Genomic DNA, 57671 nt, shown 5'->3' with positions numbered 1-57671 from the left:
CCGCGCCGCCCTCCGGCATGCTGCCGATCAGCCCGGTCGCCGCCGCCTGGGCGGCACCGATGGCGGGGTTGGCGGTGCCGATCAGGCCGAGGCCGGCGTACTGTTCCAGCTTGGCGCGCGAGTCGGCGATGTCGAGGTTGCGCATGGTGAGCTGGCCGATCCGGTCCACCGGGCCGAACGCCGAGTCCTCGGTGCGCTCCATGGACAGCTTGTCCGGGTGGTAGCTGAACGCCGGGCCCGTGGTGTCGAGGATCGAGTAGTCCTCACCGCGCCGCAGCCGCAGCGTCACCTCGCCGGTGACGGCCGCGCCGACCCAGCGCTGCAAGGACTCGCGCACCATCAGCGCCTGCGGATCCAGCCAGCGGCCCTCGTACATCAGCCGGCCGAGGCGCCGTCCCTCGTTGTGGTACTGGGCGAGGGTGTCCTCGTTGTGGATCGCGTTGACCAGGCGCTCGTACGCCGCGTGCAGCAGGGCCATGCCGGGCGCCTCGTAGATGCCGCGGCTCTTGGCCTCGATGATCCGGTTCTCGATCTGGTCCGACATGCCCATGCCGTGCCGACCGCCGATGGCGTTCGCCTCCATGACCAGGTCCACGGGGGAGACGAACTCCTTGCCGTTGACCTTCACCGGGCGGCCCTGGTCGAAGGCGATCGTCACGTCCTCGGTGAGGATCTCGACCTCGGGGTCCCAGAACCGCACGCCCATGATCGGCTCCACGGTCTCCACACCGGTGTCCAGGTGCTCCAGGGTCTTGGCCTCGTGGGTGGCACCCCAGATGTTGGCGTCGGTGGAGTACGCCTTTTCGGTGCTGTCGCGGTAGGGCAGGTCGTGGGCGAGAAGCCACTCCGACATTTCCTTGCGGCCACCGAGCTCGGCCACGAAGTCCGCGTCCAGCCAAGGCTTGTAGATCCGCAGCTGCGGGTTGGCGAGCAGGCCGTACCGGTAGAACCGCTCGATGTCGTTGCCCTTGAAGGTCGAGCCGTCACCCCAGATCTGCACGTCGTCCTCAAGCATCGCCCGGACCAGGAGGGTGCCCGTGACGGCGCGGCCGAGCGGCGTGGTGTTGAAGTAGGCACGCCCGCCCGAGCGGATGTGGAACGCCCCGCAGGTGAGCGCGGCCAGTCCCTCCTCGACCAGCGCCGCGCGGCAGTCGACCAGGCGCGCGATCTCGGCACCGTAGGTCTTCGCGCGGCCGGGCACCGAGGCGATGTCGGGCTCGTCGTACTGGCCGATGTCGGCGGTGTAGGTGCACGGGATGGCGCCCTTGTCGCGCATCCACGCGACCGCGACGGAGGTGTCGAGGCCGCCGGAGAAGGCGATACCGACGCGCTCGCCGGCGGGAAGGGAGGTGAGGACCTTAGACATAGGAAGAGTATGCACCCTTGCGCATGATCATGCAAAGGGTCTCGTATCACACAGTCCGCGCTCGCCGAAGAAGATCTCCTCGACCTCGCGACCGGTACGAGAAGGCCGAAGGAACGGGGCCGATGGTGAGATGCCCGGCGCGGTCAGCTGCCGGTGAGGCGATCGACATCGCGGAGGACGGGGGCGGTTTTCGATGGGCTCGATGGGCAAGGTGGGCAGGGTGGGCATGCTCAGAGCACTCAGGGCGCTCAGGGTGCTCAGGGCGCTCGTCAAGGTAGCGGTCGAGGTCGGCCGCGTCGCGGGAGAGGCCGTTGACTACGAAGCCGGCGGGGCCGTTCGTGGCTGCGCCCGGTGTTGGTGACCGGCCCGGCCATCGACATCCGCCCGTCGGCGGCGAGTTCGGTCAGCAGGGCGTTGTCGATGGCGTCCAGGGCCAGCGGCTCGGGCCCGGTCGGCACGCGGGGCTCGGCGGCCGGCTTATCCCGAACTCGCGAAACCCGTGTTTGGCGATCTGCGCCGATCGGGCGGTCAGTGCTGCGGGCGAAGGTGTACGTGGAACAGGGACCGACGATGCTTGGTGGTCGGCGGAGCGCCCGGAGTGAGGCGGCCTGCCTCAACACGCAGCTGGATGGCGTGGAACACCTCCACCGCGCCCAGAACGATGGCCATGATGCCCGTTACGAGGGCGAGCACGGCGATCGAACCGAACGGCGCGACGATCATCACGATGCCTGCAAGAACCGTGATGATTCCCAGGAACATCTGCCAACCACGAGCGGGCGCGCCGGGCGACGCACCTGCGGCCGACGTCATCATGATGCCGCGCAACAGCCAGCCGAAGCCGATCCAGAGGGCGAGCAGCAGGATCGATTGCAGGGTGCCCCGGAAACTGATGAGCCCGAGCAGCACGCAGAGCCCGCCCGTGATGAAGTGCAGTGCCCGCAGATGCCCAGGAACGTGAGCGCCGAACGCCGCGGCCAGCTGGAAGACGCCGCTGACCAACAGGTAGACGCCGAAGGCCACGCCGACGACGCGCAGCGTTTCCTTCGGCCACGAAAGGACGACCACGCCCAGAGCGATCGATGCCAGACCGATGGTGATCAGGGCCTGCCAGCCGAAGTTCGCCATGGCGCCCATGGCTTCGCTCGCCGGGGATGCGCCCTGGGCCTGGGTCTCACGTGGCGGGCCGTTGCCCGAGGATTCGGAGGGGAATGTCATGCCGCCCACCTCTTTCATGGCACAGCACGGTCAGATCAGGACATCTCCATCGTCACCCATTCGGCCGTGTCCTGCTCGGGAAGAGCGACGCCTGTGCCGTGCGGCGCCCTCCCCCTTTCCGACCGGTCGCATCCGACCTCTCCTTCAATACGTTTCGCTACCGCGTGAACACGATCAGCGACCGGCGGGGGCGGGTTCCGGTACCGAACGGCCCGACAGCGCCATGTGCGGTAGGCGGAAACGAGGTCACCCGCCGCCCGGTCACCGGTATCGGCCAGAGGGCGGGTCCGATCGGTCGGGCATAAGGCTCCCTCTCCAGCCGGGCGTCAAACTCCGTGCGCGGGGTACGGACCTGGCGGCCATCACGGCCTCCCCACGACGGTCCTGACAGGTGTCGGCCGTCCGCCGCGCACGTGCCGGATCCGTCGCCGGGACCACCCCGGTCGCTGTGTCGTCGGCGTCCACTACCGCCGCTGGAGACGCCGATGCCCAGGCGGGAGAGCCCGTCGAGGAGCGCGACACCGACGCCCCCGGACTGCACGGCGACACCGGCGGTGCCGGGCAGCGGCCGGCCGACGGCGAAGGTCGCATCGAGTCGGACATCCGGTTCCGTGTCGGCGATGCCCAGGCAGTTCGGTCCGGCCATCCGCATGCCCCATCGGCGGCAGACCGCCGTCAACTCCGCGGTCAGGTCTGCGTCGAGGCCGGCGGCCACCACCACCAGCGCCTTCACGCCGGCCCGGCCGCACTCTTCCGCGACGCCGGGGACGTCCGCTGCCGGTACGGCGATGACGGCGAGGTCCGGAGGGGCGGGCAGGTCGCTGACGGACGCGAAGGCGGGGACGTGCAGGATGGCACGGTCGTGCGGATCGACCGCGTGGAGGAGCCCCCGGAAGTGGCCGCCGCGCAGGTTGTGCAGGATGGCCCGCCCCACCAACCCGGGTCTGGTCCCGGCTCCGATGACCGCGACGGAACGGGGCCGCAGCAGCGGGCCCAGACTCGCGGTACCGGCGGTGCGCCCCCGGAGGTCCATGGCGGCGAGGTAGTTCTCATCCGGTTCGAGGGAGATGACGCCGTGGACCGTGGTGCCGTCGTACCGGCGGGTGATGTGCAGCCCGAGATCGGCCAGGACGCGGTGGATGAGGTGGTTGTCCGCGAGCGCATCGGCGGTGAAGGCGACGACGCCGTTCTCGCGGGCGGTGTGCACGAGGTGTTCCAGCAGCAGGGTGCCCACGCCGCGGTGGTGGAAGTCGTCGGCGACCGCCAGGGCGATCTCCGCGGTGGCCGGGTCGTCACCGGTCTCGTACTCGGCGACACCGACCAGCCGGTCGCCCTGGAAGGCGGCCAAGGTGCGGTGCCCGGGAGCACCGGGCGCGCAGAGCCGGTCGGCGGCCCGTTCTCCGGAGCGGCGGCTCACCATGAAGAACCGGTTGCGCAGGCTGTCCGCCGACATCTCGTCGTAGAACCGCAGCGCCTGCGCGCGGTCCTCCGGGCACGCCGGGCGCAGCCGGACGGTGGTTCCGTCGGCGAGCAGTGCGCACACCGCATTGCGGACGGACGTCGTTTCTGTCATCGCACCATGTCCTCTGGCATCGTCCTGCCTCTGCGACGGACGGGCGCCGCACGTTCCGCCGTGGTTTCGACGATCTCCTCGAAGCGGCCTCCTGACCGACGGCGACGACCGTCTTGCCCATCCCGTCGCTCACGGTGTGCGGGCCGTGCACCACGGCGCCTCCTCCCTGCGACAGCGCTCGCTCGGAGCTGCTGCGGCACCCTCAGGGTGCTGTTGTCCGCCCGCACCTGGCAGGGGCCGTCCGGCCCCACCTCCCGCCGCCCGGCCACGGGCCGGGGCATGCCATCGCCGACGCTGTGCGGCGTGTCCGGCATGGTGGCGCCTCCTCGGAGGCGGCCACGCACCGCGCGGTCGTGGTGTCGCCCTTCAACGAGCACGGTCCGGCAGCACTCCCGGCCTGCGACGACGCATCACACCGACCCGAAAGGGCCGTCCGGCCCCTGCCCGGTCCGAGGGGACCTCAACGCTCCGGCATCCCCCCATTCGGCCCCCGCATCCGCCCGCACCGCCGCGAACCTTCGTACCGTCGTCGCATGGCGGACGAGCGGGAGAGCAGGAGCCGGGCACCCGGCAAGCTGCCGAAGGCACGGTACGAACGGGAGCTCTACCGGCTCCAGACGGAACTGGTGAAACTCCAGGAATGGGTGCGCACGGAGGGGACGCGGCTCGTTGTGGTCTTCGAGGGACGCGACGCGGCCGGCAAGGGCAGCACCATCAAGCGCGTCACCGCCTACCTCAACCCCCGCGTGGCCCGCATCGTCGCACTGCCCCGGCCCACCGAGCGCGAACGCACCCAGTGGTACTTCCAGCGCTACACCGAGCACCTTCCCGCGGCCGGCGAGATCGTCCTGTTCGACCGCAGCTGGTACAACCGGGCCGGCGTCGAGCGGGTCATGGGCTTCTGCACACCCACCGAGTACCAGCGCTTCCTCCACCAGTGCCCGGTATTCGAGCGCATGCTGGTCGAGGACGGAATCCTCCTGCGCAAATACTGGTTCTCGGTCAGCGACGAGGCGCAGGAACAGCGCTTCCGACAGCGCCTGGACGATCCGACGCGGCGCTGGAAACTCTCCCGGATCGACCTTGAATCACTGACCCGCTGGGAGGAGTACTCACGAGCCAAGGACGACATGTTCGTCCACACCGACATCCCGGAGGCACCGTGGTACGTCGTCGAGAGCGACGACAAGCGCCGCGCCCGACTGAACATGATCGCCCACCTGCTGTCGACGGTGCCGTACCACGAAGTCCCGCCGCCGGTACTGGAAGTGCCGCCCCGACCACCGGGCACGGGCTACCGGCGACCCCCACGCGATCTACAGACCTACGTTCCCGATCACTCAGCCGATCTGGAGAAGTGACACCGGACCTGGAGGATCGACCGCCTGAGGGCCACTCACCTCTCTGCGACGGCAGCGCACGGGCGGCTACCCGGCAACGGCGCGGCGTGGCCGGGGTGTTGGGGAGAGGAGTGAGCGGCGGCGAAAAGATGGCGCAAGCCGCCCATGTGGTCTGCGCGGTGTTGTGACCGACGGGTTCGGTGCGGCTGCGGCAGCCGCGCTGCTGGGTGCCGTCCACCACACGTACGAACAGTGGCGGGCTGCGCCGACGGAGCACAACTCCCGGCCGGCTGACAGGAACAGAGACGACCTCCGGGGTTCGGCCAGGGCGCTCGCGAGGCGCTCGCGGAGGCTCCGCAGCTCACCGGCCGCCGCGTTCGGCCAGGTCGTCCTCCACGGCATCCAGCCGGTCGATCACCTCGACCACACCGTCGACGCTTTCGCACAGGCGCACAGCGACGGGCACGAGGCTCCTGCGTTCCAAGGTGCCGCTGAGCGTCACCGTGCCGTCGGCGACGTCCACCGTGACGGCGGAGGGCGCGACGCCCAAGGTGCGGGTCAGTACGTCCTCCAGGATCTCTTCCTGGATCGCGCGGTCCCGCCGCAGGAACAGCTGCACGAGGTCGCGGCGGCTGATCACTCCGATGAGCCGGCCGGAGTCGTCGACCACCGGTAGCCGCTTGACCCGCTTCTCCTCCATCGTTCTGGCCGCGCGCACGGCGCTCCACTCGGGCCGCGCCACCACGGCAGGGCTCGTCATGATCGCACCGGCCGTGGTGCGGCCCCGCTCGTCGGACGGCCGGCGCAGCAGATCGGCCTCGGAGACGACTCCCACGGGCCGCTCGTCCTCATCGATGACCGGAACCGCGCTGATGTCGTACTCGTGGAGGAGATGCGCGATCTCCCGGAACGGGGTGCCCCGCTGGGCGACGACGGCGTTGGGGGTCATCAGATCGGCGACGCTGCGATGCCGCATGCGGTCCAGTCCCTTCTCGAGTTCCGTGCGTACGAGCCTGTCGCGTCCGGATGCCCACAGGCAGAGCCCGGTGGCCCGCTGCGGAGCCACTGGTGGTCCGGCGGGCGGTCAGTCGTGCTCGGCCGTCGGTCCGGGCCGGGCCGACGGCTCCTCGGTCGTGGGAAGGACGCACATCCGCACTTCGTTCGCACCGTCATGATATGTGCCGTATTGGCCTCAATGGCGGCGGGGCCCAGGGGAAGGGAGTCAGCGGCCCTCGGATCCGATCGGCGCCCGGGGGAAGGTCACGGTGAATTCGGTGTGCCCGGGGCGGCTGTGCATCACGACCCGTCCACCGTGCGCGGTGACCACGGCGTCGACGATGGCCAGCCCCAGTCCGGTGCCACCCGCCGACCGTGAGCGGCTGTGGTCGACCCGCACGAAGCGGCCGAAGATCTCGTGCCGGACCTCCTCGGGTACACCGGGGCCGTCGTCGACCACCGTCAGCCGGGTTCCCTGGGTGCCGGTGGCCAGCCGCACCGTCACGGCGGTCCCCGGAGGGGTGTGCATACGGGCGTTGGCGAGGAGATTGCCGACGACCTGGTACAGGCGGTGGTCGTCCCCCGCCAGAGTCACCGCCGTCTCGGGGAGGTCGAGCAGCCACCGGTGGCCTGGACCGGCCGCCCGCGCATCGTCGGCCGCATCGAGCACGAGACGCGTCAGATCCACCGGCTCGCGCTCCAGGGCGCGGCCGGCGTCGAGGCGGGCGAGCAGCAGCAGATCGTCCACGAGGCGGCTCATCCGCTCCGACTCCGCCTGGATCCGCTCCAGGGAGCGCCGGACCTCGCCGGGGACCGGCCCGTTGTGCCGGAGGGCGAGTTCCGCATGGCCGCGGACGTTGGCCACCGGGGTCCGCAGCTCGTGGCTGGCGTCGGCGGCGAAGTGCCGCAGCCGTTCCTCGCTCGCCTGCCGACGCTCCAGGGCGTTGCCGACGTGACCGAGCATCCGGTTGAGGGAGGTGCCGACCTGCCCGACCTCGGTGTGCGGGTCGGCCACCGGCACGGGATCCGGCATCGCCACCTCGCCGCTGGCCAGCGGCAGTTCGGCCACGCTCGCGGCAGTGGTCGTGACACGGCGCAGCGGACGCAGCGACAGCCGCACCCACAGGGCGCCCAGGACTCCGGTCACCACGAGGGCCCCGCCGAAGACCGCCGCCTCGACCGCCTCCAGCTGGTGCACCGTCTCCTCGACCGGGCGGAGCGGCAGACCCGTGATCAGCACGTCGCCGTCGTCCCCCTCGACCGCGTTGACGCGGTAACGCCCCAATGTGGACAGCCGGATGCTGCGTCCGGAGCCGTCGGCCGGGAGGGCGGTCAGGGCCCGGCGGTCGTCGGCGGAGAGCGGCACCGCGGCATCCGTGCGGTCCCGTACGACGGCCGCCTGGGTCGGTGTGTCACGCAGCAGCCGAGCGCCGAAGGTGCCCTCGGCCTGGCCGCGGGTGTCCGGCTGGTTGTCGGCGTCCGGCCGGGCCTCGTGTTCCAGGCTGGCCGCGAACCGGCCTGCGGAGGCGGAGAGCTGCTGGTCCAGGCGGCTTACCAGGAACCCTTCGAGCGCGACGACCGTGGTGACACCGACCGCCAGGCAGGCCAGCGCCAGGAGCGCGACCAGTCCGGCGGTGAGCTGGCTGCGCAGGGTGCGGGGGACGAGCCGGATCACGCGGGCTCCGGCTTGAGGACATATCCGACGCCGCGGACCGTGTGGATCATCGGGGTCCGGCCGGCGTCGATCTTCTTGCGCAGATAGCTGATGTAGAGCTCGACGACGTGTGCCCGGCCGCCGAAGTCGTAGGACCAGACCCGGTCGAGGATCTGCGCCTTGGACAGCACCCGCCGGGGATTGCGCATCAGGAACCGCAGCAGCTCGAACTCGGTGCGGGACAGCTCGATCAGTTCGCCGCCGCGGACGACCTCCCTGGCCTCCTCGTCCATGACGAGGTCCCCGGCGACCAGCTGGTCGCCGTCCGGCTCGTGTGCCATACCGGCCCGGCGCAGCAGACCGCGCAGCCGTGCCAGCACCTCTTCCAGGCTGAACGGTTTGGTCACATAGTCGTCGCCGCCCGCGGTGATCCCGGCGATCCGGTCCTCCACCGCGTCACGTGCGGTGAGGAAGAGAACACAGACCGTCTTCAGTTCCTTGCGCAGGAGGTGGAGTACCTGGAGACCGTCGATGTCGGGCAGCATCCAGTCCAGGACGACGGCGTGCGGGCGGAAGGTGCCGGCCGCCGCGAGCGCGGAGGCGCCGTCGGCCGCGCTGCGGACCTCCCAGCCCTCGCCCCCCAGGGCGCCGGAGAGCACCTCGGTGACGTCCGGTTCGTCGTCGATCACGAGAACGCGCAGGGGCGAGCCGTCGGCGCTGTGCAGCGGGGAAGGGGTGCGGTGCGTGTGCATGGTGCCTCCAGCATCCCTCCCCCGGGGGCGTGCGCGGCTATGAGCCGGCTCTCAGTTTCCTGTGAATCGCACGGCGGGGCCGCCGCTCAGAGGATCTTCAGAGGTTGCGCTGCGACGCTGACGCGGACCACGGAAGGGAGGTCCCATGAGCACCGTCTCGCACACCCGCCGCGACGCCCCCGGCAGCGCCCCGCCGCGCCGGCTGCCGTCCCCGGCCCCGCTGCTGGCCCAGGGCGTCATCTGGGCGGGGGCCGTCGGCGTCCTGGCCCTGTGGTGGACCGGCACGGCGTCCGTGGTGGGTCCGGCGGGCTGGTTCACCGGCGCCGGCCGGATCACCGGACTGCTGGCCGGCTACGCCTGCGCGGTGCTCGTCGCGCTGATGGCCCGCGTGCCGCTGCTCGACCACACCCTGGGCACCGACCGCCTCGCGCGCTGGCACGCCATGGGCGGGCGCTACACCGTTTCGCTGGTGCTGGCGCACACCCTGCTGATCATCTGGGGCTACACCCTCACCGCGCGGGGTGGTGTCCTGCACGAGGCGACCACGCTCGTGCTCGACTACCCGGACATGCTCAAGGCCACCGCGGGCTTCCTGCTGCTGGTCGGCACCGGCGCCATATCGGCGCGGGCCGCCCGCCGCCGGATGAGCTACGAATCCTGGCACTACCTCCACTTCGCCACCTACGTGGCCGTCTTCCTCGCCTTCGGCCACCAACTCTCCAACGGCGCCGACTTCGTGGGCCGGCGGCCCGCCCAACTCGGCTGGTACGCCCTGTACGCAGCGGTGGCGGCGCTGATCGTCTGGTACCGCTTCGCGGTTCCGGTACGGCGGGCCCTGCGCCACCGGCTCCGGGTCGCGGAGGTCCGCCCGGAGGCCCCGGGCGTGGTGTCGGTGCTCCTTACCGGGGATCGGCTGGCCGAACTCGGCGCCCGGCCGGGCCAGTTCTTCCGCTGGCGCTTCCTGGCGCCCGGCCTGTGGTGGACCGCCAACCCCTACTCCCTCTCCGCACCGCCGCTCCCCCACCAGCTGCGCATCACGGTGAAGGAGGCCGGCGGGCACAGCGCGGCCCTGGCGCGGCTGCGGCCCGGCACCCGGGTGTGGGCCGAAGGCCCCTACGGTGCCTTCACCGAGGCGCGTCGCCGGTCGTCGAAGGTGCTGCTGCTCGCGGGCGGCGTGGGCATCACGCCGCTGCGTACGCTCTTCGAAACCCTCCCCGGTGAGGTCACGCTCGTCTACCGGGCACGGCGACCGGAGGACCTGGCCCTGCGTGCCGAGCTCGATGCGATCGCAGCCGCTCGCGGCGCGGCCGTCCACTACTTCGTCGACGAACCGGCCGTGCACTCGGCGCCGTTGACCGCCCGGGCACTCAAGAGCCTGATCCCGGACCTGGCCGCCCATGAGGTGTACCTGTGCGGTCCGCCCGGCATGACCGGCGCCGCCCGACGTGCCCTGCGCGGTGCCGGTGTGCCCCGGCACCGCATCCACCACGAGTCGTTCGAGTTCTGAGGAGCCACCGTGCGCCGAGCCGTTCTGACCGCAGCGTCGACCAGCGCACTGGTCGTCCTGCTGCTCTCCCTCAAGCCGCACCAGCCCGCCGGGCTGACCGGCGACCTGGCCCAGGGGGGCAGCGCACCCTCCCCGTCGCCCACCAGCCGTCCGCCGCACGGCACACACCCGGCCAACGGCACCTACACCGGTGCCCCGGTCGACACCCAGTACGGCACCGTGCAGGTCGCCGCCACCGTCCACGCGGGCCGGCTGACGGCCGTCAAGGTACTGCACGCCCCGTCCGACAACGGCCGTGACCAGGAGATCGCCGCCTACGCCCTGCCGCGCCTGACACAGGAGGCGCTGAGTGCGCACAGCGCCGCCATCGACGCGGTGTCCGGCGCCAGTTACACCAGCGCCGGCTACATCCGTTCGCTCCAGAGCGCCCTGGACCGGGCCGGTGTCTGAGTCCCGACGCGGGCTGCGCCACGTCGAGCGGGCGATGGGCACGGTGTTCTCCTTCGACATCCGCGACGCCCGCACCCCCGCCGTCGAGTCCGCCCTGGGCGACGCCGTCGCCTGGCTGCACCACGTCGACGCGGTCTTCTCGACCTACCGCGCCGACAGCCCCGTCAGCCGACTCGCGCGGGGGGAGATCGGACTCGGCGAGTGCCCCGCGTTGGTACGCGAGGTCCTCGACCTGTGCGAGCGGGTGGGGCACGCCACCGACGGCTGGTTCAGCATCACCGCGAACGGCGGCCTCGACCCGACCGGACTGGTCAAAGGGTGGGCGGTCGAACGTGCCGCGCAGATCCTCCGGGCCGCCGGCGCCCACCACACCTGTGTGAACGGCGGCGGCGACCTCCAGCTCAGCGGAGAGGCGGCGCCCGGCATGCCCTGGCGCATCGGGATCGCCCACCCGCACCGTCCGGGCGACCTGTGCACCGTCGTCACCGGACGTGACCTGGCCGTCGCCACCTCGGGCACCGCCGAACGCGGGGCCCACATCCTCGATCCGCACACCGGCACCCCCGTGACCGGCCTTGCCTCGGTCACCGTCGTCGGCCGCAGCCTCACCACGACCGACGCCTACGCCACGGCGGCCTTCGCCATGGGCGCGGGCGCCCGGGACTGGTTGGCGGGGCTCGACGGTCACGAGGGTTTCGCGGTCGCGCGGGACGGCGGGACCTGGCACACCCGGGGGTTCCCGGGAACGCCGGGCGGGCCCCGGTAGCCGCCACCGTCACATGGCCGCCACCGCATCCGCCGCACCGCGCCCCAGAAGGCCGTGCAGGAGTTGGGTTGCGGGCAGCGCGGGGTGCACGTAGAGCTGCTCACCGCGTTGCTCGACGGCCGCGAGCAGGGTGCGGAAGGTGGTCTTCGCCTCCTCCGTTCGCCCTGCGTGGTGTTGGGCCTGGGCGAGCAGCCCCAGGTGGAGCGGACGGCGCAAGCGCGTTCCGGTGCGGTGCAGTTCGCTCAGGGAGGTGTGCATCAGGGCGAGGCCGACGTCCTCCTGACCCAGGTGCGTCAGCCCCCACCCTTCGAGCACGGCGAGCATCGACTTCCAGTAGAGCAGCCCGTGTTCGCCCGCCAGTCGGGCGCCCTCGGCGCCGGACGAGCGCACGGTGCGGGCATCGCCCTCCCAGGCCGCCACGACGGCGTCCACGTAGAGGGCGAAAGCCCGGTCGGAGGGCCTGCTGTCGTACTCGGTCAGGCGCAGCAGTTCGCGGCGGCGCGTCCGTGCGGCCTGTTGGTCGCCCAGGAGCCAGTGCGTGAAGGTGTCATAGGAGCGGCAGGAGACGCGCGGGTCGTGCTGGAAGGTGCGGCTCAGCGAGTGCCCGTCGCGGGCGAAGCGGTCCGCCATGCCGACCGCGTGCTCCAACTCCCCCAGGGCCTGGGGGAGCTGGCCGCGTACGTGCAGCACGATGCCGTCGCCGTACGCGGCACCGAGCACGGCCACGGGCTCCCGGGTCCGCTCCGCGATGGTCCGCAGCAGGGCGGAGAGCTCCCGGGAGGCGTCGTAGCGGCCGGTGACCAGGCACGCCGCGGACAGGGCCCAGAGCACCGAGGGGTCCTCGGGAGCGTTGGTGGCCGCGCTGAGGGACCGGCCGCGGGTGAGCGCGGACTCGGCTTCTGGGTGGCCGTACCCGCGGGTGGTGGCCAGCACCTGTCCGAGGTGTATGTGCAGCCGTTGTTCCAGACGTGCGGCTGCGGGGTCGTCAGGGGGCAGGAAGCCGACCAGGTGCATCGCCCGGCGCAGCCAGCTCTCCACCTGTTCGTACGCCAGGCGCTGTTCGGCGTGCTCGGCGGCGCGCAGCAGCCTGGGGAGTCCCTGCCCGGCGGGCAGCGCGCCCTTGGCGTGCCAGGTGTGATGGGCCACCCGCTCGATCTCCTCCCCGCCCACCCGGCCGCGCCGGCGCGCGCACAGCGACTCGGCGACCCTGGCGTGCAGCCGGTGCCGGTCCTCGCGCGTGAGCTCGTCGGCGAGTGTCTCCTGGACCAGCGCGTGGGTGAAGTGGAGCCGTCCGGAGTGGTGGGGGTCCTCGTCGAGCAGCCCGGCGTCCAGCGCCGTCTCCAGCGCCGAGGCGACCGGTGCGTCCTCGGTGGCGGCGCGGTGCAGGAGGTCGGTGTCGACCTCGGCGCCGATGACCGCGCACAGCCGCAGCACCCTGCGGACCGGCTCGGGCAGCGCGGCGAACCTCTGGTGCAGCACCTCGCGCACGCCGGTCGGTACGCGGGCCAGGAGCACGTCCACCGCGTCGGTGCGGTGCAGATCGCGGGCGTCGCCGAGCAGGGAGAGAAGCTGCATGACGAAGTACGGGTTGCCCTCGCTGCGCCGGTGCAACACCTCGACGACCTTCGCGTCCACGCCCGGGCCGGCCTGTGCCCTGACCAGGTCGGCGACGTCCTGCCGGGAGAGGCCGCCGAGCCGCAGGGTCTCGGTCCTGGGGCCGCGCAGGACCTCGGAGAGCATCCGGCGCAGTGTGGCGTCGGACTCGACCTCGAACTCGCGGGCGGTCAGCACGATGCCGAGTGCATGGCCCTGGCGGCGGATGCTCAGCAGCCTGAGCAGGTCCAGGGAAGCGGTGTCGGCCCAGTGCAGGTCTTCCAGGAGCAGGACGAGCGGGCGTTGTGCGGCCAGAGTGAGGAGCGTTTCGCAGACCGCGTCGTGGGCGAGGAACCGGGCCTGGCCCCAGTCGGACGCGGAACCCGCTCCACTGCCGGGGCCGGGCGACCACTCGGGCATCAAGGGAGCGAGCAGCGCGCCGAACGGTTTCGTCGCGTCGCGGAACGCGACCGGGCGGGTGGCGGACAGCCGCCGCAGGACCTGCGTCCATAACCAATAGGGCGGAACGCCCTCGCCGAGGAAGCAGTGGCTCCAGACCACCTCCAGGCCGTCGCCGCCCTCGCCCGTGTCGGCTGCCTCCAGCCGTGCGGCGAGTTCGAGGAGGAGGCGGGTCTTGCCGACGCCGGCGGGGCCGAGGACACCGGCCACGTGTGCCTGGCCGGCGAGCGCACTCGCCGCCGCGGTCGTCAGCCCATGCAGTTCCTGCCTGCGGCCGGTGAACGGGGAGCGGGCGCCCGGCCGCCCGTACACCGGCCATCCGGCCGTCCCGGCACTGCCGTCCTGCGGGTCCCCGCCGGTCGCTGCGCTCTCCGCGGATTCGCCGGTCACCCGGCACCCTGCGGTCCGGTCGTCGGCCTGGCACCCTTCGGCCGCCGCGGCCCTCTCCACACGGCCGAACTGGCTTGAGGCACCGGCCGGTTCACGCTCTCCGCCCTTGCCCGGCGCCTCGGCCTCCTGCGCCGCTTCGCCCCCTGGGGCACCGTGCCCGGACGTCTCCGCATCGGCCGACCGCTCGGCTTCCGCCGGCCGCCCGAACTCATGGGCCGCGCGGGCCGAGGCGTGCCCGTCGGCTCCCGGCACGTCGTCGCCGCGGTCCGTCGTCGCGGGCGTGGTTCCCGGAGCCTTTGCGACTGCGGACCGTTCGGCGGGCTCCGGGGGTGCGGGGCACACGTCCTTCTCCGGCTCCTGGCGCAGAATCGCCGTTCTGATGCGGCGCAGTTCGGCGGCGGCGTCCACCCCGAACTCCTGGGCCAGGTGGGTACGCGTCCGCTCGTACACCTCCAGCGCCTCGGCCTGCCGCCCGAGACGGGACAGCGCGGTCATCAAGTGGCCGACGAGGCGTTCCCGGGCCGGGTGCCGGCGAGCCTCCCGGTCCAGTTGGGCGGCCACCTCGTCGGCCGCCCCGAGGCCCAACTGGGCCTCCGCGAAGGTCTCCACGGCGGTGAGCCGGAGTTGTTCCAGCCGTGTGCCCTCGTCGCTGAGCAGCGGGTGCCCGTCGAACTCCGCGAAGGGCGAGCCCCGCCACAGCGCCAGCGCCCGGGTGAGCCGGTCACGCGCGGCGAGCGGATCGTGTCGGTCCAGCAGCCGCCGCCCGTCGGCCACCAGGCGCTCGAAGCGGAAGACGTCGACCTGTTCGGGATCGAGTTCCAGGACGTAGCCGGGCGCCCGGTGACGCAGCATCGCGACACGGTCGGGCCCGGCCGCCGGATGGAGGGCACGGCGCAGATGGGAGACATGGCTCTGTAACGTGGCGACGGCCTGCCGCGGCGGGGCCTCGCCCCACAGCTCCTCGATGAGCTGTTCCGTGGGCACCACGCGGCCCAGGCGGATGAGCAGCAGGGCGAGCAGGGCCCGTCGGCGCCGCGGGCTGAGCGGCACATCGTGTCCGTCACGGCACACCGACATGGGGCCCAGAACGCTCAGCAGGGGCGGGACGGGACCGCCCGCCGACGGCGACGGTCTCGGCGTCGGGGATAAGGGCATGTCGCTCCCCATCGTTCTCGCGCGCACGACCGTGCTGACGGGTGGTCGGTGGTCGCGCCGCCAACGTCCTCGGATCGAGATCTTTGCATACCGATCGGTAATATTCCAAGGCTGAGCTCCAGCCATCGGCAAGGATCCTGCAAGGTTGACGGCAAGGGCGGCGGACGTCGGCCGCGGACGTCGGCCGCGGAGGGGCGGCGGACGACGGCCGCAGACATCGGCGGCGGACCGCAGGCGCCCGGGCCGAGCCGCCGGACGGGCGCGGCCCGGGGCCCGCCGACAGCGGTGAGCTGCGCTGAACAGGGGTCAGGTGTACCGGAGTTCGCGGACGCGCGACGAAGCGGCGCGCTCCGGTCGGCGTCGGTGAGCGGCGCCGCACCACCGTTCCCGAGGCATCCGCGACGCCTCCGCCGGACCGGGCCGACCGGCGGTCCGCAAGCGGACGGACAACGAACGGCAGGGCGCCGGCCAGGACTTTGCAAGGGCGACGATGCATGCTCTCGGTGTCGCCGGACGGTCGAACGACGCACTGCGGGATCACCACTGCCCGCACGTGGCACCTGGAACCGATGCGGGAGGTCGAGCAGTGCGCCCGTACGGCTCCGTGAGCCATCGGCGGCCACGCCGGGCGACAGTACAGCAGGAGTGTTCGCATCGACCAGTGATGCGCATGCGAACTCCGCACGGATACGGAGATGTGACATGACTGAGAAGCTGGCCGGCAGGTTGTTGGCGGACGGGATCGAGGAGATCGACATCGACCCGGCATGGGGCGAGGATCTCCCGGTGCTGCTTGAGGTACTGGAGCAGCACTTCGGGTCCGCCGTCGCTGGAACGCTGCTCACCCCGTCCTCGCAACCCGACGAACTCAGGGCGGCGCTGCTCAACCGCTCTGCCGAATTGGCCGACCTGGTCGAGAAGTTACAGGGCATCTTTCTCGGCGATGCCAGCGCCATCGTCATCAGGAAAATGCACCTGGACCACCTGGACGTCGATGACCGAGGGGTCCTCCTCTACTGCCTCGCAGTAGGGATGGGGTATCCCACCGGTACCGATCCCCGGCAGAAGCAGGTCGTGTGGCCGGTGACGGCTCGCGCGAAGAGCGGCGAATACTTCGCCACCTACTCGGAGCTGGACTCCGAAGCGGAGTACCACACGGACGCCCAGTACTACCCCGACCCGGAGCGCTACTTCCTCTTGTACGCAGTGCGGGCGGCGCGCTGCGGAGGCGGTGAGAACAAGGTGCGGGCGAACGCCCACATCACGGAATTCCTGAGTGAAACCCCGGAAGGCCGAAGGGCGATGAAGGTGCTCCAGGCCCTGCACGTGCCTTTCAGGATTCCGTCGGTCTACACCGACAGCGGTGAGGCCCAGGAGAAGCGCTACACCTTCGCTCCGATACTCGGCGAACAGAACACGCTGCGGTGGCGGAAGGACACCGTCGAAAAGGGCTTGGCGGAACTGCCCGAGTACGACCACCCGGACCTGCGCGACGCCCTGGAGATGCTGGAATCGGCTCTGGCCGAGGCACCGCACGAGGTCCGGTTGACCCTGGAGGACGACAGCTTCCTCGTCGTCGACAATCACCGTGCGGTACATGCCCGTACGGCATTCACCGATCACGACCGCCATCTCCTGCGCATCCGCTTCCACGACAGTCAGCACGTGCGGTAGCAGCACGGGGGCCGGCGTCATGTGAAGGGCGTTCCCGGACGTCGGGTGTGGCGTGACCGAGGAATCCTTCAGCGGCCTCGGCCCACGTACAGGCCCGGTAGCGGTCGTTGCCCGATGCCGGGGTGAAGTGCAGGGTGATCCCACCGGATGCCCGGTCGGCCGCCGCTTCACCCCGGCAGCAGCACCATCCTCGACCTCGTCCCCGGGCCGGAGCAGTCACGGCCCGCTGGACATCCTTCGGCGCCGTCGAAGCAATCGAGGAGCTGGCTTTTCATGGTTCAGCGCAGGAGGCATGACGTCGCCGTGACCGGAAGGCCGAGTGCGGATTCCGGTGGCGTGGAGGCGGGCGGCGACGGCGGGGGCCGGCCCGCGACCACCCTGCCGCCCGCCAGGAGGCGGCTCGTGCTGGCGATCGCCTGCATGAGTACGTTCCTGGTGAACCTGGACAACACCATCGTCAACGTGGCGCTGCCCGATATCCGCGCGCAGTTCCACCCGAGCGTGTCCGGGCTGCAATGGATCGTCGACTCCTATCTCATCACCCTGGCGTCACTGTTGATCCTCAGCGGATCGATGGGCGACAGATTCGGGCGGCGGCGGGTCTTCGAAGTCGGACTGGTGACCTTCGCCCTCGGGTCGCTGCTCAGCAGCCTCGCCCCCGCCACCGAATGGCTCGTGGGCTTCCGCATCGTCCAGGCGGTCGGTGCCTCCATGCTCAACCCCGTCGGCATGTCGATCGTCAGCAACGTCTTCGTCCAACCGCGCGAAAAGGCTCGGGCGTTCGGCATCTGGGGCGGCGCGGTGGGGCTGGGCATGGCATCGGGGCCGGTGCTCGGCGGCCTCCTGGTGCAGACCTGGGGATGGCGATCGGTGTTCTGGGCCGGCATACCCATCGCCCTCGGAGTCGCCGTCTGCGCCCGGGTGTTCATTCCGGAGAGCAGGTCGCCCCTCTACCGCAAGCCCGATCTCGTCGGCCAGGCATTGGTGTTCACCCTGCTCGCCGGTGTCGTCTTCACCATTGTCGAAGGGACACGGCTCGGACCGGGGTCGGTCCGGATCCAGGTCGGCATGACCGTGGTGGTGCTTTCTTCGGTCACCCTGGGGCTGGTCGAGCGGCGCCGCTCCGACCCTCTCATCGAATTGCGGTTCTTCCGCAGTGTCCCCTTCTCCCTCTCCATGCTCATCGCCGTATTGACCTATTCGGCCATCGGGGGCTTCCTCTTCCTCAACACCATCTATTTGCAGGATGTCCGCGGCTACTCACCTTTCCGCGCCGGGCTGTACACCCTGCCGATGGCCATCGGCACCGTGGTCGGGGCCCAACTGTCCGGCCGGCTGATGAGGACGCGTGGCACGGTCGTCGCCCTGACGACCTCGGGCGCCAGCATCGTCTGTGCGGCGGTGATCACCGCCGGCGTCATCGGCTCCGACGCATCGACGCCGCTGCTCATCGGGTACGCGGTCCTGGGTCTGGGTTTCGGCGGCGCCAACACCCCGGTCAACAACACGGCGATGGCGGGAATGCCACGCAGCCAAGCAGGAGTTGCGGGAGCACTCGCCTCCACCAGCAGGCAGGTGGGCCAGTCCCTCGGGGTGGCCGTCTTCGGCGCCATCGCCGGCGCCGCATCCGGCCCGGTGATCAACAGCTCGTTCACCCGTGCCGCCGCGCCGAGCTGGTACGTCATCGCCGGAATCGGGGGCGCCATCATCGTCCTCGGAATCACGGCCTCCGGCCGCAGAGCCCAGCGGTCGGCGCAACGCGTCTGCGCCGACCTCGACGAGCCGTGACCCCGGTTCCCTCTCCCCTCCCCCGCCTGCGCACGCGCCGGTCCCCAGTCATGGCGCCTCCGCCGGTACGTGCCCTCGACGAGATTGCACCCGGGACCCACAAGTCCCATGGAAACGGAGGTACTTCGGTGATCCGCACCCGACCCGTCGACGACCGTTCCGCGGCCGGACACGGCGACTTCGACATGCCGGCGCCGGGCAACGTCCCTGCCTCTCCCCTGGCCTGGCTGCGGCCCGCCCGGGCGATGGCGGGCCGGTTGCCCCCGGACGAATGGAGCCGGGTCGGCGAGCTGCACCGGATTCTCGTCACGTCGCTACCCCAGGTGCCGCGGGACGAGTGGGGAGTGATCGCTGACCTGGGCGCCGTCAAGAGGAACCTTGCCGGATACGGGATGGAGGGCCTGGACGTGCCCGTCGAACTGGGCGGACGCGGTGCGCAGCCGCTCACCCAGGCACTGGCACAGTTCGTGTGCGGGTACCACGACGTCGATCTGCGGGACAGCGCCCACACCGGTCACGGACAGCTCATCGTGCAACACGGCAGCGAACAGCAGAAGGCGGACTGGATTCCGGCCATGCTCGCCGGAGGACTGGTCGGCATCGCTGTCACCGAGGCAACCGGCGGGACGAACATCCGGCAGTTGCGGACCACCGTCTGCCGCACTTCCGAGGGACTGCGGATACGCGGTCGGAAACGCTTCATCAGCCGGATCGAAGAGGCCGTCGTTTTCGTCGTGTTCGCCCGCGACGGGGACGCCGCGGACTTCCGCGACGCGGACACCCCCAACGGGCACGGCCCAGCGGGGAGGGCCGCCCGGGTACCGATGCGCGCTGTCGTCCTCCCCGCCGACACACCCGGACTGGTGCGCACCCCGCTGCGGCCGAGCGGACTGGCGGGCTGGTCCTGGGGCCAACTCGACTTCGACGACGTGCTCCTGCCCCACCACGCGGTGCTTCCCGGGCACGACGGCAAGGGCGACACCGCGGCGATCTTCCATGCCCACTTCGACTACTACCGGCCGATGGTCGCGATGACCGCGCTCGGCGGCGCCGCCGCGGTATTCGACTACGTGGCCGACCGGATCCACCGCCGCCTCGTCGACGGGACCATCAGGCGACCCCGCGACTCGGCGCTGGAACAACTGGGCCGCGCCCACCTGGCCATCCAGTCCGCCGTACTGGCCACCCTCACGAGTGTGGCGCAGCACGACCCGGCAACGCCCGCCGCACACGCCTGGGCGGCCGGCGCCAAGGCCCACGGCGTCGACACCGCGCGCACGGTGGTCTCGGAACTGATGCCGCTCGCCGGGGCCGAGGTGTTCCAACGGGACAACCATGTCGGCAAAACACTTCGGGACCTGCTGGGTTTCACCTACGCCGACGGGGTCCACGACGCCCTGCGCGCCACCGCGGGCCAGGAGTTCGTTCGCGGGGCGGTTCGCTAGCGCCCGCCGCACGGCCTCGCCACCACCACGGTGCGCCGACCGCATGCCTGACGCCACGCACCGGTCGACCCGGCCACGCCCGCTGCGCACCCCTGACCACGACCGTCCGCCTTCGAGGAGGAAACCGCAATGAGCCCGACCCACCCGTCCGTCGACGCCGGGATCCCCGGACCGCGGAGCCGATTACTGGACGAACGGCGGCGTGCCGCGCTCCCCGCCGGCCTCCTCTCCGTCGCACCCGTCTACGCGAGTTCGGGGCAGGACTGCTTCCTGACGGACGTGGACGGCAACCGGTACATCGACTTCGCCGGCGGCCTCGGCGTACTGAACGCCGGGCACACACCCCCGAGCGTGGTAGCGGCCGTGCGGGAGCAGGCACCCCGGATGCTGCACGCCTGCTCCATGGACATCCTCGACGAAAGCCTGGCCGCGGTGGGTCGGCAGAGCGCGAGGGGCGGGGCGGACGCGTGAACTGGGAGAAGGACGGGACCGCGCTCCCGGCGGACGGGCCGGTGGCCCTGATCAACGGAGGCAGCCGGGGCATCGGTTACGCCGTGGCCAAATCCCTGCTGAAGCGGGGCGCGCGGGTCTGCCTGACGGCGCGCACGCCCGACACCCTGGAGGAGGCGGGTCGCCGACTCGGCTGTCCGGGCCGGGTGATCACCGTCGCCGGGCGCAGCGACGACCCCGGGCACCGGTCGGCCGCGGTCACCGCCACGCTGCAGTCGTTCGGCCGGATCGACTACCTCGTCAACAACGCCGGGACGAACCCCGGCGTCGGACCACTGATGGATGTCGACCTCGGCGCGGTCACCAAGATCTTCCAGGTCAACCTGGTCTCGGTGCTGGGCTGGGTGCAGGAGGTCTGGAACCGCTGGATGTGCCGGCACGGCGGGGTGGTCCTCAACACGGCGTCCGCCAGCGCTCTGCGCAACTCCGTGCGCACCGGCGCGTACAACGCGAGCAAGTACGCCATGGTCCAGCTCACCCGGCAGCTCTCGCACGAGTTGGCCCCGGGCGTCCGGGTCAATGCGATCGCCCCTTCCGTGGTACGGACCGACTTCGCCAAGATCATCTTCGATGGCCGCGAGGAGGAGGTGACCCGGGAGTTCCCCATGGGCCGGCTGGGGACCCCGCAGGACGTCGCCTCGCTGGCGGTCTTCCTCCTCGGTTCGGAGTCCTCCTGGATCACCGGGCAGACGATCGTGCTCGACGGGGGCATCACTGCGAAGGCGATCTGAGGTGAAGCAGCAAACCCTGACCCCGCCACCTGTACCGACGCAGCCGCGCAACCGGCTGTGGCTCACCTGGGCCGCGCTGATCTGCGTCTATCTCGCCTGGGGCGGCACCTTCCCCGCCTACCAGGTGCTGCTGCGCACCGCCCCTCCTGTGCTGTCCATGGGCGTCCGCTGTCTGCTCTGCGGCGGAGTGCTCTGCGTCTGGATACGCCTTTGCCGCCCGGCCGACCGGCCGCTGCGGGTCAGTGGGGCGCAGTTCCTGGGAGCCTCGCTCATCGGCGTCCTGGTGCTGGGCGCGATCGCCCTCACCGCGGTGGCGGAGCGCGAGGTACCGGCCGGAACCGCCGCACTGGTCATCGGCTCCGTACCGCTGTGGGTGGTCTGCCTGCGGGTGGCGCACGGCGAACGGGTGGCTGCCGCACTGTGGATCGCGGTGGTCTTCGGGTTCGGCGGATCCGCCATGGTGATCCTCCAGGGCGCGCAGAGCAGCCCCCCGATGTGGATGGGAATCATGGTGGTGGCCGCGATCATGGAGGCCGCCGGAACGTTCTATGCCTCCCGGGTACCGCGCCCCCCGGAACCACTCCGCAACACCGCGGTCCAACTCCTCGTCGTCGGCGCACTGTGCGTCGCACTGTCCGGACCGGCCGGCGAGTGGCGACACCTGGACGTCGGCGGACTGTCGGCCGACTCGTTATGGGCCTTCGCCTACCTGACGGCAGGGGCGACGCTGCTGGCGTACACCGCGTTCGCCTGGCTGGCCGCGAACCATCCCCCGTCTCTCGTCGCCACCTACGCCTACGTCAATCCCGTCGTCGGCGTGATCGTGAGCTGGTTCCTGCTGCACGAGGCCCTGAGCCCGGGCGAGTTGGTGGGCGCGGCACTGACCGTGTGCTCGGTGGCGGTGGTCGTCTATCTGGAATCGCGGCTCCCCGAGCGGAGGTGACACCGTGGGATGTCCGGCGACGAGGTCCGTGGTCATGGGGATGGAGTGTGCGTACAGGGTCGCCCCACGGGCATCGTCGACGGAGCGGCTTGTCCCGCGCCGCCTCGGTGCGGCTGAAGGTGTCGATCGAGTACTCGCCGTGGCAGCGGCCCGGCCCGCGCTCGCCCACTCCGCCGAACGTCAGCTCCGGGGCGCCGAGATGGGCCACCGGCAGGCCGAAGGCGAGGACGCCGGAGGAGGTTCGGTCAGCAGGCGGTACGGCGGTGAGCGGGGCGCTGGTCGGTGTCCGAGCCCGGTCGTACGCCCGGGTCCCCTGCAATGTCACGACGCCGCGGTGACGTTCGCCCGGGCAGCACCTCCTCCATGAGGAGTTTCACGGAGCGCTGCCAGGTCTCCTGCTGGTCGGCGGTGTCGTAGCAGGTGAGCAGCAGGGTGCCGAAGCCGCCGGTGTCGTGCTGGAGCCGGCTGATCTTGTCACGGACGGTGCGGGGCGAGCCGACCAGCCACAGGTGGTCGATCAGATGGTCGAGGTCGATGCGATCCTCGGGCACGGTGTGCCCGTCCGGCAGCGCGCCGAGGAGCGGGCCGAGTCCCACGTGCAGATAGAGCGGAAGCAGGAACTCCTGCCAGCATCGGGCCATCGCGCTGTTCCGGGCCAGGTCACGGGCTTCGCCGTCGGTGGGGGCGATCAGTACGTCCCGGATGATCCGCCAGGTGTCGCGGTCGGCGGTGCGGCCGGAGTCGGCGGCGCCTTCCGCCACGGTAGGGAAGTGCTGGGCGAGTTGGGTGTTGTCCGGCGTGACGCAGAGGCTGACGGGCAGGTAGCCGCGCGCACCGGCGAGGCGGTGGTTGGCGGAACCGGCGGTCAGGCCCGCGATGGCGATGGGAGGGTGCGGCTGCTGATACGGCCGCAGGTGGTAGCCGAGGCCGGGCAACGGGCTGGAGGGCACGCCGTGGGTCCAGAAGCGGCCTGAGTAGGGTTGCGGGCCCTGGGTCCACAGCCGGTCGATGATGTCGAGTGCTTCGAAGGTCATCTCGCGGTTGAGGCCGGGTTGACTGTCGATCGCGAAGAGTTGGCGGTCCGTGGGCAGGGCGCTGATGGCCGCGCCGAACTGGTAACGGCCGCCCCCGAGGTGGTCGAGGTAGGCGGCGCGGTGGGCCAGTTCGACGGGGTGGTGGTAGGGCAGCAGATGGCCCAGCGGTCCCAGCCGGATCCGCGAGGTCTGCGTCAGCGCCTGGGCGATGAGCAGGTCGGGGGCGGGGCACGGCGACCACCGGGCGGTGAAGTGTTCCCCGATCCACACCTCGCTCAGGCCGGCCTGCTCAAGGAACCGGATCTGCTCCAGGTCCAGCTGGTGCCCCTCGGCGATGCTCCGCTCCGGTGGGTGGGAGTTGATCAGGAAAGCGCCGACTCGCATGGCCGGTCTCCTCGTTCAGGGAGTGGATGGGTGGCCGGCTGGGAGGCGTCCGGCCGGCGCCAGCGGGCAAAGGAGCCGGTGTCGATGCCGAACAGGTCCAGCACGCGGCCCACGCTCTGGTCGATGACGTCGTCGAGTGTCCGGGGGCGGATGTAGAAGGCCGGAACCGGCGGGGCGATGATCGCGCCGTTCTCGGTGACCGTGGCCATGTTGCGCAGGTGTGTCAGGGTGAGCGGCGTTTCGCGGACCATCAGCACCAGTCGGCGCCGCTCCTTGAGCGTCACGTCGGCGGCGCGGGCCAACAGGGTGTCGCACACGCCGGTGGCGATCTGCGCCAGCGACTTCACCGAGCAGGGGGCCACCACCATGCCCCGGGTGCGGAAGGAGCCGCTGGAGACCGCCGCCGCCATGTCGTCGGGGTGGTGGTGCACGTCCGCCAGCGCCAGTACGTCCCGCACGGTCAGACCGCACTCGTGGGGCAGCGTCAGCCGCGCCCCGCGGGAGAACACCAGATGGGTCGGCACACCGCCAGCGCGCAGCGCCTGGAGCATCCGGATCCCGTAGACGATCCCGGTGCCGCCGCTGATGCCCACCACGAGCGGTTGGGCGTCGGAGGCGGCGGGCTCCGGCCGCAGGGCACTGCCGTTGCCGGTGCATACGCCGTCGGGTGGCGGTGCGTGCACCAACGGGTCACCGTCCATGGGTGGGGCCCACCGAGCCCGCCCGGGTCCGGTGCGTGCCATCGGGCGGGTCGGGGTGCCCGTCGTACCGGAGATCCAGCACGCGCCGATGCAGGTCGGCGGAGACGTCCTCGGGGAATGCGGTGCTGCGGGGCTTGTCAGCTCCCTGACGGAGCACGCAGTCCAGCGCCTCGACCGGGCTGCGACTCCTGATGTGCTTCTTGGCGCTGGGCCGATTGCTCATGACACAACCTCACCGACTGTCCAGCAGGGTGGATGGGATGGACGCATGGGCGGATATCAGCATCCGGCAACGGCTCCACGTCCGTTGCTGTGGCTGCCCCCTAGCAGCCGATACAGGAAGTGCTCCCCGGCGTCACGTTGCGTCCCCTATGGGGCGGGGGGAACTTGCGGGCACGGGGTGGGCCCGGCTGGAACCGCACCTTCCGTGGAACGCGGGACGGGGCGGACGCGGGGAGGGCCGCCGAAGGGTGACCGACGGCGTTCTCTTCCGTCAGCGCACCGGCATACCGTCGCGAGATGTCCCGAGCGGTTCGGGGAGCGGATGACGGGAAGGCACGGTCCCGAGCGCGGGGACGAGCGGGCCGACCACCGGCGGCAGGGCAGCCGCGGCGGTCGGCCCACCGGCTTCGACCGGACTCGGTACGCCCGCGGGGACGAGGTCGAGCGGACGATGAACCAGCTCAAGAACTACCGTGCTCCTGCGGCCTGTTCCGCACGGGGCGCTGTGTCTGCCATGGCGCCGTTGCCGCGCTCCGGCTCCGGCTCCGCCGCTGACCCGCCAGGCAGTCCTCAGCCGAAGTCGCTGGGGACCAGGGCGTCGGTCCACCGAGAGTACGCGTGGCGTTCCTGGGGCGTGAACGCCGGATCGGTGATCCGGTACTGCCGGTAGTACCGCTGCCCTTGATCCTTTCGCACACCGCGTACCTGAAGTCGAGCGCCCGGCAGGATACGCAGGTGGCCTTCGGCACAGCTCGGCTTACAGGTGTTGATCGTCATGGTGCCTTTGCCGATCGCCGTCCGTGCGCCCCAGTGAGACCAGTGCAGCCCGCTCAGTCCGTCGTGGTTGGTCACCGCGAACGTCTGCGGCTTGACGGCAGGGTGCTGGGACAGATCGTCAAGGCGGATCGTCGGGGTCGCAGCCGCGGCAAGCGAGCCGGTCGCCGGTACGACCGCTGCGGCGAGCACGAGTGCCACAAGGGAGCGCCGAAGTGTGGGAGGGCGGGGCATCGGTGCTGCCTCCTTCGGTGAGTGATGGGTGAGGTGAACGGTGGCCTGCCCACGGCCACAGCAACCGAGCGCTGCGGAGTGGACAGCAGGAACCTTCGATGGCCCGGCGGGCTGTGGTGGAGAGCAGGCGCCGGCTGTTGGCGGCAGCCGTACCTGTCCTGCCGGCGCATCCCGGTGGAGCGTGGCCGGGCCGACCTGACACATCCAGCTTGAGGGTGAGTCAGACCTGGCGAAAGGTGTGTATGGGCCGACCTTTCGTGCACCGGATCCCGCCCGATGGGGAAGTGGAGTCGGCACCTCTGCGGCCGAGTTGGTCGAGGAGCGGGACGCGGGGGGGCGGCGGTCGGCGGCGAGCATCTGCCGCTGCCGACCGTGTCAGGGGGAACGCCATGAGGCCACGTCCGCTGCCAGCGCATGCAGACCTGCCGCACGGCAGAACGAGATCGCCTGCGTCAGTGCGGCCGGCTCGCGCGTGCAGAACGCGTCGGCGGCCGTCGCCCAGACACGGACCAGGGAACTGTCCAGCTCGTCACCGATCGCGGCGAGCTGCACCCGCACGTCGTCCGCACCGTTGAGCCGGGCACACTCCATGAGCAGCCATGCCTCGGCCAGGTGGAAGCCCGCCTCCCGCATCGCGGTGGCGCCCTCGACCAGCATGCGGCGCGCCCGCGGGAGATCACCATCGGCTGCGGCAATCCAGGCCGCGGCCAGGGCGTAGAGGTCGTGAGAGGTCAGGGGGTGGTCGTCGAGAGCAGTCGGACCGGCACCGGCCAGGGCGTCTTGCGCAGCGTCGAGCTCCCCCATCCGCGCCGCGACTGCCGCCAGTCCCGCTCGCGCGAAGCAGAGCGCCCGCGGCTGCTGATACGCGTCCGCGAGTGCCTCGGCCTGCTGGAACCACTCTCGTGCCGAACGGAGTTGGCTGGCCATCAGTTCGCAGCGCGCCGCATGGCATGCGAACCATGTCCGGAGGTCCGGCATTTCGGCCGTTGCGGACTGCTCGAAGTACTCCTTGCCCATGGCTCGCGCGTCATCGAACCTGCCGGTGTTCACCAGCACGATCATCCGCAGCAGGGCGGACTCGCAACGCTCGTAGGAGGGAGGCCCCGGTGCACTGCGCGAACCGGCATCGGCACTGTCCCCTTCACGGACCGTGTCGAGCAGTCGCAGCGCTTCGCCGCCCTCGCCGCTGTAGGAGAGAGCGACGGACTTCTGGAGCATGCCCCGGGCCAGGACACGCGGCTCGTCGGTGGCGCCCAGATCTTCCAGGCAGGAAAGCGCGGCGTCCGTCCCGTGAATGCACAGGTGATAGGTGGCTTCGTCCACCGACAGCTTCCGGAGTCCTTCGTAAGTGGCGAGCCGGTCCCGGGCCTCGCTGATCACCTCCAGGGTTCTCTGGGTATCGGCCACCTGCCAGTAGAAATTGGTCGCGCGCAGCATGGCTGCGGTGAGTGTCTGCTGCTCGGTCTCTGCTGTGTCCTGGGCACGGTGGAGCCATTCCTCGGCTTCTTCCCGGTGGCCCGAGTGGCAGTGGGCTTCGCCTACGAGCAGGCAGATATCCGCGGTGAGGCTCTCCTCGTCCACGAGGGACAGCAGACGGATGACTGCCAGGAAATCACGGGCATGCCGGGCCAGTCCGGCTGCTTGTACGAGCGTGGCCACATCGGCCCTTTCCCCGGCGGCCAGTTGCCATATCGCAAGGGTCAGGGCGTCTTCGCGGCGGCGTGACCCGCAGGAGGCGACCAACGCCGCCTGCCGGCGGTAGACGGCGCATGCGCGCGCAGGGGGGATTTCCGCCGCCAGTATCTCGCTGTAGAGCGGATGGGCGATCGTGCAGGAGGTGCGGCGCCGGTCCCGGGCCATACGGATGATCCCGGCCCGCCGCAGGACGTCGAGATCGGCCGCCGTGCCGATCTGCTCAAGGGCATGGACGGACAGGGTTTCACACAGAGCGAGGGTCTCCAGTATGTCCCTGCTCGATCCCTGGAACTCGCTCACCCGGCCGCGGACAATGTCACTGAGGCGGACGGTTGCCTTGATCCCCCCGTTCAGCTGCCACCGTGCGTGCTTCTTCTCCAGCGCGCCCGACGCGAGCACATGGCCCACGAGTTCCTTCAGGAACAGGGGGTTTCCTCCGGAGACTCTCACCAATTCACTCGCGGCGCGATGGTCAAGGGGTGCGCCCAGCACATCGGTGAGCAGGCTGCGCGCCTGCTCGAAGTCGAACTCGGCGAGATTCAGGTGTCGGGTGACGGGGCACTCCCGTATCGCATCGACGGCGGCATTGCGGCATGTATCGGTATGCACCGTCGCTATCAAGTGCACCGCGTCGGCCGCCAGCAGTTGGTGCAGTAGCACGATCGAGGTGCCGTCCAGCAGATGCAGGTCGTCGACGAGCAGGACCGTGCGGAATCCGGCGGCCGGCCGATCAGCGGTTTCCCCATTCCTCACGCGCAGCGCCGTCGTTATGGCGGTGAACACGGCGGCAGGGTCGCGGAGACGGGGGTCCGACGGCAGCAGGTGGGCCATCGCGCCCAGTGGCACACCGGCGGCCGTGGCGGAGGCCGTAACGTGGAGAACCGGATATCCGGCGTGGCGGGCGAAATCCAGGCAGGCGTGGGCAAGTTGCGTCTTGCCCACGCCTGCCCTGCCGTGGATGACATAGGCGCGCATATCAGAGGAGGCGAGGTCCGCGGCGAATGTGCTCAGCTCGCGTTCGCGGGCGGCCGACGGCCATCGCTCATCAATCATGACGCTGCCCTGCCTTGTCATCGTGGTTCCGAACTGGTCATGCGCAAGATCGGTCAGGTGCTGCCGTCGGTTCGGATGCTGACGGCTCGCGGCATCTGCCCGACGGCCGCAAGTGCCAGGACGCATCCCGCCCACCGCACCGGCTCGCTCAGCCACACCCCAGGACTGCCGGGCACCTCAGCCGGCCGCAGGCCGGCGAACTCGGGGGGCCAGACGCCCGGCAGAGGTATCCGCTGGCGGGTACCACCGTGGCGCAGACCTGCGCCTCGGGCCTTGCCGATCGCTTCCTTTGCGGTCCACAGCCACAAGAACGCCGCTGCCCGGTCGGGGGCGGGCAGGCCCCCGAGCCAGTCGGACTCGGTCGCGGGGAAGTACCTGCGGCTCAAGGCCAGGGCCGGTACCGGCCGCACCGCCTCGATGTCCACACCGACGGGCCCGGCGGGGCTCAACGCGACCGCGACCACGCCTCGCCCATGGCTCACGCTGATGTGAGTGTCCGTCATCGCTCCGATGAGATGGGGCCGGCCGCCGGGCCGGTGGCCGATGTCGAGTTTCCCGATCTCGCTGGCACCGAGCATGCCGGCGGCCGTCTTCAGGAGCAGCCCACGGGCAGCCTCCCGCTCCGGCCCGCGTACCGCTGAAACAGCCACTGTTGCGTGCTGCGATGGGGGTGTCCGTCGCTCGGCCGCGCCTGCCCGCAGGGGCCTTCGCGGCGAGGCTTCGGCACCGGCCGTTGCGGCGAGCGCCGGCGACAGCCGGATCACCCGGCCCGCAGGCCGCGCGCGACCACATCCACAATCCGGTCCATGTCCGCCCGGCTGTGTGCGCTGCTGAGGAACCACGGCTCCAGAGGATTGGGGTGGAAGTACAGTCCACCGCGCTGGCAGTGCCGCTGGAGACGCCGGTGTGCGGCGAAGTCGATGGTGTCCGTCGCCGCGTCGTACGCCTCGGGACCGGTTTGCGGCCCGCTCAGGACGGCCACGGACAGCACCGAGCCGGCCCGTGCGATCCGCACGGGCCGGCCGGCTTCCGCGAAGCGGTCGCGCAGCTTCTTCTCCAGGTGGGAACAGGATTCCTCAAGGTCTGTGTAGACAGAGGGGCTGCGCTGGATCTTGCCGAGCATGCTGACCACGGCTTGTACGGCGGCATGGTTGCCGCTGTAGACACCGCCGTGAAACGCCTCGTTGCGTGCCAGCGGACCCATGATCTCCCGGCCGGCGCCGAAGGCGGCGACCGGGAAGCCGCCGCCGAGCACCTTCGAGATGACACTGATGTCGGGCCGGATGCCCAGGAGTTCCTGGGCGCCGCCGCGCGACACACGGAATCCGGTGATGACCTCGTCGAACACGAGCAGCGCGCCATTGGCTGCGGCCAACTCGCCCATCTGCTCCAGGTATCCGGGCAACGGGTGCACCACACCCGCATTCGCACAGATGGGTTCGCAGATCACCGCGGCGACCTCGACGCCCCGCTCGGCGAAGAAGCGGGCGAGGGCGTCGCTGTCGTTCCAGGGCAGCTGCACGGTGTGCCACAGCGCCTCGGGGTTGGTTCCGGGGGCGGCGTGCAGTTCGGTACCGCCGTGCTGCCCGGTGCTGTCGGCGGTGATCGCGCCGCGCAGCAACGTGTCGCTCCAGCCGTGGTAGTGGCCCTCGAAGGTCACGATGAGCGTGCGCTTGGTGTGGAAGCGGGCCAGGCGGATCGCGGACGTGATGGCTTCGGTGCCCGAGTTGGCGAAGCGGACCTGCTCCATGGAGGGCATCAACGCGCCTATCAGCTCGCCCGCCTGAGCATCGAGCCGGTGGACGATCCCGGTCATGGCCCCGAGGTGCAGCCGCTCGCTGACGGCTTCCACCACCTCGGCATCGGCGTAGCCGAACAGATGGGGTCCGTAGCCCATGTTGACGTCGATGAGTTCGTTGCCCTCGACGTCCCACACGCGGGCGCCCATGGCCCGGTCGACGACGAGAGGGTCCTGGATCCCGAGGTTGCGCATGTTGCTGCTGCCTCCGCCGGCGATGACGGCCCGGGCGGCGGTCAACAGGGCTTCGTTGCCGGAGGGGCGGGGGGTGGTGGCGTTCACGGCGACGGGTCTCCTCAAAGATGATGGTGGCGTACGGGTGCGGGGGGTCGCGGTGGAACCGGCGCACGGCGCAGGGGCCGGGCGTCGGCCGCGACGGGCACGGACGTCTCGCGGCTCGCAGCGTCAGTTGCTGCGGTCACGTTGTCCGGCGTGGTGTTCGAGAGCGCGATCCACGAGTTCCGCGGAGGCTCCCAGGTAGCGAGAGGGGTCGAGCAGGCCATCGATGTCGGCGGCGGAGAAGCTCTCCCGGATCTCGGGGACGTCCAAGAGGGCGTCGACCAGGGGGCGTTGACCGGTCAGAGCGGTGTGGCAGGCCTGGGCGACAGCGGACGCGGCCGAGCGGTCCGGGTAGCGGGCCCGCAGGGCGTGGACGAGGCGCTCGGTGGTCATCAGCGCGCCGGTCGTCTCCAGATTGGCGCGCATCCGCGCCGGGTTGACAGCCATGCGTGCGCAGAGATCCGCAGCGGTACGAGCCGCACCGCCGACAAGGCGGAGGCATTCCCGCAGCGGCATCCACTCCGCGTGCCAGGCACCGGCCGGGCGTTCGTCCTCCGCCGCCATGCTCTGGAGCAGGATCGCGGCCAGAGGCGGTACCTGCAAAGCAGCCGTCCGGACGAGCGTGGCCAGGACCGGGTTGCGTTTCTGCGGCATGGCCGAGGATGCTCCGTGGCCGGGTCCGCCCAGCTCGTTGATCTCCGCGGTCTCGGTACGGGCCAGACTGAGCACATCCGTGGCGATCTTGCCGAGGGATCCGGCGGTCACGCTGAGGGCGTGCGCGAGGTCGGCCATCGGGGTGCGACGGGTGTGCCAGGGCAGCAGGGGTGCCGACAGGCCGAGTTCCCGGGCGTAGGTCTCGGTCAGATCCGGTGCGTAGTGCGCGGGCGGCGGCGCAGCAGGGTCACCGTCGCGAGCGCATTCAAGATACCCGGCCATGGTTCCGGCCGCGCCACCCAGCTGCACGGGCAGGCGGGTGCGCCCGACCTCGTCCAGCCGCCCTCGGGCCTCCAGGAGACCCAGGAGCCAGCCGGCGGCCTTGAGTCCGAAGGTGATGGGTGTGGCGTGCTGGGTGAGGGTCCGGCCGGCCATGAGGTCGTCGCGATGACGGGCGGCGAGCACCGCCACGCCGTCCGCCGCCTGGTCCAGGTCGTGCAGGATCAACGCGATGCCGCGCGCCGACACCAGCATGGCGGCGGTGTCCAGGATGTCCTGGCTCGTGGAACCCAGGTGAACGAACCGGGTGGCCGCGGGGCACGCCGCATGCACGGCGGTCGCCAGGTCCTGCACCAGGGGGACCACCGGATTGGCCGCCGCACGGGCACGCCGGGCCAGATCAGGCAGGTCCAGGTCGCCGGCACGGGCAGCATCCGTGATCGCGGCAGCGGCCGACTCCGGTACCGTTCCCAGGCGTGCCTGGGAACGGGCCAGAGCCGCCTCGGCGTCCAGCATCGCCTGCACCCAGGCACGATCCGAGACCGCGGCCTCGATCGGTGTCGACGCCCGCACGGGCGTCAGCAGACCGCTGTCCTCGGCACTGTCTCGTGCTGCTGCGGCACTGGTACGGCAAGGGTCGCCGGTCCCCGGCGGGAGGTCTGACAACATCGTGCACTCCTGTCGCATGTCGCCTGGTTCGGTGCAGGGATCCGGTTCGGCGCAGAAGGTGTTCCGCGGCCGAACCCGAGGGGATCCACGGGCAGTTCGCCGGCCCGTGCCACCGGACGGCTGCCGGTCGGACCATGCGGTGGCGCGCGCCTGCCCGGGTGGTGACCGCAGGCTGGGTGGCGGCCGGGATCCATGCCCTGATTCGGAGGCCGAGGCGAGGCTCTGGCCCGGGTTGGCGCGTGCGGGGCCGGACGCGGGGGTGTCGCCCTTCCCCACGGCGGGGTGGCGGGGCAGGCCACGGCCGTCCCGTCGAGTGCCCTGCGCTCCGAGGGGGACTCCACCGCCGCCGTGGGGCGCCTCCGGCCGGACAGTGTGCGGCGCACCGTGTTCGGCCGGGGCGCGCCGGCTGCGCCGAAGGCAGGAGAGCACCGCGCACGCGACGGCATCCGCATCCGCCAGCGACACCGAGTTCACGCCCGGCCGCGCACCGGCGGCGGTGCCCCAGTGGACGCCTTCGGTGGGAACACCGAAGGCGAGCACACCGGGATGTCCGTACCCGTGACGTGACACCAACTGATAGGGCCTGCATGTCACTTGCAGCCCGCCGGTGTCGTACGTGCTGCCGTCCGCGTCACGGATCCGATACGAGGTGCCCTGCTGCGTCCGCAGGAGATATCCGAGGAGCGGATCAGCGGTGCGCCGGACGTCCGGTCTGGGCAGGCGCGCCTCGATCAGGGCATGGGCCCTGCGCAAGGAGCCGGGAACGGCCGGCGAGTGGACGGTGAACGTGCCCTGCGTCTCACAGCAGTCGACAGTGGCGGCGGGGCCGACCGGCTCCAGGAGGCCGGCGCGGATCAGGGCCGCCATCTCCTCGATCCGCCGGACGGGCGGTCCGATGGACAGAAAGGCGTTCAGCGGGGTGTACCAACCGTCGAGGTCCTCGGCATGCGAGCGGCTGGACAGCCCTCCGTGGTCGATGGCCATCCGGACCTCGTTGCGCAGATCGCGCAGCACGTCCAGCGCGGCCTTGGTCGGATCGCCGAGGTTTCCGCCTCCGGCCTGCGCGATGTCAGCGGTGAGATGGTCCAGCAGCCAGCGGCGGAAGTCGGCGGCGTCGGTGAACGACCGGTCGCGGTGCGGATACGTCGCCTTCTCCCAGTCCCAGGTCTCACCCGGGGCGATGCCGGCCGCGGCCCGCACGGTCTCCTCCGTCCTGCTGTGCCAGGGAGCCGGCAGGTAGTGGCGGCGGAACTGCTCCGCCACCGCTTCGGACGTACGCCGCGCGACGAGGCGCGTGTAGTAGACGGTCTCCACCTCCTTGGCGATCAGGGGCCATATCTCGCGCCGGAAGTCGAGTCGCCGGGATGTTCCGTCAGCACCGCGGAGCCGCCCGGCGAGCGCGGCCGTGAGCACCTGCGGCTCGTGTCGGCCGCACGGGCCCTTCTCGTTGCGCCCGCGGGCGACATAGGGGATGCCGCGGCGCGATCCGCAGATCATCCGGGGCTCGTGTCCGGACGGTACGTACGTCACCTGGCCGTCCCGCCGTTGGAAGCGGCCACCGCGGCCCGTGGTCAGCAGCGCCATGTAATCGAAGAAGCACAGGCCGAGCCCGGAGAGGATCACCGCCTCCCCGGCGGCGATCCCTGACAGGTCGGCGTCGGCCGGGTTGCCCGGGGGGAGATAGGTGAGACGGGTGCGCTCGGCGAACCCGGCGCGTGCGCGCTCCGTGGCGCTCAGGGACACCGGCGTGTGCCCCTGGGTGAGGACGACCATCCTCAGGCCGCCCAGTACCGTCCCGTTCTCCAACGTCAGTTGCTGCTCCGGTGAGCCTGAACCAGTCATTCCGCCGCCACCGTCGAGCCGCAGGGCGCGGGTGGCATGGACGACGACGTTCAGGGAGCACGGCGCCGACGACACCGCATCCAGGAATGCCCAGCGCAGGTAGGCGCCGTAGAGCCGCCGGCTGGGGTAGGCATCGGCGTGCAGCCGACGTGCCTCCTGCAAGAACCTCTCGTCCAGCGGGACAGCTGACGGCAGGGCGGCGGCAGTCCGTACCCACTCCCACAGGCTGGGGCCGGTGACGAGTGGCCCTGCCATCTCCACGGATTCATCGGGATAGACGGTGACTTGGGAAGCCACCGTGTTCATGAGCAGGCACCCGGGCTGATCCGTGCGCCACACCCGGCCGGGGCCCGGTGGGTAGGGGTCGACCAGATGCACGGTGACGGGTGGTCCGGGACGTTGAGCCAGATTGGCGCACAGGCGGAGGAAGACGCTCAGGCCGCGAGGCCCCATCCCCACTATGGCGGTGCTGTCGTGACACTCGTTCAACTCTCCTCCAATGAGGCACACGCCCGCGCATCCCGGCGCGCGGCCACGGTGTTCGGGACGTCCACGACCTTGCGGTGCGAAGGAACTGGTCGGCCGGTGGCCTCCCGCTGCCTTCGGCCCGCCGCTACAGCCGCTTGACGAAGTGCTCGACGATCTCTTCCGACTGCGCGGCGTTGAGGCGTGGATCGCAGGCGCTGGTGTACGGGCCGAGCGGCGCGGACGCGTCGATGTCGTCCAGATCCTGCACGCATTCCGTCACCCGGTACGGGGTCATCTCGATGTGGAGACCCGCGGGCCATTCGCGCGCTCGGTGCAGCACGGCGACGAACGCGTCGATCTCGGCCTTCATCGCCACCAGCGACCTGGTCTTCTGGCCGTGCGGTGTGACGACGGTGTTTTCGTGCATGGGGTCGCACAGCCAGGTCACCGGAATGCCCTGCCGGGCGACCGCGGCGACGATGGGGGGAAGAGCCTCGGGGAGAGCCTTCGCCCCCATGCGGACGATCAGCGTGATCTTTCCTGGCTCTTCCGCCGCACCGACGGTGGCGACCAGCCGGATCACGTCATCCGGTGTGGCGGACGGGCCGATCTTGATGCCGGTCGGATTGGCGATGCTTCGGACAAGGGATACGTGTGCTCCCGCGGGGTGCCGGGTCCGCTCCCCCACCCACCCGAAGTGGGCGGAGCCCGCGTAGCGGAGGTCGTGCCGGCGCTGGATCTGGGGAAGTTCGTAGTCCAGGAGCAGGAATTCGTGCGAGGTGTAGACGCGTTCCGCTGTGGGCCTGTGCTGCCAGGATGACCTGATGTGTTCCAGGGTCGTTCGCGCGCAGTCGTATGCGGTCAGCAGGCGCTGCGGGTCAGGGCGGCGGGAGTGCGGATCGGGTTGCCGGCCGTTGACACCGTCACCGCGGTAGCTGGGCACCAGTCGTCCGCCGGGGATTTCCTCCACCGGGTTGGACCGCGGCTTGGCGTACTGGCCGGCCAGTCGCCCGATGGTCACGACAGGCAGCGCCGTGGCGGACCGGCAGCGATCCGCCAGGCCGTACAGGAGGTCCAGCTTGCGCTGCACCGCTGCGCTGCCCGACTCGGCGAACAGCTCCGCGCAGTCCCCGCCCTGGATGACGAGAGCCCGGCTCGTCTGGGCCGACGCCAGGAGGGAGCGCAGCGTCGTCACCTCCGCGCTGGTCACCAGCGGGGGCTTGCTGCGCAGTGTGTCGCACACGTCCTTGAGCTGGTGGGGGTCTGGCCAGGCGGGCTGTTGGTCGGCGGGGGCGCTGGTGTCGAATGGGGCGGTGAGCACGGTCGTTGTGGCCTTTCGTGAGAGGCACGGGGACAGAGCGGCCGAGGCTGAAGGTGAAGGGGGCGGGCCGTTGCCGGTGTGCCGTGGCGTCTGCCGGCCCGGGGAGCAGTGATCTCAGTCGAGCACCGGTTCACTCGCACGGTGGCGCTTGAGCTCACGGAAGCCGTCGACCTGCGTCAGCGCGGTCAGGGCATCCCAGGCACGGACTGCATCCAATCCTTCGGGCACCTGCTCCAGCACCGGGCCGAAGAGGGTGACGGTGCGGTCCCGCGCATCGCGCAGCCGCAGCAGGGGTGTCCCGACATCGGCGCCGTAGGCGGCCGTCGCGGCGTGATGACTGGCCAGCAGTGCCTGGCCGACGGCGTCCGATCGTGCGCTGTGCAGCAGTTCACCGGGCAGTCGCGCCTCGTGCAGCGCGTCCCGCAGGGCGGTGGCTCCGCGTTGGACGGGCTTCTGGTGGAACCGGCGCGCCAGCGCCGGATACAGGCGTGCCAGCGCGGCCGGCCCGTGGTGCTGTTCGGCGGCAGTGCACAGGCGGGCGGGTACGCCCCCGTGCCGGGCAAGCAGCCGGTACCGCAGACCGACGTCGTCTTTCTGCGCGTTCAGCACTGCCAGGCTCATGACCCGTAACCGCACGTCCAGTGGTCGGTGGCGGCCGACCTCTCCCAGCCAGCGGGCCGTCGCCCAGGCCCACGGGCACACAGGGTCACACCACAGGTCGATCCGCGTCGGTTCGGGCGGGGCGTCGCCCGCAACCATGAACGTGGTTTCCGGAATGTCGAGCGCGCCGGCAGCCGGCGACGGGATGTGCCGGGCCTCGCTCATGGTGCGGTTCCGTGCGCGGGTGCGGTCTCCGCTCCGCGGGTGTCCCCCCGCGGCGTCAAGGACGTACGGAATCGGCAGACTTGGCCGCCGTCGAGCTCGCACTCCAACCGCTCGTCCCGGCATGCCAGTCCGACGCCCTCAAAGAACCCGGAACGTATGCCCATGCACGGGCAGCGGTAGCCATCCTGCGTTCCCGCCGCACGGAGCATGCGTTTGGGAAAAACGTCCGAGACAGCGGTCTCCCAGGTCGACGGATCGAGCACGGTGTACTTGACCCGCATATGACCGTCGTCGGGGAACATGACGGACGGTATCCGGGAGAATTCCTTCAGGAAGTCCTCAAGTGACTGCCCGCGGAACCTGATCCCATACCGCCCGGCACACCACCTCGCGACGCGTCGGGCCACGAACTTCGCGGCTTCTTCATTGATTTCATTGGCGGCGTCAGGGCCGAACCTCTTGAGCACACCCTGATACCAGCGGGCGTCATGGAGCCACCAGAACTGCGCCAAGGGCGGCTCAGCGGAAGCTGTCATCTCTGTCTCTCACCAATCTTGGGACTTCGCGCACAGCGCGGAACACCACTCGCGTACGGATCAACGGCGTTCACGATCCGACTCGCCCGAGGGACCGGCAGGCAGCCCGCCCTCACACCCGGAGTTGGAACTTGCGTACCTTTCCCGTCGCCCCTGTGGGAATCCGGCTACCGGCGATGCGGACGTTCTTGACGGTCCGGGCGACGGCGGCGTCCAGCAGCCCGAGGATGTGCGTCTCGTAGTCCAATTCGGGGTCGCACTGAGCCTCGGGGCGGAGCGTCAGCAGAATCTCGGTGTGCGGCTCACCGTCGACGTCGGAGGCGACCACCGTGCAGTCGAGGAGGCCGGGGCATCGGGCAAGGATCTGCTCTTCGACGAGCGTCGTGTAGATCCGCGTGCCGGTGGCCGTCTGTATGGCGTCGGCCGTCCGGTCGACGTGGTAGTAGTAGCCGGCACCGTCCCGGTAGCCGAAGTCTCCTGTGAGGTAGAACCCGTCGTGGTGCGATCGATAACTCCGGGCCGAATCGTTCCAGTAGCCGGCGAACAGCGTGGGTGACCGCACGGCCAGCTGGCCGACGGAGCCATCGGGCACCGGGATTCCGTCGCCTCCCAGAACCCTGACTTCGGCGAAGGAGTGGGGACGTCCGATGCACCGGTTGTAGTGGTCGGTGTCCGGGCGGTGGATGATGGAGAACTGTGAGTGCCCCATTTCCGAGGATCCGAAGCCGTCGACGAATGACGACCCGTCAACGGTTCGACGTCCTCGGGATGTTGCCTCGTCATGCCGGCCGAAGCCGATGAGGCGGCGGATATGAGCCTCGTGCGCGCTGTCTCCGGTGTTCCACCAGGCGCGTACCGAACGCAGTTGGTCGTGCGAGGGACTCAGGGCCAGAATCTCCACCCAGGTGCCCGGGAACCCGTAGACCCCGGATGGCCGCCATCGCTCGATGGCTTCGAGCGCACGCCGGCCGCTCTGGGACGACAACTGGAGGAACTGCGATCGGTTGCACAGCGCCGAAAGCACCGCGGCCAGCATGGAATTGTGCATCGGCAGAACGCTGAGCATCCGTTCGCTGCCCTGCGCGCGCGGTCGCCTCAGCCAGTGCCGCAATCCGGCGAACAGGCTCGCATGCGTGGAGATGACGGCCTTGGGCATCCCGGTGGTGCCGGAGGAATGGGTGAGGACGACAGGGTCATCGGCGCGGTGCCGATAGGGCGGGATCTGGGCCTCCGGGTGCTCGTCGGCCAGGTCCTCGACGGCGTACAGGCGGGATGCACCCAGGTCGTACGGTGACCACACCGTCCGGTGAGCCGGGTCGGCGAGAATCGCAGTCGGCTTGATGTGGCGCAGGTAGGCGACGCCGGTGCCCTCGTCAAGGCGGTTGTTGACGAAGGCGGGGATGGCTCCGAGGCGGTTGGCCGCAAAAAACGTCAGGACGTAGTCGGGTGCATGTGCCGAGCAGACGGCGACCACATCCCTTCTGCCGATGCCGTGAGCGTGCAGCCAGCCGGCGCGGCGGGCGATGCACCGGTCCAGCTCGCCGAGCGACAGTGTCTGCCAGGCAGGTTGCGCGTCGGTGCGTGTGTCGAAGGTCAGGGTGGGTTCGTCGTGTTCGACCCCGTGGTCGAGGAGTCGTTCGATGACGTTGCCGGCGCCGAGTTGGGTGTCCGTGGCGAGGACGCCGCGGATGCTGCGGGGGCCGCTCATGGGGTCTCCTGGGGTGCGGCGTCGGATGGGGGACGGGGTTCGGTGGTGAGCAGGAGTGCGGTTGCTTCGTAGTGCTCGGCTCGGGTGTCGGTCGGGTCGGTCAGGATGATCAGGAAGCGGTTGGCGTCACCGTCCTGGGCCAGGCAGGCGGCTACCGCGATTCCCTCGTCGAGTGGTGGGCCGACCGGGCTGAGGGAGACCACCGGTCCGTCCAGGCCCCAGCGTGGGGCGATGTGCCCGATGACGGAGTTCGGGGTGGAGGTGCCGAAGATTCTGGGCGGCACCCGCTGCCCTTCGTCCACGGCCTGGGCGTAGGTCCGTGCGGTGGGGATGTCGCCGAGGATGCTCACCAGGATGACGGCCGTATGGAGGGCTTGTGCGGTGTCCGGCGGTTGATGGTGCAGGCATGCTGCCGCGGCGGCGGCAGTTGCCGGGCTGAAGGTCGAGCCGGTGAATCCGCGCAGGGGTGGCAGTGGCTCGCCGGTTGCGGCGGGCGCGTGTCCTTGACTGCGCAGGCTCAGGCCGGCTTCGGCGATGCGGTCGGCGGCCGGTTGCGAAGGCCGTAACGTCATGGTTGCGCCACCACCAGCGCGGTGTTGGCGCCGCCGAAGGCGGCATTGAGGCTCAGGGCGTAGCGGGGGGTGGTGGTTGTCTGTGGCGGGTTGAGTACGAGGTTGAGGGTGCAGGCGTCGTCGGCTTCGAGGAAGCCGGCGTTGACGGGCAGTCGTCCTTGGTCCAGGGCCAGTACGGTGATGATGAGTTCGAGCATTCCGGCCGCTTCGAGGGCGTGGCCGTGCACGGATTTGGTGGAGCTGACCGCCACCTGGGAGGCGTGGGTGCCCAGGGCGCGGTGCAGCGCGGCGCTTTCGGCGGCATCGTTGTGGACGGTGCCGGTGCCGTGTGCGTTGACGTAGTCGACCGCGTCCGGTGCTACGCCGGCCCGGGTCAGTGCGGTGGTGATGGCGCGGGCCATGCCTGTGCCGTCGGGGTGGGGGCGGCACATGTGGTAGGCGTCTCCGGTCCGGGCCCAGCCCGCGAGGCGGGCCAATGGCTGGGCGGCGGATCGCTGTGCCGCGTCCTGTGATTCCAGGACGATGGCTCCGACGGCGTCTCCGAGGAGCAGGCCCCGGCGATGGGCGCTGAAGGGCCGGATGTGCCCGTCGTCACTCATCGCCCCCGCCGCGAAGATGCCATAGCCGTCCGGGTCGACGAGGTAGCCGCTTGCGACGACCGCGCGATCGGTGTCGCCATGGGCGATGGCGGAGGCGGCTTCTGCCACGGCGGTGCTCGAGGCCGTGCAGGCATTGGTGTAGACGCGTTTGGCGCTCAGCCCGCAGCGTTCGGCGAGGACGGATGCCGATCTGCGGGCCCCGCCCGTGTGGGGGTCGACGGTGTTCCTGCGGTATTCCTCGTGGTCCTGTTGAACGGCGAGGTACAGGGGTGTGGTGCCGTGGCGTGGACTGTCCAGGCCGGCCGTCGAACAGGCCAGGTCGATCGCGGTGGCGAGTTCGTCGAGCAGTGGTCCGGCGTCCTCGTACACGGCGGCGATTCCGTGGTGGTCACTTCTCGTTCCGAAGCGTCGCACGGGGTGGAAGGCATGCGCACCGTCAAAGGCCTGCTTCAGCAGCGGCTCGGTGCCGCGTCCGAAGCCGGAGAGTACGGCCAGGCCCGTCACCATGACGGGGTTCCGAGGGACGGCCGGGCCGCTTCGGGCCCCGTATCCCGTTGCCGTCCGTTCGAGGGGTGACGGGGCGACGGGCGGTGCGGCCGAGGGATCCGGCGCAGGTGTCGTCATGCCGTCTGCCGTCCTTCGTGCGCGGCGAGTGCGGCGACGAACGCGCCGACCGTCAGGCCCGCCAGCTCCTCGACTTCGTCCTCCTCGACATGGATGTGGAAGGTTTCTTCGGCCCGCATGAGGACCTCTGCGAGGCTGAGCGAATCGAGGTCCAGTCCGTCCGGGCCCAGCGGGGTCTCGTCACGGACCTCGTCGATGTCGTAGTTGAGCCCGGTGAGGACATCGACGACGAACTGCCGTGTAATCGTGGTCATGGTGCGGTGTTCTCCTGGTTCGGATGGGTCCGGAACGTGTCCCGGACGTTCGGTGATCATTGGTGTGCTGTCACACGCCCGAGCTGAAGTCGCTGCCCGTGTCCCTGGGTCCCGCTCAGTCCGTCTCGCCGGGCCTTCTGGAACGTGCCACGGCGGTCTGCAAGGTGTGCTGGGAGCGGACGAGTTTGCCGCTCGACGTGCGCGGGAGCTCCGGCATCAGGTACAGCGCGCGGGGGCGCTTGAAGACGGCAAGCCGGGACCGCATCTCCCGATGGATGTGGTCCGGATCTGTGCCGGGCGCCACGCCCAAGTAGGCGGTGATGCGTCTGTCGAACAGTGCCACTGCCTCGCGCACCCCCGGCAGCGCGACCAGCGTCTGTTCCACCTCGGTCAGGTCGACCTTCAGACCACCGATGGAGATCTGGGAGTCCAGACGGCCGACGATCGTCACCGCACCGGTGGACGGATCGTGAGTGGCCGCATCGCGAGTGTGCAGCCATCCCTCAGACCAAGGTCCCGCTTGCCCGGTACTCAGGTAGGGGTTTGACGGTGTGCCGATGAGGAGTTCACCCTCGTCGATCCGCACCCGGACACCGGGAGCAGGCGGGCCGACGGCCGGGCGATGCCGGCCGAGTACGTCCAGGGCGACCAAGCCCGTTTCGGTCGTTCCGTAGCATTCCCCGAGCCCTATCCCGTAGAGCTCGGTGAAGCGCTGTGCGATGTCGGGGCGGATCCTTTCGCCGCCGGTGACAGCGCGGGCGAGCTGAGGAAGGTGCGCCGATTCGCCCCGGGCGGTGAGCAGTTCGAAGTGGAAGGGCACTCCGAGCAGAGTGGCCGATTCCGGCCTGCATGCCACCGCCTCGACGATGGAGGCAGCGCTGACCCGCTCCGGCAGGGTGAGGAGGACACCCGTGTGCAGGCTGTGGAGCAGTCCCCCGACCATCCCGAATGCATGGGCGATGGAGCTGAGTTGAACGATGCGTTCGCCTCGGCCCGGCATCCCCTCGATGCTCCGGTACCGGTCCATTTCCTCGACGAGACCGGAGACCGTCCGACCGATGATCTTGGGACTTCCGGTCGAACCCGAACTCAGCTGGACGAGTGCGTGGTTGCTTTGGGCCGGGACCCCCGCCAACCGGTCGTAGCGGGCCGTGACGTCAACATAGCCCCGAAGCAGAGCGGTGACCGTTTCATCGGGCGTTACCGACACCTGCGGCCTGATCCGGTTCAGTGCGGTGTCCGTCTCCCGGCCGGTCAGCCGGTGGTCGACAACCGTCACCTGGGCGCCGATCCGCCACGCCGCGAGCAGATGCCCGATGTAGGCCAGCGACGGGGGCAGCCGCAGCACCACCGAACCGCCGCGCACCAAGCCGGCGTTCTCCAGGTGCTGTTGGAAGCATTGGACCGTGGAGCGCAGCGCGGCACCGTCCACGACCTGGCCGAGCTGGAGCACCGGCTCCTCATCCGGTCCGGCAAGCAGCAGCTCATCCACCCAGGCGGACGTCCCGGTGTCTCGTCCGTCGGCCCGTTGGGACGCGGACGTCGCAGAGCTCATGTCTCAGCGGTCCTTTCGGAGATGTTCGTGCCACCGGACACGGACGAAGGACCTGTCAGGTTGTCCATTGGTCGATGACCTTCCGCTGGAGGTCCTGGGGGTAGCAGTGCGCGAAGGAGCTGCGTCGCAGACGGCCTGCGTCGGGCGGCGGCAGGAGGCAGTCGTACAGGGCCTTGGGACCGCTGGCCTTGGCGCGTTCGGTCTCCGTGTAGCAGGCCAGCAGGGGGACGATCGGTCCGGTGCGGAGGTGGTGCCCCTGGGTGGGGTGCCATCGGGTCGCCAGCGCCCAGGTGAGCTGACCGGCATCAGCAGGATCGATATCGTCGTCGAGGACGAACGTCCGATTGAGCCAGACCGAGGCCCGGCACGAACTGAGCGCATCGGCGATGCGCTCGACCAGGTCATGCGATGTCGTCCCGGGCAGCGTCTCGCGCCAGGTGTCCGGCACCGTGATGGCGGTCCAGTGGTTCGCGCTTTCCAGAGAGGACCACACCGTCGTGATGGGCAATCCCGCCCCGCGCAGATGCGCAAGGAGCTCGGCGGCAAACGGGATCCCGAACGCCGTATGGAACTCATCGACCGGCTGCCCCTCGACAACGTGCGGCCACAGCGGGTCATCCCGATACGTGATGGCCTCGATCGCGTAGCACGGCTGCTCACCACCGCGCGCGGGGATATAGCCCGTGAACTCGCCCATCGGCCCTTCGTGCGCGTCCAGGGTGGGCGAGAGGTGACCCTCGATCACGATCTCGGCGTTCGCGGGCACCATCAGGTCCACCGTCTCGCACCGCACGACCTCGACGGGCCTGCCGGTCAGAGCGCCGAGGAAGCCCGCTTCCTCCACACCGTCCGGCAGCGGCATCCCCGTCACAAAGGGCAGGGCAGGGTCCCCACCCTGAACCAGCGCGTACGGCATCGGCTCGCCGCGAGCCGCCCACTGCTGCCACACCTGGTGCACATGCTGACCCGGGGAGACCAGCCCGGTCATGCGTTTGCCATCGATCATCATGATCCGCGCGATCGACCAACTGGTGAAGTCACCCCCAGGCGTACGGGCAACGATCGCACCCCAGGTGTTGACATACCTGCCCCCATCCCCACCGTGCAGCAAAGGAGTAGGGAAACCCTCCAACGACGCCTCCGCACCGAGGAGAACATTCTCCTTACACGGCCCCGTCGCGACCTCCACCGGAGCAATCGCCGACCGCATCCTCGCATCGGCGATATGCGCCACGATCTGCTGCCCGGACGCATCCACCGGAAGCCCCAGACTCAGCGCGACACGAGCGAACGGATGCTCCGGATCCGAACTGAGCGCAGCAGGAGCACCAAAGACACCACGCCCCGGAGCCACGCCCTCCAAAGACGTGAAGAGCGGAGCGGGAGCACGCGTCTCATAACTTCGACGAATGATGGCACCCAACTCCAGGTGCGGATCCACCCGCCGCCTCACATCCACCACATCCCCACGGTCCCGCAGAGCTGCGATGTATTCACGTAAATCACTCGGGCGCTGCATCCCACCCGCCTCCCACATTCCCATAGCCGTTACTGTCGGACGACACCGCCAGGCGCCTCAGAACCATTCCCACCGACCTACGGAATCCCGCTCCACCACGACCCGATTCCGGTACCGATGCCGTAGTGCACCGCGCCCGTCTCCGGTCCAGGAGCGTCAGCACCCCATTCCAAGGCCGCCATCGACGGGGATCACCGCGCCGGACACATACGCTCCGGCCTCGCCGGCCAGCCAACTGACCACACCGGCCACGTCTTCAGGGGTGCCGGCCCGTCCCAGGGGAACTTGCTCGATCACTTCGGTCCGGTGGGACGGTGAGAGCACTGCCGTCATTTCGGTGTCGATCCACCCGGGCGAGACGACATTTGCCGTGATGTTCCGCGGACCCAGCTCGCGTGTAATGGACCGGGCAAGACCGATGAGAGCCGACTTACTGGCCGCGTAATTCGCCTGGCCGGCCGTGCCGGACGTGGCGGACACGGACGAGATGAAGATCATTCGCCCCCAACGCGCACGCAGCATCGCGGGCGTCGCCCGTCGCGCACAGCGCCAGGCACCAAACAGGTTGGTGTCGACCACCCCGTGGAACTGGTCCTCGCGCATCCTCATCAAAAGCGCGTCGCTCGTCACCCCCGCATTCGAGACGAGTACCTCCACCGGCCCGATGGCCTCCTCGACCGCGGTGAAAGCGCGGTCGACATCCTTCGGGTTCGTGACATCGCAGGTGACACCGAATGCCCCTGCCGGCCCACCACTTCCGCGATGTGTGACGGCGACGCGGTGCCCTTGCGCGAGGAGCTGCTCGGAAATCGCCAGACCGATCCCACGATTCCCCCCTGTCACAAGCACTGTCCGAGAAGAGGGAGTGGAGGGAGACAACTGCACAAGGACTCCTGAAGAATAGACTGGCCGGCCGCCTACCCCGTGCGCTCAGGCGTGCCGATTACCCACCCCACCACAAGCGACGAAGCCTCGATGGTCGCTGACCTGTCGAGACGCCCGAGACGGGCGGATCGTGCCCTGGCTGTCACCGCAATTGTCGGGGCGCTCCCACGGCCCCGGCACGGCCGAAGGGGCGGCCACCCGAGAGGTATTGGCGCCCGAAGGGGCGGCCCCGTGTTCCGGCGCGAATGTGCCGGTCGTGTCCCGGAGTCAGTGGCACACCCGCGATTCGGCACCCACCATTTCCGCTCCGGTGCCCGGCAGCAAGGCTCGATTCCCGGCTGTGCGTTCCCGGCAGCCGCTCTCAGGTCACTGCGTCCCTGGCGAATCCCTGCGCCGCAGGGCTCCGGTGGTCCCACTGGTGTTCCGGGACATCCGGCGACCGGCGTACGCCGCGGTCGCCGGACGCGTCCGCATCCCGCTGGCCACGGTCACGTCCCGTCTGCACGCGGCACGGAAACGGCTCAGTCCGCGGCCGGTCGGGCGCAGTCGTAGAGGGTGAAGCTTCCGTCCGAGGTGCGGCCGTAGGCGCTGGGAGGGATACGGGTGCAGGTGCTCCGCACCCAGACCGATGCCCGTGTGGACGGGCGGCGCGTGGTCAGCAGGGCGTACCGCAGTTGGTGGGTGGACACCAGGTCACTCAGCCCCAGTGGGGTCGGATACGGGGTCAGGCCGGTGAAGCCGCCCATGACCAGCATCGGTTGGGAGGTGGCGCGCAGCAGCGGCTCGGCGCCGTAGGCGGCTTGGGTGGCGAGCAGGTACTTCTCCCCGGAGCGGTGCGCGGAAAGGTATTTCAGCAGTGCGGTGTCCCGCGCGGACGGTTTGCTCAAGGGGTTTCGCAGGATCTTGGGCCGGTGGTGTGCATCGTGGTAGCCGGGTCCGACCGGTCCGGCCAGTGGCTCGATGGGGGATCCGGGGTACCGCGGGTCCAGGCAGGAGGCGGCCCAGACAGCCGGGGCGAGCAGTACGGCCACCAGGGACGCTGCCATGGCGCTCTGCACCGCGCCTCGCGTGGTGTCCGGCCCGCTGGTCCACAGTCCGACGGTCCCGCACAGGCCGAGCATCAGCACCACCGGCAGCAGCCAGGGCGCGAATTCGCTGTGCGAGCCGTCGATAGCCGCGGCCCACAGTGCGGTGAGCCCGATCGCGACGGGCAGCGCCGCTCGACGTCGGCCACCGGCACGGTACTCCGACAGGAGCACGGCGCCTCCGCCACCGGTCAGCGCGGCGAGGGACGGGGCCAGTACGGCGGTGTAGTAGCCGTGGTTGCCGTTGGAGTTGCTGAAGACCACGACGTGCACCACCAGCCAGCCGCCCCAGAGCAGGAACCCCGTCCGCAGCGCATCGGTGCGCGGCAGTCCGGTGCGCCACCACACGCCCAACGCCAATACCAGTACGGCGAGCGGCAGGAGCCAGGCGATCTGCGGACCCACGCTCTGGTTGACCAGCATGGTCCAACCGGTGTTGCCGGTGGTGCGGCTGGCGGCGGTGCCGGCGACGGCGCCCAGCGCATGCGGGTCGTGGCCGAAGCGGCTGAGCCCGTTGTAGCCGAAGGCCAGGGTGAAGGGGTTGTTGTTGGTGGTCCCGTCGAGGTAGGGGCGGTTCTCGGCAGGGGTCACCCACATCAGCAGCAGCCATGAGCAGGAGACGACGAGGGTGGTGATTCCGGCGAGCAACATCCGCCGGGCACGCTCCAACCGGGAACCGGGCGCCGCCAGTTGGTACACCGCGGCGAAGACCGGCAGGACGAGCCATGCCTGGAGCATCTTGGCCTGGAAGGCCAGCCCCACCCATGTTCCGCAGATGAGCAGCGGCAGCAGTCTGCCGGTGGCGACGGCCTTGTGCAGCGATCCCGCCGCGAGGACCAGCAGCAGGACGAGCAGGGTGTCGGGGATGGTGTGCCGGTTGAGCGCGACGGTGATCGGGGTGAGGGTGAGGACCAACGCGGCGAGCAGCCCTGCCGTGGGGCCGGCCCAGGCACGGACGACCCGGTGCAGCGCCCAGACGGCCAGTACGCCCTCCAGGACCTGCGGCAGTACCACCACCCAGTTGTGCGGTCCGAGGAGCATGACGGAGAGGGCCTGCGGCCACAGCGCACCGGGGATCTTGTCCACGGTGATCGATCCGCTCGGGTCGAGTCCGCCGAAGACGAAGGCATGCCAGTTCGCCGCCATGGACCGCACGGCCGCGCTGTAGTACGGGTGCACGCCGGCACGGTCGATGCCCCAGGTGTAGAGCACCGTGGCAGCTGCCAGGATCAGCAGCAGGGCCCACGACTCCCGGCTGATGGTGGTCCGTTGCCGGCGTTTGGCGTGGACGGCGCGCCTGATGCGCCGGCAGCGGTCGGAGGTGGCTCGGGTGAGGGGAGCGGTGGCCATGGCGGGGTCTCTCGCGCGGGACGGGATGGGATGCGGTGCGGGCTGCGTCGGCTTCACAGACGGCGGGCCATGCGCAACCCTTTGGCGTAGAAGCCATGGCCGTCAAGCGTCGCCCGGCCCGCCAGGTCGCCCATGGTGGGCCCGTTGGCCTTCGAGCGGCTGGAGTAGAAGCGCGGATGCCCGTCGTCGTCCGGCCCCAGGTACATGCCGCAGTGGTCGATGCCGTGCGGCCTGCCGATGTCGATGGCGAAGAAGACGAGGTCGCCGGGGAGCAGCAGACCGATGTCGGCAGGCCGTTCGCCGGTGTTCGGGATCAGCAGCACGCCGGGCGCCCGGGTGGCGATGGCGTAGGCCCGGCGGGGCAGGCCGATGCCCTGGCTGTTGGTGGCGTGCATGGGGTATCCCATGCGGTAGCCCCAGACCAGGCGCATGAAGCCGGAGCAGTCCACGTCGCCGTAGCGCTCCTTCTCCGGGTGCTTGCGGGTGCCGTCCGGGAAGGTCCAGGGAACGCCGAGGTAGTCGTAGAAGTCGGACTTCTCGTCGCGGTAATGGAACGACTCCGGCGAGTTCCCGGGAACCTGCGGCCCGAAGTGGGCCTTGCCGGCGTAGCGCAGGCCCGATGCGGTGTGCTGGTCGTCTGCCCCGTCGCCGTATTGGAAGGCCACGGCGAGGGCGTCCGGACTGCGGTCGGCGAGAGCCTTGGGGAACCACTCCCGGAACCAGCGGGTTCCCTCCGCGCCCTTGCTCCATCCGGCGCCCATCAGCCGTACCCAGGCATCGCTGTGCACCACCGCGCCGGTGGTGCGCGGCTCGCTCCAGGTGCGGGTCGGGCCCGTCAGCAGTGCGGTGCGCGCGCCGTCGGTGAAGGTGGCCAGCACCCGGCCGTCGGCGGCGCGCGCCACCGTGCGGGCGGGCGCGGCAAGGCGCTCGAAGTGGAAGCCACCGGTCGGTATCGGGACGTCACCGTCCGGTCTGTCGCTTCGGGAGTGCTGCCATGCGTAGCCGCCGATCGCTGCGGCGGCGGCCAGACCGGCGGCGGAGCCCAGGATCTGACGGCGACTGGGCCGGCGGGGCTGGTCGGGGACAGTGCCCATGGTGACCTCCTCTACGTGCGGACGGGTGGGGCGGACGCGGGCGCCTCGGTCAGCCGACGGGCAGCGCCCCCATCAGCAGCCCGGCAACGAGCACCACATACGTGCCGAGGGTCACCGCGGTGGTGGAGATCACGGTGGCCGCCAGCGGTTGGCGAACCAGCTGATAGGCGATCAGGCCGGGCACGATGAAGCCCAGGGTCTGAGCGGTGTAGAGGAGCGGGAACTCGTGCTGGAGCGCGAGCATCACCGTGGTCTGGAGCACCACCGCGGACAGCACCACGGCGGCGAACAGCCGCTTGCCGTAAAGGATCACATGCCGCTGGAGGAACTTGGTCGCGACGAGGGTGAGTGCCGTGACGCCGATCACCATCGCGGCCCGGACCACGTCGGTGACAAGGGTCAGCGCCAGCCAGCCGGGGGTGATCATGCCGCCGGGAGAGAGGTTGGTGGTCAGATAGCAGACCAGCGCGAAGACCAGTCCGAGGGCGATCCCCAGTGCTGCGGTCTGCGGAGTGACGTTGACGGGGATCACAGCGGCGTCCTTGTGGGCTCGTGCCGAACTTCGGCAAGGGCAGATGAGGTGCTTGGTACGGGCGGGCCCGGGGTCGGGGTCGGGGTCGGGGCGTTCAGCGGCGCCACCCAGCGGTACGGCTCCAGCTCGGGCGCGTGTGCCACCGGAAGCGGCTCGTCGGTGGGGTCCGCGGGCAGCCTGCCGAGGTGTTCCAGGAACAGTTCGCCCTGGCCGTGGATGTTGCCGACGGCCACCAGCGAGGAATCCGGGCCCAGTTCGGCGAGGAGGGCGCGGGTCAACTCCTGTGCGTCGCGCCGGTCGCCGCCCAGGTCCACCACCCGGCCCGACGACCAGTCCGACGGGATGGCGTCGCGGGCGCTCTTGGTCGGATGCCCTATGAGGAAGACCGTCTCCGGGGCCAGGTCGGGGACGATCGCTCCCATCTGCCCATTGCGTTCGACCCGGTCGGGGCGGCAGTTGATGACCATGTTCAGCGGGCGGCGGATCGCACCGAGTTCCTCCAGCTGACGGACGTTCATCAGCGTCGACTCGGGGTCGTTGGCGGCGAAGACGTTGGCGAAGCGCAGCCGCTTGCCGTCCGGTGTGCGGTAGCGCTCGACGGAGAGCACGCCGGGGTCCGGCGGCGCGTCCCACATACCGCGCAGTGCGGTGGCCCGGTCCACACCGAGCAGTTCGGCCACCGCCAGCGCGATGGCGACGTTCTCCTTGAAGGTGAACCAGCTGAACCCGCGGAGCTCCTCGTCGGTGACCGACTCCGGATCGACGGTGATCAGGCGGCATCTCCGTTTGTCCGCCTCCTCCTTGAGGATGTGCAGCCGCTCCTGCTCGGCGGTGACACAGACCCCGCCGACCGGCATCGACCGGGACAGCGAGCGGGCCACGTCGTCCAGCGTCGGACCCATCTCGTCGAGGTGGTCCTCGCGGACGTTGCACAGCACCCCGATGGTGGAACGGATCAGCTTCTCCTGGTTGATCTCCTGAAGCGCGGGCATCACCGCCATGCACTCGATCACCAGGGCGTCCGGCCGGTACGCCGCCGCGCGCCGGACGATGCCGATCTGCTCGACGACGTTCGCGATGCCCAACTTCCGGTACACCGGCTCCTCGGTGGCATCCGGGTGGATGAAGCGGGCGGCGGTGCCGGTGGTCTTGGCCACGGTGACCAGTCCCCCGCCGCGCAGCGCGCCCGCGCACAGCCGGGTGATCGAGCTCTTGCCGCGGATGCCGTTGACCAGCACCCGAGTGGGGATGTGCGCCAGCGCGGCGTAGTGGCGACGCTGCTCCAGCACGCCGGCGACCAGCAGCACGGTACAACTCAGCAGCAGCACAACGTAGAGGAAAAGCACGTCAGTTGATCCTTCACTGCTACGGCGCGCTGTCGCGCTGGGACGATGGGGCGATGCCTGGGGTCAGGTCGGCTTGTACGCCACGGTCCCGCTCCACCAGTGCCTGCCGGAGCAGTTCCAGGTTGCGCGTGACCGAGCCGCACTCGTCGTGGTGGACCGGGTACAGAACGGTGCGACGGTCGCCGTCGGCCAGCCGCTCGGCGCATCCGGTGAGGGCACGCAGCGGCCTGACCACCACGATGTGCAGCCAGCTCAGGCAGGCGACGCCCACCGACAGGGCGAGCAGGCCGGCCAGCATGGTGCGTGCCTGGATCTCGTATGCCGCCAGTCTGAGCGCGGCGGCGGGCTCGGCGGAGACCACCTGCCAGCCGAGTCCGGCGGCAGGCCCCGCCTGTGCCAGTGGCGCGGCGGCTGCGACCGACAGGCCCTCGCCCGGCGCGGTCCCCGCGTCCAGGACGCCCGATGCCGGGCTGCCCGCGCTGCCGGGCGCGGCGTCGGTCCTGGCCACAAGGCGGGTGAGGGCCCGGCTGGGAAGAGACTGGAAGGCCCGAAAGCCGGTACTCGCCGCGAGCACCCTGTGGTGCTCGTCGGTCAGCCACACCTTGCCGAGCCCCGGCCGCGCAACCAGGTCGTTCAGCGCGTTCACCCCGATCTCTGCGACGACAGCGGCCGGGGTGGTGCCCGCTGCGCGCTGGGCGTTCCCGGCCGCCGGTATCTGTGCGTAGGCGACGATCGCGGGGATCTTGCCGGACGTGGTGACCTGGGTGATCCCGCGGCCGGTCGGCGCACGGCCGAGGGTGTGCAGCGGCTGCTTGCCCGCGCGCAGCACGACGGCGCCGGTGCGGTCCAGCACGTACAGCGACCGGTAGGTGGGATGGCCGGCGTGTTCGCGCCGCAGAACCTCCGTCGCCCGCTCCGGCGACGCATGGGAGATGGCGGATGCCACCGCCTCCAGGTCGGCGCAGCTCTGACTCAGGGACTGCCGCACCCGGTCGGCGGCGGCCTCGGTGCGTGCCTGCTGGTCGGCGACGGCGGTTGCCGGTACGGCCTTGTCGGCAGGTGCGCGGTTGAGCACGAACAGCAGCGGCACTGCCCACACGGCGATCACCAGTGCGCAGACAACGACCAGAGACCGGAGGCCGGGCCGGCGTCGCACCGGCCGCACCGTCTCCGGCCCCGTCTCGCCGAGCAGTTGGCGGCGTATCGACTCCAGCGCCCGGCCGACCCTGCCGGGTTCGCCGAACGCGGCAACCGGCACCGGCCGCGCCAGTTCCTTCTTCGCCTCGGACGTGTCGCAGACACCTCTGGCCAGTCGGGCTGCGGACAGGTGCAGTCGCAGCAGCGGAAGCTGCACGGTGCCCCACAGCGCCACGGTGACCAGCGCGGCGATCACCACCAGGATGCCCGCGGCCACGAGGGCGAACCATGTGTGATCGGCTCCGCCCTGCGCCGGAGCCACATCCCTGAACGTCAGCATCGTCAGGCCCAGGCCGGAGCTGTCGTCCTTGCCGTCCACCGCGGAGACCGATGCCCACCCCGCGACCCTGCGCAGCCCGTCGTGGCCGTCACCGAGCATGCTGCCCGAGCGATTCCCGGCGTGCCGACCGGCGTTGGCGGCGTCCGCCGCAGCGGCGGGCCCGGTGTCGTCCCCGGTGTCGGGTGCCGGCGCAGTGCCGGTGGCGGAGGCGGAGGCGAGCACCTTTCCGTCGCGGCCCACCAGTTGACCGGTGCGCCCGCCTCCGTACACCACGGGGGCCGCGGCCTTTTCCGATACGACCAGCAGGAGTTCACGTTCGCCGGCGCCCTGGTCCCCCGCCCCGTCCGGTGTCTGATCGTGGTTCTCGTCCTGCTTGGCGCCGGGAGCGGGGACGGCGACCCGGGCGAAGAGCAACAGCCGCGGCTCGGCACCCGCTGAAGGGACCAGCCGGGGCGCGATGTTCGCGGTGCCGGACCGCGCCAGGGCCACCGCATCCGCCCCGGTCAGCGGAACCGTTTCACCACTGGCGGCCAGGGGTTTGCCGGTGTGCGGGTCGAGCAGCGATCCGCCCAGCGCAGGGGGCCCGGCCGGGAGGAGGGACCGCAGGACGGCCGCCGGCGGGCTGCCGTCGGCGGGCGTGACCGACGCCGCAGCGCGGCGCACCGCGGTGGCTCTGGCGTCGAGGGAAGCCCTGACCGAGGAAGCGGCGTCCTCGGCGATCCGGCGTTCCGCGTCGGAAACGGCCTGGGGAACGTCCTGTTCATGCACGGTGCCGAGACCGAGTGTGGGAAACACGGCAACTGCCAGCAGCGTGCAGAGCAGCGCGGCGATCGGCGGACGGACCCCTCCGAGCAGAGGCATGTCGGCGCGGCGACGGGCGCGATGGGGACGGGGCGAGTGGGCAACCGTGTGCAGGGCAGCGGTCCTCTCGGCACGTGGGGGATGGCCATGCAGCAACCCGACCAGTATCGGTACTGCGTTCACACGATAATCACAAGTCCGTTCCCTCTGCGCTCCCACATACGAGTCCAAACGGGACCTGTCCCCTCAACTCGGTCGAGAAAAAGGCCGTTCACACATCTCCGACCTCATCGAGCAGTGAGCGAAATCGCCAACAATCCCCCACGCACGCCCCATCGAGGCCCCCGCGGAGCCGAGCGCCACACCCCACCCCAGGGCTTTGCTACTGCTACCGACCTCACGAGGGCGCCAAACACGGGACATCGATAGCCGGCCACCGTCACGCTCGGACATTTCCCCCGCACGTATCCCATATGGGCACTCGACAAGCGCCACTCGGCGCACATTCCACGTCCGGAAGCGCGGCACGGGCCATCGTCACCAACCGTCCAGGAGTGAGAACTCTCCGCACAATCAAGGGCGTTGGCTTGGCCATGGCAAACTACCTATACGATGTGCGCCAGCCGATCGCCGCTCATCCGGCGATTGCCCCCACGGATACGAGGCTGCCCATGAAGCATGCGCGAAAGCGCCAGAGCCGGTTGCGCGCCCGGGTCGCCGGCACCACAGGAGCACTGGCCGTCATCCTGAGCGCCGGGGTCGGGACCGCGAGCGCCGCGGGAAAGACCACCGGGACAGCCGTGGCCACGACGGCGCCCGAGGGCACGCCGCAAGCCCCGGGCCAGCTGACTCTCCCCGCCCCGACCGGGCCCCATCGCGTCGGAACGGTCGACCTCCACCTGCGCGACACGTCGCGCGCGGATCCGTGGGTACCGGGAAACCAACCTCGCGAGCTGATGGTGTCGTTGTGGTACCCGGCCACGCACACCAGCCGCTATCCCGCTGCGCCCTGGATGCAGTCCGCCGCCGCCGCCCACTTCCTGGCCGGCCGTCAGATACCGCCGGGCGCGGTGACCCTGCCCACCACTGCCGGCCACACCGGCGCCCCGGTCGACCACAAGGCCGGCAAGTTGCCGGTGCTGCTGTACTCAACCGGCCTGCACGGGGACCGCTCGATGGGCACCGCACTGGCCCAGGACCTGGCCAGCCGCGGCTACTTGGTCGTCACCATCGACCACACCCACGACGCCAGCGAGGTGGAGTTCCCCGGCGGGCGGGTCGAGGTGAACACCATGCCGCAGGGTTCCCACGCATCCCACACCATCGCCGTCCGGGCGGCGGACACCCACTTCGTCATCAACCAGCTGGCCGCGATCGCCCGGGGCCACAACCCGGACGTGGACCACAAGACCCTCCCCCACGGGCTGTTGAAAGCCGTGGACATGCACCGCATCGGGATGTTCGGCGCTTCCCTTGGCGGAGGGACGGTGCCCGCGGCCATGCACGCGGACTCCCGGATCCGCGCCGGAGCGAACCTGGACGGCCAACTCTTCGGGTCGGAGATCAACAAGCCGCTCGACCGCCCCTTCCTGATGTTCAGTTCCCAACACCACAACCGCAACGACGACAAGAGCTGGGCGAGGTTCTGGCGGCACCTGCACGGAGAGCGGTTCGACCTGAAGCTGCGCGGTGCCGAGCACAACTCCTTCACCGACAGCGAGGTCCTGCTTCCCCAGGCGCCGGGTGCCTTCCATCTGACCCCTCCCCAGCTGGTGCAGATACTGGGCACCATCGCCCCCGACCGCGCCATCGAAATCCAACGCACCTACCTCGCGGCCTTCTTCGACAAGGAACTGCGCCACCACCACAGCCATCTGCTCGACGGCCCCTCGCACCATTACCCCGAGGTCGCCTTCGTGCGCTGAACCGCCCGGAGGTCCGCTGACGTACCGCCGCCCCGGCGCGACGGTACGTCGCGGATCCGCGCTCCACGCTGCACGGGATGCGTTGACCCCCGTTCTTCTAGGGTGAGTTGATGCGGCAGTGACGGTTCACCACGACGCCCGGTGCGCAAGGCGAGCGTGAAAGGAGAGTCATGGCCAGACCAGCCCGGCATCTCGCCGCCCTCGTGCTCCTCATCTTGGCCCTCGTCGTTCCCGAGGCCCTCCAGGCCACTGCCGGTGCCGAGACGGCTCCGCTGCCGTACCCGACACGGTCCGACTACCGCATCAAGGGCATCCAGCCGGACTTCTGGTCCAGCAAGGACGAGATCGCCGGCAACAACACCGGCGGCGTGTCCATGAACCTCGTCTGGGCGGACTGGGAGCGGAGCGCCAAGGCGGCCCCGTGTTCCACCGGTGACCAGGAGTTCGACGGTCGCTGCTTCACGATCCGGCCGGAGGTGGACTCGGCCATCAAGGAGTGGACCGACCGGGGAGTGGTGGTCACCGCCATCGTCTTCGGCACCCCCGGCTGGGCCCGCCAGGGCCGACCCTGCGATCCCGCGCCCGGCTACGAGCTGTTCTGCGCACCCGGCAACCCCGCAGACTTCGGACGGTTCGCGGGGATGCTGGCCCAGCGTTACGACGGACTCCACGGACACGGCCGGATCGCCGACTTCGTGGTCGACAACGAGGTCAACACCAACACCTGGTTCAACATCGGCTGCGGCCGGGGCAAGCCCTGCGACACCGCGCAATGGCTCGACCAGATCGCAGCCAACTACAACGCCGCCTATGACCGCGTCACCGCCCAGCAGCCCACCGCCAAGGTACTGACCTCGCTGGACCACCACTTCGGCACGGCCTATGACCTGCCGTCCGACAACAACGCGATGCTGTCCGGGATGACCGTGCTCAAGGGACTGGCCGCCCGGACGGGATCACGCCAGTGGCGGGTCGCCTACCACCCCTACGCCCCGGACCTGTTCAAGCCCGCCTTCTCCGCCGATGACTTCCCCAAGGTCACCTACGGCAACATCGGCGTAGTGGTGGGCTGGCTTCGCCAGCAGTTCCCCCACACCCCCTCGGCCTGGACGATCCAGCTCACCGAGAGCGGCATCAACTCCGGCGACGGCTCCAGCGAGTCGCAGCAGGCCGCAGCCGTCTGCGACGCCTTCCGCAATGTGCTCGGCACGCCGGACATCGAGAGCTACATCTACCACCGGATGCAGGACAACCCCGCCGAGGGCGGCCTCAGGCTCGGCCTCCGCAGGCAGGACGGCTCCGCCAAGCCCGCATGGTCCACGTGGGCTCTGGCCAACCGCAACGACCTGCCCTCGCCCCAGCTGTCCTGCGGCTTCGAGCACCTGCCGTACACCCTGCTGCGCCGCGGCTACCGTCCCGACCGGGGGCACGTCGCCTCCTCCCGGCTGCTGCCGCCCGGCTTCACCCAGGAGCAGACCTGGAAGCTGCTGCGCCACCAGGCACCCGGCACCACCATGCTCTACGAGTGCAAAACGGCCGGACACACACTGCTCACCCAAGACCCCGGCTGCGAAGGCCAGTTCCCCATGGGGCCCGTCGGCTACATCCACACCGGCCAGGTGAGCGGTACCGTACCCCTCTACCGCTGCTACATCCCCTCCAGCGGAGACCACTTCGTATCCAGCGCCGCCGGCTGCGAGGGCCACACCAGGGAGTCCGTGCTCGGCTACGCGTTCCCCTGACACCAGAAGTCCTGGACGTCCTGCCCGTTGATGAGGACCTTGCCCGTCTTCACGGCCGGCTGGTGGGACTGGTCTCCTTCGGCCGCGTCCCGAAACCCGGCACCGATCAGGTCGACGGTCCCGCTGCTGACCTTCCACGGGCCGATGGCCTGCCCTGCCGCGTACTCGTCGAAGTTCTTCGGCTTCACCGTCGGGTACTCGAAGCCGTCGTCGTCGAAGTGGCTGACGGCGGCCGGCGACGCGAGGCGGCTCGCCTGGACGCTGCTGTGCGCCGGAGCCGCCCTCGCAGTGCCTGAACCGCCAAGAAGGGCGACGCCGCGCGGCGTTCGGGCGGCTCCGGCAGCGTCGACCGCGTGTTAAGTCCACGTTGAGTGGTGGGTCAGCGCGCTCTGCACCCTTGTCTCACGGGACGCCGCACATCGCCGGCGTCGAGGGGCGCAATGAGGAGCACGGATGGATCGGATACCGGTGTGTGTCCGGGCGGATGACCCGATTTCGCAGGTCGGTGTGGTGGGCGCGCTCAGACCACGGCCAGAGGTGCAGGTGGTCGCCGAAGCGGACCTGGACGAGGCGAAGGTGGTTCTGGTCGTCACGGCCGGGGTGAGCGAACACAGCCTGAAGGTCCTGCGGTCGGTCGGCCAGGAGAGCACGGCGCGGTTGGTGCTGGTCACCACGGAGATCGACGAGTCCGAGCTGGTGACCGCCGCGGAGGTGGGGGTGGTAGGGGTGGTCCGGCGTGGCGAGGCCACCCCCGAGCGGCTGGTCACGGTGGTCCGTTCGGCCGCTGCGGGAGAGGGCGCCGTACCACCGGACCTGCTGGGCCGGCTGCTCGGCCAGGTCGGCCGGGCGCAACGTCAGGTGCTGGGGCCCCGGGGGCTGACCTTCAACAACCTCACGGCGCGGGAGTCGGAGGTGTTGCGGCTGGTCGCCGAGGGGTTGGACACCGCCGAGGTCGCCACCAGGCTCGCGTATTCGCCACGAACGGTGAAGCAGGTCCTCCACGACATCCAGATCCGCTTCCAACTCCGCAACCGCTGCCATGCCGTCGCCTACGCGATGCGGCACGGCCTGATCTGATGACGGCCGCGCGGATCACCACCGCGCATTCCGGAAACCGGAACACCTCTCAACTTCCTTGTGCAGAAAGAAAGTTGACCCGGCAGTGGAAATCCCCGGATCCGGGGAACACCGCTGCGCCCGGTGACTAAGGTGGCTGCCCCCGGTGGCGATGAGGCGGCTGAGGCCGGAGTGTGCGCCGGTGCGAGCGAAGGTGGCGCGGTTGAGGGGTGAACGGCGATGACAAGGGATCCACGGCAGGGAACCGGGGGCTTTGAGGGGCCGGACAACGGACACGACGCATCGACCGAACGGTCCGACGCCGAACTCGTCGTGCGCGCCCGGGGCGGGGACGACGCGTCGTTCGTGGTGCTCTACGAGCGGCACTTCGCGTCGGCCCGCCGCCTGGCCGGACTCTATGCGACCAGTCCGGCGGATGCGGAGGACCTCGCGTCCGAGGGTTTCGCCC

46 protein-coding genes and 1 pseudogene (2 of these 47 running past the window's edge) are annotated in these 57671 nt (G+C 70.3%); 15 read left to right on the top strand and 32 right to left on the bottom strand.

Annotated elements, in window-relative coordinates; genetic code table 11:
* The 4 genes from argG to IEZ17_RS16140 form a co-directional block, all read right to left on the bottom strand.
* Nucleotides 1–1366, bottom strand: partial view of an argininosuccinate synthase gene (gene argG / locus IEZ17_RS16155; RefSeq protein ID WP_189300684.1) — the 5' portion only. The gene continues 80 nt to the left of window position 1, outside the view; only the first 1366 of its 1446 coding nucleotides appear in the window; it begins with the start codon at nucleotides 1364–1366; its stop codon lies off the left edge, out of view.
* Nucleotides 1367–1635: 269 nt separating this feature from the next.
* A complete protein-coding gene (locus tag IEZ17_RS16150) occupies nucleotides 1636–1824 on the bottom strand; it encodes a hypothetical protein (protein WP_189300681.1) in 189 nt (62 codons plus the stop codon).
* Between the two features lie 70 nt (nucleotides 1825–1894).
* The gene (locus tag IEZ17_RS16145; protein ID WP_189300679.1) at nucleotides 1895–2584 is read right to left on the bottom strand and encodes an HdeD family acid-resistance protein; all 690 of its coding nucleotides are present in this window, start codon (nucleotides 2582–2584) and stop codon (nucleotides 1895–1897) included.
* Nucleotides 2585–2741: 157 nt separating this feature from the next.
* Nucleotides 2742–4157 (bottom strand): GNAT family N-acetyltransferase, encoded by a 1416-nt coding sequence (locus IEZ17_RS16140; RefSeq protein ID WP_189300677.1) that lies wholly within the window; start codon nucleotides 4155–4157, stop codon nucleotides 2742–2744.
* 533 nt (nucleotides 4158–4690) lie between these two features.
* Here IEZ17_RS16140 and ppk2 point away from each other — a divergent pair.
* Entirely contained in the window at nucleotides 4691–5518 is an 828-nt protein-coding gene (ppk2, locus tag IEZ17_RS16135) for a polyphosphate kinase 2 (protein WP_189300675.1), read from the top strand.
* Between the two features lie 340 nt (nucleotides 5519–5858).
* Here ppk2 and IEZ17_RS16130 read toward each other — a convergent pair whose 3' ends face one another.
* From IEZ17_RS16130 to IEZ17_RS16120, 3 genes are all read right to left on the bottom strand, one after another.
* Nucleotides 5859–6473, bottom strand: a complete 615-nt coding sequence (locus tag IEZ17_RS16130) for a CBS domain-containing protein (protein WP_189300673.1) — start codon at nucleotides 6471–6473, stop codon at nucleotides 5859–5861.
* 246 nt (nucleotides 6474–6719) lie between these two features.
* Entirely contained in the window at nucleotides 6720–8168 is a 1449-nt protein-coding gene (locus IEZ17_RS16125; RefSeq protein ID WP_189300671.1) for a sensor histidine kinase, read from the bottom strand.
* Nucleotides 8165–8899 (bottom strand): response regulator transcription factor, encoded by a 735-nt coding sequence (locus IEZ17_RS16120; protein WP_308427660.1) that lies wholly within the window; start codon nucleotides 8897–8899, stop codon nucleotides 8165–8167. The genes IEZ17_RS16125 and IEZ17_RS16120 overlap by 4 nt, the downstream gene beginning before the upstream one ends.
* 145 nt (nucleotides 8900–9044) lie before the next feature.
* Between IEZ17_RS16120 and IEZ17_RS16115 the strand changes: the two genes are divergently transcribed.
* The 3 genes from IEZ17_RS16115 to IEZ17_RS16105 are packed head-to-tail and all read left to right on the top strand — an operon-like array spanning nucleotide 9045 to nucleotide 11622.
* Complete coding sequence (locus IEZ17_RS16115; RefSeq protein WP_189300669.1) at nucleotides 9045–10406, top strand: ferredoxin reductase family protein; 1362 nt, start codon at nucleotides 9045–9047, stop codon at nucleotides 10404–10406.
* Nucleotides 10407–10415: 9 nt separating this feature from the next.
* Nucleotides 10416–10856 carry an FMN-binding protein gene (locus IEZ17_RS16110; RefSeq protein WP_189300668.1) on the top strand — a complete coding sequence of 147 codons (441 nt, stop codon included), beginning with the start codon at nucleotides 10416–10418 and terminating at the stop codon, nucleotides 10854–10856.
* Nucleotides 10849–11622 (top strand): FAD:protein FMN transferase, encoded by a 774-nt coding sequence (locus tag IEZ17_RS16105; RefSeq protein ID WP_189300666.1) that lies wholly within the window; start codon nucleotides 10849–10851, stop codon nucleotides 11620–11622. Before IEZ17_RS16110 ends, IEZ17_RS16105 begins: the two co-directional genes overlap by 8 nt.
* A 9-nt stretch (nucleotides 11623–11631) precedes the next feature.
* Here the strand turns inward: IEZ17_RS16105 and IEZ17_RS16100 are convergent, their stop codons facing one another.
* Nucleotides 11632–15114: an ATP-binding protein gene (locus tag IEZ17_RS16100; protein WP_308427658.1), complete on the bottom strand. Its 3483-nt coding sequence runs from the start codon at nucleotides 15112–15114 to the stop codon at nucleotides 11632–11634.
* A gap of 807 nt (nucleotides 15115–15921) precedes the next feature.
* Here IEZ17_RS16100 and IEZ17_RS16095 point away from each other — a divergent pair.
* The 6 genes from IEZ17_RS16095 (at nucleotide 15922) to IEZ17_RS16070 (ending at nucleotide 22310) form a co-directional block, all read left to right on the top strand.
* Nucleotides 15922–16893, top strand: coding sequence for a TauD/TfdA family dioxygenase (locus IEZ17_RS16095; RefSeq protein WP_189300662.1), 972 nt, complete (start codon nucleotides 15922–15924; stop codon nucleotides 16891–16893).
* Between the two features lie 273 nt (nucleotides 16894–17166).
* Nucleotides 17167–18681, top strand: coding sequence for an MFS transporter (locus IEZ17_RS16090; protein WP_189300659.1), 1515 nt, complete (start codon nucleotides 17167–17169; stop codon nucleotides 18679–18681).
* Nucleotides 18682–18809: 128 nt separating this feature from the next.
* Nucleotides 18810–20126 carry an acyl-CoA dehydrogenase family protein gene (locus IEZ17_RS16085; RefSeq protein ID WP_189300657.1) on the top strand — a complete coding sequence of 439 codons (1317 nt, stop codon included), beginning with the start codon at nucleotides 18810–18812 and terminating at the stop codon, nucleotides 20124–20126.
* Nucleotides 20127–20255: 129 nt separating this feature from the next.
* Nucleotides 20256–20597 (top strand): aminotransferase class III-fold pyridoxal phosphate-dependent enzyme, encoded by a 342-nt coding sequence (locus IEZ17_RS16080; protein WP_189300655.1) that lies wholly within the window; start codon nucleotides 20256–20258, stop codon nucleotides 20595–20597.
* Nucleotides 20594–21367: an SDR family oxidoreductase gene (locus IEZ17_RS16075; protein WP_189300653.1), complete on the top strand. Its 774-nt coding sequence runs from the start codon at nucleotides 20594–20596 to the stop codon at nucleotides 21365–21367. The genes IEZ17_RS16080 and IEZ17_RS16075 overlap by 4 nt, the downstream gene beginning before the upstream one ends.
* 1 nt (nucleotide 21368) lies before the next feature.
* Nucleotides 21369–22310, top strand: a complete 942-nt coding sequence (locus tag IEZ17_RS16070) for an EamA family transporter (protein WP_189300651.1) — start codon at nucleotides 21369–21371, stop codon at nucleotides 22308–22310.
* A gap of 245 nt (nucleotides 22311–22555) precedes the next feature.
* Here the strand turns inward: IEZ17_RS16070 and IEZ17_RS16065 are convergent, their stop codons facing one another.
* Genes IEZ17_RS16065 through IEZ17_RS16055 form a run of 3 tightly spaced genes read right to left on the bottom strand, consistent with a single transcriptional unit; the run spans nucleotide 22556 to nucleotide 24652 of the window.
* The gene (locus IEZ17_RS16065; RefSeq protein WP_189300649.1) at nucleotides 22556–23728 is read right to left on the bottom strand and encodes an LLM class flavin-dependent oxidoreductase; all 1173 of its coding nucleotides are present in this window, start codon (nucleotides 23726–23728) and stop codon (nucleotides 22556–22558) included.
* The gene (locus tag IEZ17_RS16060) at nucleotides 23707–24429 is read right to left on the bottom strand and encodes a UbiX family flavin prenyltransferase (RefSeq protein ID WP_189300647.1); all 723 of its coding nucleotides are present in this window, start codon (nucleotides 24427–24429) and stop codon (nucleotides 23707–23709) included. Before IEZ17_RS16060 ends, IEZ17_RS16065 begins: the two co-directional genes overlap by 22 nt.
* Nucleotides 24419–24652 carry a hypothetical protein gene (locus tag IEZ17_RS16055; protein ID WP_189300645.1) on the bottom strand — a complete coding sequence of 78 codons (234 nt, stop codon included), beginning with the start codon at nucleotides 24650–24652 and terminating at the stop codon, nucleotides 24419–24421. Before IEZ17_RS16055 ends, IEZ17_RS16060 begins: the two co-directional genes overlap by 11 nt.
* A gap of 148 nt (nucleotides 24653–24800) precedes the next feature.
* Here IEZ17_RS16055 and IEZ17_RS16050 point away from each other — a divergent pair.
* Nucleotides 24801–24971 (top strand): annotated as a pseudogene (locus tag IEZ17_RS16050) (transposase); the annotation flags it as partial.
* Between the two features lie 250 nt (nucleotides 24972–25221).
* Here IEZ17_RS16050 and IEZ17_RS16045 read toward each other — a convergent pair.
* From IEZ17_RS16045 to IEZ17_RS15950, 20 genes are all read right to left on the bottom strand, one after another.
* The gene (locus IEZ17_RS16045) at nucleotides 25222–25626 is read right to left on the bottom strand and encodes a hypothetical protein (protein WP_189300642.1); all 405 of its coding nucleotides are present in this window, start codon (nucleotides 25624–25626) and stop codon (nucleotides 25222–25224) included.
* 408 nt (nucleotides 25627–26034) lie between these two features.
* Entirely contained in the window at nucleotides 26035–28428 is a 2394-nt protein-coding gene (locus IEZ17_RS16040) for an ATP-binding protein (RefSeq protein WP_189300640.1), read from the bottom strand.
* A gap of 32 nt (nucleotides 28429–28460) precedes the next feature.
* Entirely contained in the window at nucleotides 28461–29057 is a 597-nt protein-coding gene (locus tag IEZ17_RS16035; RefSeq protein WP_189300638.1) for a 4'-phosphopantetheinyl transferase family protein, read from the bottom strand.
* Between the two features lie 110 nt (nucleotides 29058–29167).
* Nucleotides 29168–30487 (bottom strand): aspartate aminotransferase family protein, encoded by a 1320-nt coding sequence (locus tag IEZ17_RS16030; RefSeq protein WP_189300636.1) that lies wholly within the window; start codon nucleotides 30485–30487, stop codon nucleotides 29168–29170.
* Nucleotides 30488–30610: 123 nt separating this feature from the next.
* Nucleotides 30611–34381 (bottom strand): 3-carboxy-cis,cis-muconate cycloisomerase family FAD/NAD(P)-binding protein, encoded by a 3771-nt coding sequence (locus IEZ17_RS16025; RefSeq protein WP_189300634.1) that lies wholly within the window; start codon nucleotides 34379–34381, stop codon nucleotides 30611–30613.
* Nucleotides 34382–34541: 160 nt separating this feature from the next.
* Complete coding sequence (locus tag IEZ17_RS16020; RefSeq protein WP_189300632.1) at nucleotides 34542–35717, bottom strand: 3-deoxy-7-phosphoheptulonate synthase; 1176 nt, start codon at nucleotides 35715–35717, stop codon at nucleotides 34542–34544.
* 114 nt (nucleotides 35718–35831) lie between these two features.
* On the bottom strand, nucleotides 35832–36542 hold the full coding sequence (locus tag IEZ17_RS16015) for a mycothiol-dependent nitroreductase Rv2466c family protein (protein WP_189300630.1): 711 nt from the start codon (nucleotides 36540–36542) through the stop codon (nucleotides 35832–35834).
* On the bottom strand, nucleotides 36539–37078 hold the full coding sequence (locus tag IEZ17_RS16010) for a hypothetical protein (RefSeq protein ID WP_189300628.1): 540 nt from the start codon (nucleotides 37076–37078) through the stop codon (nucleotides 36539–36541). The genes IEZ17_RS16015 and IEZ17_RS16010 overlap by 4 nt, the downstream gene beginning before the upstream one ends.
* Before the next feature lie 112 nt (nucleotides 37079–37190).
* Nucleotides 37191–38786: a class I adenylate-forming enzyme family protein gene (locus tag IEZ17_RS16005; protein ID WP_189300626.1), complete on the bottom strand. Its 1596-nt coding sequence runs from the start codon at nucleotides 38784–38786 to the stop codon at nucleotides 37191–37193.
* Nucleotides 38783–39358 (bottom strand): hypothetical protein, encoded by a 576-nt coding sequence (locus IEZ17_RS16000; protein WP_189300624.1) that lies wholly within the window; start codon nucleotides 39356–39358, stop codon nucleotides 38783–38785. Before IEZ17_RS16000 ends, IEZ17_RS16005 begins: the two co-directional genes overlap by 4 nt.
* On the bottom strand, nucleotides 39355–40581 hold the full coding sequence (locus IEZ17_RS15995) for a beta-ketoacyl-[acyl-carrier-protein] synthase family protein (protein WP_189300622.1): 1227 nt from the start codon (nucleotides 40579–40581) through the stop codon (nucleotides 39355–39357). Before IEZ17_RS15995 ends, IEZ17_RS16000 begins: the two co-directional genes overlap by 4 nt.
* Nucleotides 40578–40835, bottom strand: coding sequence for an acyl carrier protein (locus IEZ17_RS15990; RefSeq protein WP_189300620.1), 258 nt, complete (start codon nucleotides 40833–40835; stop codon nucleotides 40578–40580). Before IEZ17_RS15990 ends, IEZ17_RS15995 begins: the two co-directional genes overlap by 4 nt.
* Before the next feature lie 115 nt (nucleotides 40836–40950).
* Nucleotides 40951–42390, bottom strand: a complete 1440-nt coding sequence (locus tag IEZ17_RS15985) for a class I adenylate-forming enzyme family protein (protein ID WP_189300618.1) — start codon at nucleotides 42388–42390, stop codon at nucleotides 40951–40953.
* Between the two features lie 55 nt (nucleotides 42391–42445).
* Nucleotides 42446–43933 (bottom strand): UbiD family decarboxylase, encoded by a 1488-nt coding sequence (locus IEZ17_RS15980; RefSeq protein ID WP_229852301.1) that lies wholly within the window; start codon nucleotides 43931–43933, stop codon nucleotides 42446–42448.
* Between the two features lie 132 nt (nucleotides 43934–44065).
* Nucleotides 44066–44788 carry a 3-oxoacyl-ACP reductase FabG gene (fabG, locus tag IEZ17_RS15975; protein ID WP_189300863.1) on the bottom strand — a complete coding sequence of 241 codons (723 nt, stop codon included), beginning with the start codon at nucleotides 44786–44788 and terminating at the stop codon, nucleotides 44066–44068.
* A 527-nt stretch (nucleotides 44789–45315) separates the two neighbouring features.
* Nucleotides 45316–47229: an ArnT family glycosyltransferase gene (locus tag IEZ17_RS15970; RefSeq protein ID WP_189300616.1), complete on the bottom strand. Its 1914-nt coding sequence runs from the start codon at nucleotides 47227–47229 to the stop codon at nucleotides 45316–45318.
* A 53-nt stretch (nucleotides 47230–47282) separates the two neighbouring features.
* Nucleotides 47283–48323, bottom strand: a complete 1041-nt coding sequence (locus IEZ17_RS15965; RefSeq protein ID WP_189300614.1) for an NlpC/P60 family protein — start codon at nucleotides 48321–48323, stop codon at nucleotides 47283–47285.
* Nucleotides 48324–48372: 49 nt separating this feature from the next.
* Nucleotides 48373–48855 carry a poly-gamma-glutamate biosynthesis protein PgsC/CapC gene (locus IEZ17_RS15960; RefSeq protein WP_189300612.1) on the bottom strand — a complete coding sequence of 161 codons (483 nt, stop codon included), beginning with the start codon at nucleotides 48853–48855 and terminating at the stop codon, nucleotides 48373–48375.
* Complete coding sequence (gene pgsB, locus IEZ17_RS15955) at nucleotides 48852–50201, bottom strand: poly-gamma-glutamate synthase PgsB (protein ID WP_189300610.1); 1350 nt, start codon at nucleotides 50199–50201, stop codon at nucleotides 48852–48854. The genes IEZ17_RS15960 and pgsB overlap by 4 nt, the downstream gene beginning before the upstream one ends.
* A 19-nt stretch (nucleotides 50202–50220) precedes the next feature.
* Nucleotides 50221–52446: a HAMP domain-containing protein gene (locus tag IEZ17_RS15950; protein ID WP_229852300.1), complete on the bottom strand. Its 2226-nt coding sequence runs from the start codon at nucleotides 52444–52446 to the stop codon at nucleotides 50221–50223.
* Between the two features lie 704 nt (nucleotides 52447–53150).
* Here IEZ17_RS15950 and IEZ17_RS15945 point away from each other — a divergent pair.
* Nucleotides 53151–54404, top strand: a complete 1254-nt coding sequence (locus tag IEZ17_RS15945) for an alpha/beta hydrolase family protein (protein ID WP_189300606.1) — start codon at nucleotides 53151–53153, stop codon at nucleotides 54402–54404.
* A gap of 170 nt (nucleotides 54405–54574) precedes the next feature.
* A complete protein-coding gene (locus IEZ17_RS15940; RefSeq protein WP_189300604.1) occupies nucleotides 54575–56146 on the top strand; it encodes a DUF5722 domain-containing protein in 1572 nt (523 codons plus the stop codon).
* Here IEZ17_RS15940 and IEZ17_RS15935 read toward each other — a convergent pair.
* A complete protein-coding gene (locus tag IEZ17_RS15935; protein ID WP_189300603.1) occupies nucleotides 56131–56334 on the bottom strand; it encodes a hypothetical protein in 204 nt (67 codons plus the stop codon). The two genes, IEZ17_RS15940 and IEZ17_RS15935, sit on opposite strands and share 16 nt — an antisense overlap.
* A 265-nt stretch (nucleotides 56335–56599) precedes the next feature.
* Here IEZ17_RS15935 and IEZ17_RS15930 point away from each other — a divergent pair, with 265 nt between their 5' ends.
* Together IEZ17_RS15930 and IEZ17_RS15925 are read left to right on the top strand one after the other, a co-directional pair.
* The gene (locus tag IEZ17_RS15930) at nucleotides 56600–57223 is read left to right on the top strand and encodes a helix-turn-helix transcriptional regulator (RefSeq protein ID WP_189300601.1); all 624 of its coding nucleotides are present in this window, start codon (nucleotides 56600–56602) and stop codon (nucleotides 57221–57223) included.
* A gap of 219 nt (nucleotides 57224–57442) precedes the next feature.
* Nucleotides 57443–57671, top strand: partial view of a choice-of-anchor C family protein gene (locus tag IEZ17_RS15925; RefSeq protein ID WP_189300599.1) — the beginning only. Its footprint extends 1637 nt past the window's final position; only the first 229 of its 1866 coding nucleotides appear in the window; the start codon lies at nucleotides 57443–57445; its stop codon lies off the right edge, out of view.

Origin of the sequence: Streptomyces albospinus, from assembly GCF_014648695.1 — a bacterium.
In the GTDB taxonomy this organism is placed as follows: domain Bacteria; phylum Actinomycetota; class Actinomycetes; order Streptomycetales; family Streptomycetaceae; genus Streptomyces; species Streptomyces albospinus.
This window is presented reverse-complemented; position numbering and strand designations above follow the sequence as displayed.

Excerpts from the sequence above, each read along its gene's own strand:
- IEZ17_RS16005 (WP_189300626.1), bottom strand. The coding sequence starts at position 38,786 with ATGAGCGGCCCCCGCAGCATCCGCGGCGTCCTCGCCACGGACACCCAA.
- IEZ17_RS16025 (WP_189300634.1), bottom strand. The coding sequence starts at position 34,381 with ATGGGGCCTCGCGGCCTGAGCGTCTTCCTCCGCCTGTGCGCCAATCTG.
- IEZ17_RS15940 (WP_189300604.1), top strand. The coding sequence starts at position 54,575 with ATGGCCAGACCAGCCCGGCATCTCGCCGCCCTCGTGCTCCTCATCTTG.
- IEZ17_RS16040 (WP_189300640.1), bottom strand. The coding sequence starts at position 28,428 with ATGACAAGGCAGGGCAGCGTCATGATTGATGAGCGATGGCCGTCGGCC.
- IEZ17_RS15980 (WP_229852301.1), bottom strand. The coding sequence starts at position 43,933 with ATGGGAATGTGGGAGGCGGGTGGGATGCAGCGCCCGAGTGATTTACGT.
- IEZ17_RS16000 (WP_189300624.1), bottom strand. The coding sequence starts at position 39,358 with ATGACGTTACGGCCTTCGCAACCGGCCGCCGACCGCATCGCCGAAGCC.
- IEZ17_RS16055 (WP_189300645.1), bottom strand. The coding sequence starts at position 24,652 with ATGAGCAATCGGCCCAGCGCCAAGAAGCACATCAGGAGTCGCAGCCCG.
- IEZ17_RS16120 (WP_308427660.1), bottom strand. The coding sequence starts at position 8,899 with ATGCACACGCACCGCACCCCTTCCCCGCTGCACAGCGCCGACGGCTCG.
- IEZ17_RS16115 (WP_189300669.1), top strand. The coding sequence starts at position 9,045 with ATGAGCACCGTCTCGCACACCCGCCGCGACGCCCCCGGCAGCGCCCCG.
- IEZ17_RS15930 (WP_189300601.1), top strand. The coding sequence starts at position 56,600 with ATGGATCGGATACCGGTGTGTGTCCGGGCGGATGACCCGATTTCGCAG.
- IEZ17_RS16095 (WP_189300662.1), top strand. The coding sequence starts at position 15,922 with ATGACTGAGAAGCTGGCCGGCAGGTTGTTGGCGGACGGGATCGAGGAG.
- IEZ17_RS15965 (WP_189300614.1), bottom strand. The coding sequence starts at position 48,323 with ATGGGCACTGTCCCCGACCAGCCCCGCCGGCCCAGTCGCCGTCAGATC.
- IEZ17_RS16065 (WP_189300649.1), bottom strand. The coding sequence starts at position 23,728 with ATGCGAGTCGGCGCTTTCCTGATCAACTCCCACCCACCGGAGCGGAGC.
- IEZ17_RS15970 (WP_189300616.1), bottom strand. The coding sequence starts at position 47,229 with ATGGCCACCGCTCCCCTCACCCGAGCCACCTCCGACCGCTGCCGGCGC.
- IEZ17_RS16010 (WP_189300628.1), bottom strand. The coding sequence starts at position 37,078 with ATGACAGCTTCCGCTGAGCCGCCCTTGGCGCAGTTCTGGTGGCTCCAT.
- IEZ17_RS16015 (WP_189300630.1), bottom strand. The coding sequence starts at position 36,542 with ATGAGCGAGGCCCGGCACATCCCGTCGCCGGCTGCCGGCGCGCTCGAC.
- IEZ17_RS15990 (WP_189300620.1), bottom strand. The coding sequence starts at position 40,835 with ATGACCACGATTACACGGCAGTTCGTCGTCGATGTCCTCACCGGGCTC.
- IEZ17_RS16080 (WP_189300655.1), top strand. The coding sequence starts at position 20,256 with ATGAGCCCGACCCACCCGTCCGTCGACGCCGGGATCCCCGGACCGCGG.
- IEZ17_RS16060 (WP_189300647.1), bottom strand. The coding sequence starts at position 24,429 with ATGGACGGTGACCCGTTGGTGCACGCACCGCCACCCGACGGCGTATGC.
- IEZ17_RS16090 (WP_189300659.1), top strand. The coding sequence starts at position 17,167 with ATGGTTCAGCGCAGGAGGCATGACGTCGCCGTGACCGGAAGGCCGAGT.
- IEZ17_RS15985 (WP_189300618.1), bottom strand. The coding sequence starts at position 42,390 with ATGAGCTCTGCGACGTCCGCGTCCCAACGGGCCGACGGACGAGACACC.
- IEZ17_RS16145 (WP_189300679.1), bottom strand. The coding sequence starts at position 2,584 with ATGACATTCCCCTCCGAATCCTCGGGCAACGGCCCGCCACGTGAGACC.
- ppk2 (WP_189300675.1), top strand. The coding sequence starts at position 4,691 with ATGGCGGACGAGCGGGAGAGCAGGAGCCGGGCACCCGGCAAGCTGCCG.
- IEZ17_RS16140 (WP_189300677.1), bottom strand. The coding sequence starts at position 4,157 with ATGACAGAAACGACGTCCGTCCGCAATGCGGTGTGCGCACTGCTCGCC.
- IEZ17_RS15945 (WP_189300606.1), top strand. The coding sequence starts at position 53,151 with ATGAAGCATGCGCGAAAGCGCCAGAGCCGGTTGCGCGCCCGGGTCGCC.
- IEZ17_RS15995 (WP_189300622.1), bottom strand. The coding sequence starts at position 40,581 with ATGACGACACCTGCGCCGGATCCCTCGGCCGCACCGCCCGTCGCCCCG.
- IEZ17_RS16130 (WP_189300673.1), bottom strand. The coding sequence starts at position 6,473 with ATGCGGCATCGCAGCGTCGCCGATCTGATGACCCCCAACGCCGTCGTC.